Genomic DNA, 55,162 nt, shown 5'->3' with positions numbered 1-55,162 from the left:
CCTGGGAGCAGCAGGCAGCAGATCAATTGGGTTTGCCCTGGCGCACGCGGGCGTTTTCGGCGCCTGATGCCCGGATTCCTGACTCGATCCGGGTGGATTCGGGGGTGCAGGTTGATGGCCGCAGCAAGTGGCGGCTGGCCTGGGCCTGGGTGGCATTTCGCCTCAGCTATCTGCGTTGGCTGCGCGCGCAGCACGATATTGATGTATTTGTCTTGCGCCATAGCGTTCATGACCCCTTCCAGTATCTGTTTATCCGCACCTGTCCCAAGCCCGTTTATCTAGTGCATCACACGAAAGAACTTGATGAGCTGGCCGGGGGCGGGGTGTTGGGCAAATTGCGCTCTTATGCCGAGTCGGTATTGGGGCGCTGGTCAATTCGCCGCGCCGCGGGGGTGATTGGCGTGACCCCTGAGCTCAGTGCCTACGAGTCGGAACGCGCCGGACAAGCGGGAAAATATACCTACACCTACCCCAATGGGGTGATGTACACCGGCCAGGTCATGGCGGATCACCGTCAGGATCGGCCCGAGTTCTTGTTTGTGGCCAGCCATTTTTATGACTGGCACGGCTTGGATCTGGTGTTGGACGCGCTGGAGCGCAGTCAGGCAGATTTTTGTTTGCACATTGTGGGCGTTGTGTTTGAAGCGGATCTGGCTCGATGCCAGAACGATCCACGCATCGTGTTGCATGGAACCTTGAGTGCGGATGAGATTTCCGCCCTGGCGCAGCGCTGTTGGGTCGGGCTGAGCTCTTTCGCTTTGAATCGAAAAGGCATGTTGCAAGCCTGCACCTTGAAGGTGCGGGAGTATCTTATGCTCGGTTTGCCGGTGTATTCGGGGCATCAGGATGTCTTTGATCGGGATTTCCCTTTTTATTGCCAAGGGCCTGTGGACATGGCTGCGCTATTGGACTACGCACACGCTGTGCGTTTGTCAGACCGGGCGCAAGTCAGTCAGGCGGCCCAGGCTTATATTGCCAAAACTAGTTTGCTGGAGGGCTTGGCCCGGGCGCTGACCGAACAGGAAAAGGCAAGGCACTCATGAACTCGGAACCATTACGCATTGAAATTGATGCGCTTTACCGTCTGGTGGCGCAGGTCTCCTTCTTTGCTTTCTTTGCGTTTGGCCCCGTGTGGAAATTTCTGGAAACGATGTTTGGTTTTCCCAGAATCAATGTCAGCGTCCTGTATTTACTGTGCGTGGGCTTGTTGCTGACCCTTTTAGTCAGCAAGGTGGCATTCCGTGCACGAGAGGTCAGGGGAAAGCCGCTGTTTGTCGCGGTCTCAATCTTATTGATGTGGGTGTTGCTGATCCAGGCTGTGCAGTTTTCCAGCTTGCTGCAACATGTCGATGTGTGGACCCTGTCCAGGTACTTTTCCAATACCGGGGTGGCGCCTTTGCTATTGGTGCTGCTGGGAAAATGGTATGCCGAGCAGTCCCGGGGTGTCGTTGCCACGGTGAAATTCAGCTGGGTATTTTCCAGCGTGGTTTATATCTTCAGCTACATATATATCGGGCAGGATTTTCATAAAAATATTGTGGAAGCCAGCATCTATCTGACCTTGTCCGATTGCTATGCAATTGTGGCCTTGCTGATGCTGGTCTCTGTCCGGCAGCGTAGCCACTTTGTGGTTTTGTTTGTCATCAGTTTCTGGGTTCTGTTTTTCCTTAACTCCCGCTTTTCTTTTCTGGCGTTCGTGCTGGCCTGTGTGGCGGTCATGTTTGTCAGGAACAAAGTGGCCGCCATCTTTGTGTTTTTGTTGTCGGCGCTGTTACTGGTTGCCCTGGGGCCGTGGCTTGTTGATTTGCTCGGACCGGAACACCGCATGGTCAGGCTCTTTCTTTTTGAGAACGACTCGTCCTTGTCTGGCCGTCTGGAGCTGATGCGCCAGGAGCTGGATTTTTTAAGCAGTAACTGGGTCTTGGGCCGCTACATGTACGATGTCGTGGCCACGGGGGTGACGGGAAACTATGCGCATAATTATCTCTCGTTTCTAAGTGCTTACGGGGTTGGCCCTGCGCTGGGGCTGATTGGCATTATCGTGGCTGGGCTCATGAGCGGGGTGTTTGGCGCCATACGGCAGCATCATGTTCAATCCGTGCTGGCGGTCTTGTTTTTCTGCTTGTTCGGCATCGTGGCTGCCCGCAGCTATCTGTATCCCTATATCTGGTTTGCTTTGGCGGCATTGGCTTCCTTGCCTTTGCCTGCTACTCACTCTAAGGCTTCCTAATGCAGTTTTCTTTGCTTCTTTCCTTGTACAACGGTGAAAAGGCCTCCAATTTCGAGCAGGCGATGGACAGTGTCGTGAATTCCACCCGCCAACCTGATGAGGTGGTGCTGGTTCTGGATGGTCCTGTACGCCCAGAGCTGAGTGAGCTGGTGGAGCGCTATCGCACGCGCTTGCCGATGGTGCTTGTACCGCTGGAAAAGAATGTGGGCTTGGGCAAAGCGTTAAATATAGGTTTGCAGCATTGCACCCATCCCTGGGTGGCCCGTTTCGATACCGATGACATTAATGAGCCAGAGCGATTTGCACGTCAACTTGAGCAGTTGGAGCGTGATCCACAACTCGATATTATCGGCTCATCAATTGCCGAGTTTGCTGAGGACCCGCAGCAAATCCGTAGTTATCGGGCCGCTCCCGAAAGCCATGAAGAAATCATGAAGTACGGGCAGCGACGAAACCCGTTCAATCATATGACGGTGATGTACCGTAAAGAAGCGGTGCTGCGTTGCGGCAGCTATGGGAATGAGTATTTCTACGAGGATTACGCCTTGTGGGTGCGTCTTTTGCTCTCGGGGGCAAAAGGGATGAATATTCAGCAGCCCCTGGTGCGTGCCCGTACCGATTTGTCCATGTATCGGCGTCGGGGTGGATGGCGTTACGCGCGGCAGGAAATTGCCGCGCAGTATACGTTTTATTCTTTAGGTTTTATTGGTCTGGGACGCTTTTTGCTCAACTGTTTGCAACGTACCCCAGCCCGTTTGTTGCCGCCTTTCGTGCGCGAGCATATTTACCTGAAATTGCTGCGCTAAGTTGGGCTAGCGGGCGCCAAAACCGGTGAGCATGGTTTTGATGGTCAGAAAGACAATGTGCAGATCCAGATAGGTCGAGCAGTTCTTGATGTAATAGAAGTCATGCTCGATCTTGATGCGGGTGGCGTCTGCATCATCCGTATAACCTTGCCGCACTTGCGCCCAGCCCGTAATTCCTGGCTTGACCACATGGCGGTAGTTGTAAAACGGAATCTGCTCGTCGAACGCCCTGACAAAGTTGGGCTGTTCGGGGCGCGGGCCGATCAGGCTCATTTCGCCCTTGATGATATTGAGAAACTGCGGAAGTTCGTCAATACGCAGCTTGCGGATGATTTTGCCAACACGCGTGATGCGTGGGTCGTCCTCGCCCGCAAACTGCTCGGGCTGCTCGCGATCAAAGCGCATGCTGCGGAATTTATAAATGGTAAATTCCTTGTTACCCAGCCCAATGCGTTGCTGGGTATAAATAACTGGTCCAGGGCTTTCCAGTTTGATCAGCAAGGCAGTGATCAGACCAATGGGCAGCACGATCGGTAAGGACAGCAGGACGATTCCCAGGTCCATCAGCAGTTTGGTGGTCTCGTAGACTTTGGTGGGCAGCAAGGCTCCGAGGTTGTTCTCGGACATGCGGTTGATTCGCACACGCCCTGAAAGCGACTCATAAACCAGACTGGCGTCATAGACAGGAATGCGCTTGAGCGCGCATTGCGTCAGAAAACGTTCATCGTCTTTGCTCAGGTCGTTGAAGTCCGCCACCACCGCATCATATCGAACGTTCTGCAAATCCAGTGTTGTCAGCTCTCGAGCGTCAACATTGTCCAGCTCAAACAAATGATCGCTCATCCCCCCTTTGATAATCGCCAGCTTTAAGCGGCGATATTTTTGCGTGCTGAAATGCTCCAGGTAAAACCAGAGCAAGGCACAGGCACCGCTCGTGAGCAGGATAAAGCGAGACAGGTTCAGCGTTAAGAGCAGGGAGACCAGCGCAACCAGCACGTAAATGGTGATGACTTGCGGTGCAATGAACATGCTCGACTGTCCGCCCGGATAGGACGTGTTGATCTTGCGAACCACAAAGTGGCAAATGACAAAGGCGATGGAGGCCACGATCAAGGCCGTTTTCTGGCCCAGATCGGGTGTCAGCAAGCCGTTCAAGCCCCAATGCAGGGCAGTGGGCAGGGCAACGGAAACCAGCCAGCCTACAAACAGCAGGAATGGCGAAGAGAGCAGGATTTGCTCGTGTTTTTTCTGAAAGCGGCGGCTAGGTAAGGTATTCATATCCTACGGTCGTATATGGTAGTGAAAGGCTACGTGCGAGCGCGGTGGCAAACAGCAGCTTTCAATCATTTCTGATTGTGCTGACAATCAGTACAACAAACATCCCCAGGAATAGACCGAAAATAATCCCTATCAGCAAGACCAAGGGTTTGATTGGCTTGATGGGCTCATACGGTGGCTGTGCAGCCATATCGATGCGGGCTACCGAGAACTCGGGATTGCTGTTGAGGGTCTGCAGCAAGGCCTGCTGAGTCAGCAGTTTGGGCAAGCCGGCAATGTAGGCGTCCTGATCCTTGCGCTTGCTAAGCACGTCTATCTCGGCCTGTAACGATCGTGTCCCCCGCATAAAGCTGTTTTCATTGCCGGGGCTGTTGTCCAGCGTGATGACAGTTGTGCCTGGCATCGGCGCTTCCAGTTCCATGGCTTTGGCCACGGTCAAGGCGTCCTGAAGGCGCCCTATTTTCAGGTTCTGAAGGTCCTGCTCCAGCTGACGTAGCGTTGCTATCCGGTTTTCGGTGCTTTGTTTTTTTGCGCTGATCTCACTTTGCAGGTTCTTGAGCAGCTCGGCATGAGTAGCCTGTACGGCAAGTTGTGTATAGTCATTGGCCCACTGAGCCGCCAGTTTTGGATCTTTCGCTTTAATGGAAACGTTCAGGCCGCCACCCTCTGCCGTAGAGCCTGTAATACTCAAGGATTTGTCCAGACGCTTTGCAACCTGCTCGGTCTCGACTTCATCTTTGGGCGCAAAATAAGGAAGGTAGTATTGCGTCAAAAATTTATTTTTGATCGAGTCTGATTTGAGGTTGGTGTAGAAAATTCCGTAAACATGCGCGGAGTCCAGTGGACGTGGAGTGTCTTTCTCGGAAATGCCCGTGTCTATCGTATTCACGCTCTCGACGTACTCGGCCAAATCGCTTGCCTGAGGAGGCAGCACTCGCGTGGTGGCTTGGTAGGTGGGTTGTACCAACACCAAATAGCCAATGGAAAGACAGGTGCACAGCAGAGTGACTGCTAGAATTATTTTTTTTGATTTCCAAAACAGCCTAATTAGATCGCTCAGACTAATGTTTCTTGTATTGGCTTCAGGGTTCTGGCTAACAGTGTTCACGCATTCTCCGGATGATAGTCAACGTTTCGCTGAACTGAAGATCTCAACCTTCAATTCTAATCTCAATGGGTTTAAAACGTTTATTTTCGAAATTTTTTAACGAGCTTTTTTCTGAAGTAGGGGCCTTATAAAACAGTAATACCGGCTGCTTGGTCAGGCATATCAAATAAAAAACCCAATGTGTTACAAGTTGGCCGGTACAGTCAGGGCAGTGTGAGGGGGACTAACCGAGTGAATGACCCAGTGTGGGAGTGCTTGAGCAATAATGGTGTCCCATCTGCGTTAGGCGGACGTTTGGCGCTAACTTATCAGAGAAACTTAGCAAGTAAAGCCGAACTGCAATGATAGTATTTGTTGCTGGTTGTAAGTGCGTGTCTGGGTGGTTTTTGTCACTATGTCTGTTGTATTGAAGTGACAGTCTGGGTGTCCGATGTGGAACCCTGTGGACAGGATGCCGAGGCTGGTTTGCGGCAGGAAGTGTCTTGGCAGACCGCTGCCTGGGTACGCACTATAACAGTGGTCTGATGGATTTTATACAGGACTGATGCGTTCTTGGTCGTAAAAATAAGATGATGAAATATAGAAGTGACATCGATGGTCTACGCGCCCTGGCTGTGCTATCAGTCCTGATTTTTCACCTGAATTCCGATTGGCTGCCCGGTGGTTTTATTGGGGTGGACGTTTTTTTTGTGATTTCAGGGTTTCTGATTAGTCACATCATAAAAAATGAAGTCATGCAGGGGCGGTTTTCTTTCTTTGATTTTTACAAAAGAAGAATTAGAAGAATACTGCCACCGCTCTATATTGTTTTGCTGTTTTCTTTATTGGCTGGATTTTTTCTTCTTCTTCCAGAAGATTTTGATCGGCTTTTTAGTTCTGTTCTTTATTCTTCTGCTTTTTTGGCGAATCAGTTTTTTTCCAAAGACGGTGGCTATTTTGATATTGCTTCCGATGAAAAGCCGTTATTGCATATTTGGTCGCTTTCCATAGAAGAGCAGTTTTATTTTATCTGGCCTCTTGTGTTCTTGCTGGCTTTCAGGTTCTTTTCCAGACGTAGCAAGGATACCCTGGATCTGTCTCTGACGGTGTTTGTGACGTGCGGGGTGGCGCTGGGGTTTGCCTATAGCCAGTATTATTTGCTGTCTACGCATGCAGGAGATTCGGTTTATTTTTTACTGCGTTTACGTTTCAGTGAGTTGCTGGTAGGCGCTTTATTTGCTTTTCTGCCGGTGTACAGCCATCGACGCGGATGTCACTTGCTTCAGCTGACCGGGATCATGCTGATAGTGGGCGGGCTGCTGATGCTGGACAAGCAGTCTGTTTTTCCTGGGCTCAATGCCCTTATTCCCTGCCTCGGGGCTGGACTCTTCATTTACGGTGGGCGCTCGGAACAGGCGACCGGTGGCTGGGTCATGTGGATCTTTCAGAGACCCTATATGGTCGCGGTAGGTTTGATTTCCTACTCCTTGTATCTATGGCATTGGCCGATTTTGGCGTATCTGCGCTATGTTTATGGCGCTTATGTGTTGCCGCTCAGCTGGTTGCTGGTGGCAGTGCCTTGCATGTTTATTCTGGCCTATCTGTCCTACAGGCTGGTGGAGCAGCGCTGCAAACGCTGGAACGTTGGGTTCACGACGGCTTTTCTGGCTTTGTTCTTGCTCCCGGCCCTTGCTCTGGCGGGCTTGGGGCTGGGTTTGAAGGCGGTCAAGCCGTCTTTGGATCTTGATCCTGCGCTCTTGAGTTATGGCACCGATGTTTGCCATGGCACGTTTGACAAGCGCTGTTTGCGTGGCGATCCGGAGAAATCTCCGCGGATATTGGTGACAGGTGATTCTCATGCAGCGGCTTTGAATTCGTTTGTGGACGAAGTGGGACGTAAAGAGGGGTGGCGGCGTACGTGGTAACAGGCAGCTCCTGCTCTCCGGTATTTGGTTTTAATGAGCATGTCTTGCCTGAATCCTCGCGCGAGCCCTGTAAGAATCTTAAGGAATATATAGCCACAGCCTATCGGCAGTATGAGGCCGTCATTTTCACTTCCTTCTGGTCTTATCAGTTGGGCGAAGAACCGGAGGCGGCTGACCCCGATTACCTCTCAAAGCTCGAACATACCTTACGCAGTATCGCGGCCAGCACACCGGTTTATGTATTGTCGGATGTCCCCGAGCTTGCTGTCTCTCCCATTCGCCAAGAGCTTTTTAGTCGTTTGGGCATACATATTGAACGAGCGCCAGGAAAGAAGGCGCAGGCTGCCAATGCGATCATCAAACAGATTGTGGACCGAATCCCCAATGTGTATTGGGTCGACGTCGGGGCGGTGGCGCGTCCGTTTGCCGAGCAGGGCCGGTATGCCGGACGCATGGCCTATTTCGATAACAATCATTTGAATGTCTATGGCTCCACCTCGCTGGGGCAGTTGTTTGTTCAGGAGGGGCATCACTTGCTTGCTCCCGGACGCCATTGAGTGTCGGAGGGGGAGCCTGGCAGGTATCAGAGCAGAAGGTGTAAAGAAGGCTATTTTAATGCTTTTTGGTTATTAGCAAATAAAGATGCGTCTCCCCAACAGGTTTAAGCTTCAGTTTTAGCCTGTCCTACGAGATCTTTATGTTTTCCCGTTATGTAGCCTCTGGTCTTCTTGCTCTTTCTGTCTCTTTCGGCGCCCAGGCTGCTGAGCAAACGCTGGAGATCGGCTATCTGCCCATCATGCCTGCCGCTCAATTGTTCGTTGCCTTAGGATCTGGCGACTTACTGCCAGAAGGGCAGCCTGAGCCCAAATTGGTGCAGTTTCAAAGCGGACCCGCATTGACCCAGGCCCTGATTGCGGGACAGTTGGATGTCGCTTACGTAGGTATTGGTCCGGCTTTGGTCGCCAGAGCCAAAGAGGCCGACGTCAAGGTTCTGGCCTCGAATATCGTGGAGCAGGTCAGTGTGGTGGCGATTGGGGATTTGTCTGCTTATCTGGATGCCGACAAACCGGATTTTGCCGCCGCCGTTGCCCGGTTTACGCAGGAAAAGGGCCGTAAGCCCAAGGTTGCCAGCTACCCTAAAGGCGCTGTTCCCGAGGCAGCCTTGCAGTATTGGCTGCGCAATATGCTGAAAGTTGATCCGGATGTGGTCGAGGTCATCTACCAGGGCGAGGCTCAGATTCAGCAGGCTTTGAGCAATCATGCGGTGGACGCCGCTGCCATTTTGGAGCCTACGGTCAGTCAGATTTTGCAGCGTCAGCCTGATGCCAAAATTGTGGCGCACGGTGGTGAACTGTTCCCCAATGAGCCTGGTTCGGTGCTGCTGGTGCGCGAAGGTCTGATCGAATCCCGGCCTGAGCTGGTTCAGCATCTGGTCAATGCCCATTTGCGTGCCACAGCCATGCTGCGCGATGAGCCTGCCAAGGCCACCCCGTATGTGCAGAAGTATGTGGGCGGTGGACGTTTGCCTAAAGAGATCGTTCAAGCAGCCATCGAACGCTCGCGTGATCAGTTTCAGCCTGACCCCCGCAAGATTATTGACGGCACGGCTCAACTGCAGGATTTCCAGGTGTCCTTGGGCACCTTGGCGACCAAGCTTGACGATGTACAAAGCTTGTTCGATATCCGTTTCTACGAAAAGGCGGCTCCCTGATGAGCGTTGCAAAAGAAGCAAGTTTGCCGCCCGCTGCTGCGCCCGCTTCTGACGGCGTCTGGCTCGATGCCTTGTGGCGTCGAGGCCTGGAGCGGATGGTTTACGGTGTAGCCGGCCTTGTGCTTTTTATTGGTGTGTGGCGTCTGGCTTATGTTTATGGCTGGGCTCCTCGCGGTACGCTGCCTGATCCCTTCAGCCTGCCATCGGCCCTGTTTCAGGAAATCGAGGCTGGCCGGCTCTGGCCCGCTGCCCAGTCCAGTCTGGTGCATTATTTCTGGGGCTTGGGCATTGGCACCATCCTGGGGATTGGGTTTGGTCTGGCTGCGGCAACCATCCATCGCTTTGACTTGTTGCAGGCCTACCTGGTGCGTCTGCTGCGTCCCATCCCGCCACTGGCCTGGGTGGTGTTTGCGATTGCCTGGTTCAAGGTTAGCCATACCGGGGCGGCTTTCGTAATCGCTATTGGCGTGTTCTGGCTGAACTACTTTGCCACGTATAGTGCTGTGCGCTCGGTAGATCCACGCTATTACGAATTGGCGGCTGCCTTCGGGCACCATTCTTATTTCTCCCGCGCCTGGACGGTAGTTTTACCTGCCATCAGCCCCGGATTGCTCAGCGGCGTGCGCGCCGGCATCGGACAGGCATGGATGACGCTGATTGCAGCCGAGCTGCTGGGTGTTCCTGGCATGGGACAGGAAATGAATGCCGCAGCCGGGGTAGGGGCTTACGATGCGGTCGTGGTCTACATGCTGATCATCTCGGTGGTTTACACCTTGTGCGACATGCTGTTTCTGACTTTTAACAAATGGGTACTTCAGTGGCAGCCTTGATTCAGTTCCAGGGATTTGGTTTTCAATACCCCGGTGCGCCGGCGCCGGTGATCCGTGATGTGAACCTGGATGTTCAGCCCGGGCATTTTGTGGCGATTGTGGGTGGCTCCGGTGTTGGCAAAAGCACCTTGTTGCGGGCTGCTGCTGGTTTGAGCCAACCCAGCTTCGGACATTTGCGCTCCAATCTGCACGATAGCCCTGGTCGGCGCGCCAATGCGTTTGTCTTTCAGGACAGCCGCCTGTTGCCCTGGCGACGCATTGCTTCAAATGTGGCGTATGGGCTGGAAGGTCTGGGGCTGTCGCGTCAGGAGCGCGAGCAGCGAGTTGAGGCGGCCTTGAATCAGGTAGGGTTGGCCCACCTGAAAGACCGTTGGCCGCATCAATTGTCGGGTGGGCAGGTGCAGCGGGTGGGTATCGCTCGTGCTCTGGCCGTACAGCCTGATTTACTGCTCATGGACGAGCCTTTTTCGGCGGTCGATGCCTTGACCCGTCAGGCTTTGCAGGATGAGCTGGTGCAGGTGTGGCAGCGTAGTTCAGCGGCCGTGTTATTTGTGACGCATGACATTGATGAAGCTGTCTTTTTGGCCGATACCATTATCGTGCTGGGAGGCAGTCCGGCAGGGGTCAGTGCTCGGATCGAGGTGGACCTGCCTCGCCCACGAGACCGCACGACGCCCCGTTTTGGCGAGTTGGTCAAACAGGTTGGGCAGGCTTTGTAGCACCGCCTGTTGTCTTGCCTTGAAAAGGCCCCGGTGTGGGGCCTTTTTTTGTCTTTCATCTGCCGTCCATGGACGATGACGTACCGGACATAAACCTCGTGTTCACGTTCATTTTGCCCGCGTGCGTTCTACACTGCTTGTTTGATGCCCACGCAGACCACAAGGAGAGATAGGATGCATCCGGTCAATACATTCAAGCAGGCTGTGCAGCAAGGCAGGCCACAGATCGGTTTGTGGCATGGCTTGGCCAGCCCGTACGTGGCGGATTTGTGTGCTGGCCTGGGGTACGACTGGATCTTGCTCGATGGCGAGCACGTTCCCAACACGGTGCAGACCTTGCTGGCGCAGTTGCAGGCGGTCGCGGCCCACCCGATCGCGCCGATTGTCCGTCCTAGCTGGAATGATCCCGTGCAGATCAAGATGCTGCTGGACATAGGGGCTCAGAACCTGCTGATTCCCATGGTGCAGGATGCCGAGCAAGCCCGGGCGGCCGTGGCGGCGGTTCGCTATCCGCCCCATGGTATCCGGGGTGTGGGTGCTGCCTTGGCTCGCGCGGCCCGCTGGGGGGCCACGTCTGATTATCTGGAGCGGGCCAATCAGGAAATGTGCGTGCTATGCCAGGTTGAAACACGGCAAGCCCTGGAAAACCTGGATGAGATTTTGGCGGTGGAAGGCGTGGACGGGGTTTTTATTGGTCCGGCTGATCTGGCCGCCAGCATGGGCTATTTGACCGAACCAGGACATCCGGCGGTTCTGGCGGCGATTGAAGAGGCAATTGTACGTATACGTCAGGCGGGAAAGGCGCCGGGTATTTTGCAGGCGGATGTTCAGGCTGCGCATCGCTACCTGTCCTTGGGAGCCCTGTTTGTCGCCGTCGGCGTGGACGCCGTGTTGCTGCGGCAAGCCGCTACGGTGTTACTGAGTCAGTTCAAGGATGAGATTGCCGTGCCTGTTGCTCAGCCAGGGGCAGCGTACTGAGCTAAATGCCAGGGGCTTCGGACCTGCCCATGACGGGGTGGCAGTTTGACCGCCTGTCGGGCACAGATTGCTGCTGCCTCCAGAGAGCTCGTGCTCAGGTACTGCTGTCCAGCAGAAAGCTCAGCAAGGTTTCAGCGCTGGGCTGCAGATCATCGCGCCGACGTACTCCAATCAGAATTTCCCGTTGGCTCCACGTTTCGTCCAGTTCAATCATGCGTGTATTGGGGATCTGGTAAATGCTGGCGCTCTTGCGTGGCAAGATGCCAATCCCCATTCCGGCGTTGATCAACAGGCACATGGCGTCGTAGCCCGATACTTCGGTACGAATGCGCACGGAGCGGTTGGCCTCCATGGCGGTTTTGGTGATCTGGTAATGCAGCTGTGTTCCGCTTAGCAACGTGATCTGCTCATGTTCCAGAGTCTGCTCAAAACGTACTTTCTCGTGCCTGGCCAAAGGATGATGGATGGGCGCCAGTACCACCAGCTTGTCACTGCGAAACGGATAGGCCTGGATATCGGCGGCGTAAGGCAGGCGGGTAAACACTCCCAGGTCTGCTTTGCCCTCTGACAGGGCGCGAATAATGTCCAGGCTGGTTTGTTCTTCCAGTTGCAGGGCAATCGCCGGATGTTGACGCCCGAATTCGCCCAGCGGTTCAGCCAGAAATTGTGAGATGGCGGAGGTATTGGCCAGAATATGGACCAAACCTTGCAGGCCTTGTGAGAAGGCCTGCAGGCGGGTTTCGATTTCCTGCGCACTATTGAGCAGCGCCCGGGAGCGGTACAACAACTCCAGACCTGCGGCGGTTGGGCTGACCCCTTTGTTGGTGCGCAGCAGCAAGGTCGTGTTCAGAGACTGTTCCAGATCCGCGATGCGGCGGCTGACCGCGGCGGCGGCAATGTGCTCACGTTCAGCCGCCTGGCTGATCGTGCCTTCTTCCAGTATTCGGACAAATAGTTTGAGGGTCAGAAGGTCCAGTTTCATGCTGGCATCATATCGTTTTTTTCAGCATGTCTGCATAAGCTGCGGCCTTCAAGACGTTCCTTAGCGGCGGTGGTGGGCAAGCCGCGCGTTTAGGTGACCGCGTGCGCTGGAGTGTTCATCCTCATGGGGGCATGCCCCTCTGTTGAAAACTGATCAGGCATAAAAAAACCCTGCCGATGTAAGGTCGACAGGGTTGTGCGTCACCAGGCTGGCTGGATCAGGCTTGTGGCTTGACGCCTGACAGGATGTGGCCTGCGTTGGGAACGCGGGTTTCCAGACCCAGTGTCTTGAGCATCTGGTACACGGTACACACTGCGGCGGACAGAACGGGTTTGCCGATCTGGTCCTGGGCACGCTGAATGGCAGGCAGGGAAGGCATCTGCACGCAAGCGGACAGGATGACGGCGTCCACGCCGTCGTGGTTCAGACGTTTGACGTGCTCGAGCAGGTTTTCTGGATTCAGCAGACCCACTTCCAGGTTGTCCGACACTTCCAGGCTGATGGAGTCTTGAACTTCGATGCCTTCTGCTTCGATGTAGTCGGCCACGCGCTTGGTCAGCGGCTTCATGTACGGCGTGATGATGGAGACTTTCTTGTAGCCGAATTCTTTCAGGGTATCGACCAAGGCACCGGCCGAGCTCAGCACGGGAATGTCCACGCCGTTGTCTTTAACGGTGTTCTGCAGACGCTCTTGCGAGACGCGGTGGTAGCCGTCGCCTTGGGCCATGATGGCCACCAGGCAGGCGTAGGCCATCACGTTCATGCGGGCGTCGCTCAGCTCAACCGCGCAGCGGTCGCTGGCAATGTCCATGGCTTTCAGTTCTTCGGGGTTCACGTGCATCATGCGCATGCGCGACGAGTGGAACGTAAAGCGCTCTTCAGGAAACTCGGCGTAACGTGCCTGCAACATGGCAGGAATCTCGGTTTCCATCGTGGTGTTGGAGCTGGGAACGATCTGGCCGATACGATAGGTTTTCATGGGAATCTGTCTCTGAGGGTGGTTTTTAGATTGACACCTTTATTCTAGGACCCGTTTTCTTCCTTGCAAATCAACCATCTGTCAACGTGCCATCGCCAATGGCGATGGCACGCATGCACGGGTCAGGCCTGCCCCGACTGCCAGCGCCAGGCATCATCACACATTTCCTGAATGCCTTTTTTGGCTTCCCAGCCCAAGGTTTCGCGGGCTTTTTCCGTGTCTGCCCAGCAAGCCGCGATATCTCCAGGACGACGTGGGGCCAGCGTGTAGGGAATAGGGCGCCCACAACTGCGTGCAAAGGCGGCAATCATCTCCAGAACAGAATAGCCACGCCCCGTTCCCAGGTTGACAGTCAGCAGTTCACTGTCTTTGGCTTCCAGGTACTCCAAGGCGGCGACATGGCCTTTGGCCAAGTCACAGACATGGATGTAGTCGCGCACGCCCGTGCCATCCGTCGTGTCATAGTCGTGCCCAAAAACCTGGACCTGTTCGCGTTGCCCCGTCGCAACCTGAGCGATGTAGGGCATCAGATTATTGGGAATGCCTTGAGGAGCCTCGCCGATCAGTCCCGATTCGTGGGCGCCTACCGGGTTGAAATAACGCAGCAAGCCAATACGCCAGCCCGGCTCGCTGTGGTAAAGATTGCCCATTGCCTGCTCCAGCACCAGTTTGGTGTGGCCATAGGTATTGGTGGCGGACAGCGGATGTGTCTCGGGAATGGGAAGTTGCTGGGGGTCGCCATACACGGTGGCGGAGGACGAAAACACCAGAGTTCGTACCTTGGCCTGTTGCATGGCTTGCAGCAAGCTTAGCGTGCCCGTGAGGTTGTTGTCGTAATACTTGAGGGGTTGGGCAACGGATTCGCCCACCGCTTTCAAACCGGCAAAATGGATAACGGCAGATATCGCGTTTTGCTGGAAAATAGTGTCGAGCAAGGCCCGATCCCGGATATCGCCTTCGATAAAGCCGGCCTGAGTGCCGGTGATTTTCGTGATGGCATCCAGAACACTTTTTTGGCTATTGCTCAGGTTGTCCAGAATCAGAACCTGATAACCGTGGGCAATCAGCTCGACGCAGGTATGAGAGCCGATAAAGCCGGTACCGCCAGTAACAAGAATGGTTTTGGCCATAGGTCTTTCCAGTTGAAAACAAATCGAGAACAGGGATTAGTCGATGCGCTTTAAGGCCGTTTTATAGTGGCCGCCACGCTCAGCGTAAACGCGGGCGTTCTGACGCAGCTTGGCAATGTCTTCATCGCTGAGGGTGCGCACCGCTTTGGCGGGCGAGCCAATGATCAGGCTGCGTTCAGGGAAGACTTTGCCTTCAGTGACCAGCGCGCCGGCACCCACCAGACTATCGCGACCGATGACGGCCCCGTTCAAGACCACAGCCTGAATGCCGATCAAGGCGCCTTCACCGATCGTGCAGCCGTGCAGCATGGCCTGGTGGCCGATGGTGACATGGTCGCCAATGGTCAGCGGGTAGCCCGGATCGGTGTGCAGGACGGCACCTTCTTGGACGTTGGAGCCTGCTCCTACGGTGATGGTTTCGTTATCGCCACGAATGACCGCACCTGGCCAGACACTGCTGTGCTCTTTCAGTACGACCTTGCCAATCAGTGTTGCCTCGGCGGCAACAAAGCTGCTGTCGTCAATTTGCGGGGCATGTTGATCTAATTGGTAGACGGGCATGACAGATCCTTGGAATGGTGCCCGGCTGCCCATGTCCGGTGTTGGGGCGGGGACAGTTGGGCAAGAGTACGGGACGGTTAAGGGCAGCTTGATGTATAGCGCCCGTGTCATCAGAGTGACACGGGCCTGCTTGAGCCATCGGGGCTGGTCAGCGCTTAAACCTGTTCGCCAAACAAGTCATATTCACTGGAGTCGGTAATGCGCACGCGCACCATTTGACCGGGTTCCAGGGTTTGTGCGCTGGTGATGAAAACGTTGCCGTCGATCTCGGGGGCGTCGGCGCTGGAGCGGCCTACGGCGTCGCCGTCCTCGTCGATCTCATCGATCAGTACATCCATCTCGCGGCCTACCTTGGCAGCCAGGCGAGCGGTGGAGATGGCTTGCTGATGTTCCATGAAGCGTTCCCAGCGCTCTTGTTTGACCTCGTCAGGGACGATGCCATCGAGTTTGTTGGCCGGTGCGCCTTCGACGGGCGAATACTGGAAACAGCCCACGCGATCCAGTTGCGCCTCGCTCATCCAGTCCAGCAGGTACTGGAAGTCGTCCTCTGTTTCGCCGGGGAAACCAACGATGAAGGTCGAGCGTATGGTCAGATCCGGGCAGTCCTGGCGCCACTGCTTGATACGCGAGAGGGTGCGGTCCTCAAATGCAGGGCGTTTCATCGCGCGCAGCACCGAGGGGCTGGCGTGCTGGAAAGGGATGTCCAGGTAGGGCAGCACCTTGCCTTCGGCCATCAGGGGAATGATGTTGTCTACGTGTGGATAGGGATAGACGTAGTGCAGACGCACCCAGGCGCCCAGCTCGGACAGGGCAGCGCTTAGTTCCACCATGCTGCTCTTGACCGGGCGGCCATTCCAAAAGCCGGTACGCTGGCGGATATCCACCCCGTAGGCGCTGGTATCTTGGGAGATGACCAGCAGTTCTTTGACGCCGGCTTTGACCAGACGCTCGGCCTCGCCCAGTACCTCGCCTACCGGGCGGCTGACGAGCTTGCCACGCATGGAAGGGATAATACAGAAGCTGCAACTGTGGTTGCAGCCTTCGGAAATTTTCAGATAGGCGTAATGACGTGGGGTCAGCTTGATGCCCTGCGGAGGCACCAGATCAATATAAGGATTGTGATCCAGCGAAGGCGGGGCGGCCTCACGCACGGCGCGCAATACCTGCTCATACTGCTGGGGGCCGCTGACTGATAGCACGGAGGGATGGACCTCGCGAATCAGTCCTTCGTCCACACCCATGCAGCCGGTGACGATGACGCGGCCGTTCTCCGCCAGTGCCTCGCCGATCGCTTCCAGCGATTCGGCCTTGGCGCTGTCGATAAAGCCACAGGTATTGACCACCACCACGTCAGCATTGTCGTAGCTGGGGGTGATCTGATAGCCGTCGGTGCGCAGTTGAGTAAGAATACGTTCAGAATCGACCAGGGCCTTGGGACAACCCAGGCTCACGAATCCGACTTTGGGGGCGCTCATAGAGGGTCCTTCTGGAGCTTGAGGGCTCGAAATTGGGAAATAGGCTTGATTTTACCGTCCCGTGCCCCGATGCGTGCGGATCTTGTGTGTTTGAGCCCGGTTTATGCGGTAAATAGTGCTACAGTCGCAGTCATATTTTTCTTTTCTAGCGGTTGTTCTGTGTCCGACACCCATCTTTCCCCCTCCTTGCCCCTGTCCGAAGTCATGCTGCTGAGCGCGCGCAATATTGAAGGCGTGCTGGCCGGCAAATCCCTGACTGAAAGCCTGGCCGCGACGCCCGCCGCGGCGCGTGCGGCCGTGCAGTCTGTCAGCTTTCATGTCCTGCGCCGTTTGGGCCACGCTCGTCAGATTCGTATCACGCTGGTGCCGCGCCAGCCCAGCAATAGCTGGCTGGATGCCCTGCTGATGGTGTCGCTGGCCTTGCTGGATACGGCCATGCGGGTGCAGGAGGATGCCCAGGCGTTTGAGGATCGCCCGGATGTGCCAGTGTATGCCGTCCATACCGTGGTGGATCAGGCGGTGCGAGCGGCAGACAGTCAGGCTGCGCTGCGTCTGTCCAAGGGTTTGGTCAATGGCGTGCTGCGCCGCTTCACGCGCGAGCGCAAGATGATCTTGTCTCAGGTCGAGAGCCGTCCCGAGGCACGCTGGAATCACCCCGGCTGGTGGGTCAAGGAATTGCGTCGCGCGTATCCGCGTGATTGGGAAGCCTTGCTGCAAGCGGCCAACCGCCCCGGTCCATTGACGCTGCGTGTTAATCAGCGCCGTTGTTCGGTAGAGCGTTTGCAGGCGGTGCTAACTGAAGCCGGGATTGCGTCGAGCAGTCCTGGAGTTGGCGCGGTGACTTTGGATAAGGCCATGCCGGTTCAGGCGATTCCCGGTTTTGATCTGGGCTGGTGGTCGGTGCAGGACTGGTCCGCCCAGCAGGCCGGTTTGCTCTTGCCGGTCAAGGATGGCATGCGGGTGCTGGATGCCTGCGCGGCTCCGGGTGGCAAGACGGCGCATTTGCTGGAGCAGGCCGATGTTTCCTTGTTGGCCCTGGACTCGGACGGCGAGCGGCTGGAGCGAGTGGGGCATAACCTGCGTCGTCTGGGTTTGGCCAGCGACAAGGTTCAATTGAAACGGGGTGATGCGGCGCGTCCGGCCCAATGGTGGGATGGTCAGCCCTTTGATGCGATTTTGGCCGATGTACCTTGTACGGCATCGGGCATTGTGCGTCGTCACCCGGATATTCGCTGGTTGCGCCGCGAGTCGGACATTGCCGATACCGCCCGTCTGCAAAGCTCTATACTGGATGCCTTGTGGTCCACGTTGCGAGCAGGTGGACATTTGTTGTATTCGACCTGCTCGATTTTTCCGGCCGAAGGTCAGCAACAGGTCGAGGCGTTTTTGGCCCGTCATCCCGAGGCGCAGCTTTTGGACTCTCCTGGCCAGATTTTGCCCGGCGTTGCAGGACGATCTCTGGCAGATGGCGACGGTTTTTTCTATGCCTTATTTACGCGCCCGGTTTGACTTGTCACAATTAGGGCTCTGACTTTGTCCTTTTTGCGGTTAATCACGATGTGGCGCGTTTTCCTGTCTTTTCTGCTGATTTTCAACTGCGCGCTCAGCTCGGCCAATACGATTGTGCCGGTTGCCACGTCGGGAGAGCGGGTCGTCAAGGTCGAGCCCCATATTCGGGACGAAAAGCTGTATATCGACGCGGATATCGAGTTCGAACTCAGTCCGGAGTTGCGGACGGCTGCCGAGAAAGGGGTGCCGCTGTATTTCACGGTTGAAGTGGAGTTGGCTCAGCCCCGTTGGTATTGGTTTGATAAAAATGTTGTTAAAGAACAACAAACCTGGCGGGTTGTGTATAACGCGTTAACCCGACAGTGGCGTGTGGGAGCCGGGGACCTGTCTTTGCCCGAATCCTCCATGAATGATGCACTGGCCATGCTGCGCCATATCCGTGGCTGGGCAGTTGCCTATGTGGCGGATCTGGACCGCGACCAGGAATACCAGGGTCGTGTGCGTCTGCGCCTGGATACCTCCTTGCTGGCTCGCCCCTTTCAAGTGGATGCCATCAATAGTTCTGCCTGGACATTGGCCACCCCATGGAAAACCTTTTCCTTTTCCGTCTCCGTCGACGAGCCCCAACCTTGATCCGCTGGATCTTGCGTACCGCTCTGTTTGGAGCGGGAGTCAGCGCGTTGGCGCTGTTTACGCTGCTGGTCTGGTCAACAGGCAACGCCTCGCGCTACGCACAGCAATATGATCTGTTGCTGGTGCTCAACGGCGTGCTGGCGGCCACCCTGATTTCCTGGGTGCTGATGCTGACGATTCGCCTGTTCAGGCAAATACGCAGGCGCCAGTTTGGGGCCCGCATGACGGCGCGCTTTGCTTTTTATTTCACACTGATCGGGATTATTCCGGGTGCGCTGATCTATCTGCTCTCGGTGCAGTTCATGTCGCGCTCGATCGAGTCCTGGTTCAACGTACGAGTGGATTCGGCCTTGGAGTCAGGGCTGAGTCTGGGGCGGGCGGCTCTGGATTCGCAGCTCAGCGAGCTGGAAGGCCGCGCCCAGGAAATGGTGGCGGCGCTGAATAAAGCCGATAGCGCCCAGTACAGCAGTCTGCTGATCTCATTGCGGGAAAACAGCGGTGTGACCGAAGCCATGGTGTTTTCTGGCAATGGCCGCTTGATTGCCTTTTCGTCCTCACGGTATGACACCTTGCTACCGGACATGCCCCCTTCCAGCGTGATGAATCAGTTGCGTATTTCGGGTCGTTACGCGGCGGCTGAAGTGGATGATGATGCCCCGGTACATGACAATGGCCTGGACGAGGGGGGTGTGCCGGCAGAGTCGACCGGCTTGCGTTTGCGGGCGGTGCTGCCGCTGGCCGATCCCAACCGTTTTACAGCAAGCCTGAGCGGTACGGCGGACTCGCGTTGGCTGCAGGTGATCCAGCCTGTGCCCGACAAGATCGCCCGTAATGCCAACCAGGTCCAGCAGGGGTTTCGGGATTATCAGGAGCTTGCTTTGTCCCGTCAGGGCTTGCGCAAGCTCTACGGCATCACCTTGACACTGGCCTTGATTCTGGCGGTGTTTACCGCTGTGGCTGCAGCCCTGGCCCTGTCTCGCCGTCTGACGCGCCCATTGCTGACGCTGGCTGCCGGGACGCAGGCGGTAGGGGTGGGGGATTACCGGGCCTTGCCTGAACCGCCCGCCAAGGACGAGGTCGGCCAGTTGACCCGCTCGTTCAATGCCATGACCCGGCAACTGGATGAGGCGCGCCGCATGGTCGAGAAAAATCGCTTGCAGCTGGAGCGCTCCAATATGTATCTGGAGTCAGTGCTCAGCAATCTGTCCAGCGGGGTGTTGGCCTTTGACGAAATGTTTCGCGTGACCATGTTCAACCAAGGGGCGCAACGAATCCTGCAAGTGGATTTGCGCTCCATAAAAGGTCGCCCGCTGGAGACCTTGGACGGAGCGCTGACGTTTGCATCCGTCATACGCGAAGCGTTTTCCACGCATCAGGCCATGGGGTCCGATCATCCTTATTGGCAGCAGCAGTTTGAGCTGGACATGAAAGAAGGCAATGAGGCGCGTGATACTATCGTCACCGTTTTGGCTCGGGGCACCTTGCTGCGGGTCGACGGCCAGCCCACGGGTTATCTGGTGGTGTTTGATGACATTACTGACGTGATTTCTGCCAGCCGTCTGGTGGCCTGGAGCGAAGTGGCCCGACGCCTGGCGCACGAGATCAAAAACCCCTTAACGCCTATTCAGCTGTCTGCCGAACGTCTGGCCATGAAGCTGGAATCGCAATTGGACGAGGTGCATGCGGCCATGCTGCTGCGCTACACCAATACCATCGTCAACCAGGTTGCCTCCCTGAAAAAGATGGTGGAGGATTTTCGTGAGTATGCCCGCAAGCCCGCCACTCAGATGCAGGCTTTGAATCTGAACGAGCTGATTACCGAAGTGCTGACTTTATATGGTTGGGACCCGGAAGAAGGCATGGTTCGGGACGACGGTTACAGTGTGGCGATTGACGTGGAACTGGACCCGGATTTGCCGATGGTCCTGGGGGACCCCACACAGTTGCGTCAGGTTATTCATAATCTGCTGGCCAATGCTCGGGAAGCCGCTGCCCAGGATCAATCACTTGACCAGGCGCATGTATTTGTTAAAACCATGATTGCAGGCGTAGAAGGTTCCGACTCGGCTACGACGGTCAGTTTTGTGGTCTCAGATAACGGGCCGGGTTTTGATCCGCAGATGCTGGTGCGTGTTTTTGAACCATACGTAACCACCAAGCCCACCGGCACGGGTCTGGGACTTGCTATAGTTAAGAAAATCATCGAGGAGCACGGCGGCAGAATCGATGTTTCCAATCGCCGTGAGGGGGGGGCTCGCATTTCCATCCTCTTTACCCGGCTTGCTGGCCAGCATATTCGTCTGGACTCTGGGCGGCGAGCAAACGATAATGCGTAAAAATCACGTAGGTGACGTTTTATGGCCAGAATTCTGGTAGTTGATGACGAAATCGGCATTCGGGAACTTTTGTCGGAAATTCTTTACGACGAAGGACATACCGTGCAATTGGCAGAGAATGCCGCCCAGGCTCGCGAGGCACGCTTGCGGGGCCGCCCCGATCTGGTCTTGCTGGATATCTGGATGCCAGACACAGACGGTGTCAGTCTGCTCAAAGAGTGGGCTTCCCAAGGCTTGCTGGATATGCCGGTGGTCATGATGAGCGGCCACGCCACGGTGGATACGGCGGTGGAAGCCACCCGTATCGGTGCAGTGGATTTCCTGGAAAAGCCAATCACCATGCAGCGTTTGCTCAAGACCGTTGCTTCCGGTCTGGAGCGTACCGTTGCGCCCAAGACATTGGCAGCGGCAGCTCGTCCGGTGGTGCAGGGTGGGGAGCGTCGTCCTGAGGCAGCGCCGATGGCGCCTGGCATGGCCCCTGCCATGACCGTACCCGAGGTCGAGCAGGATGAGTCCCAGTTGGGCAGCATTTCCCTGGATTTACCCTTGCGTGAAGCGCGTGACGAGTTCGAGCGCATTTATTTTGAATATCATCTGCGCCGTGAAAATCACAGCATGACTCGCGTGTCCGAGCGTACCGGTCTGGAGCGAACCCACTTGTACCGCAAACTCAAACAGCTGGGTATCGACTCGTCGCGCAAGCGTAACCAGTCTTGAGACGGGCCGTGCCCCAATAGGGGTCGACAGGGTTTGAGTCTGTCCCGACGCTGCCAGGAGCAGCGGGCCGGGGGGGGATGGTGGGGCGGCCTGACAGGCCGCCTTGTCGTTTAGAGCGCGGCGACCTGTGCCACAGGCAGGGACTGCAACTTGGCGACGGTATCCAGACACGTGCGGGCCGCTTCCTGGCCCTTGATCACAAAGTGACGATGGAAGTAATCGTGGTGCTCCTTGCCATCATGGAAGTGGTGCGGAGTCAGCACGACTGAAAACACAGGCACATTAGTGCTGAGCTGCACTTGCATCAAGCCCTGAATGACTGCGGTGGCCACAAAGTCGTGGCGATAGATGCCACCATCTACGACCAGGCCCGCCGCTACAATCGCCGCGTATTGTCCCGATTGGGCCAGACGCTGTGCATGTAGCGGGATTTCAAAAGCACCGCCTACTTCAAAGAAGTCGATCAGGCTGCTGTCATGGCCCAAGGAGGTGACTTCGTCGATAAAGCCCTGGCGGGCCTGATCCACAATGTCCTTGTGCCAGCAAGCTTGAATAAAAGCGATGCGAGGGGCCAGACGATTGGCTGGGGTAATGCTGTTCATGTTGGTTTCCTGTTTTATGACAACAAAAACAGGGCATGCAGGAAGCAGGACAGCTCAAGCCCCCAACAGGATGGCTCCTGTACAGGGGTGAAGATATCCCGTTCTCTCTTTATCCGGACTATACCGTCGGCCCCGGAATCACACCGGGTCTGCTGTCCCTGACACAAGGCCAGGCGCTCGCGGGCTAGGCTGTGCCATTACCGCCGGTGGGGACTTGCACCCCGCCCTGAGAACATTGTTAGCCAGCTTGGCTAACCGCAAAAGTGTACCCCTAAACCATTTTTTTGTCAGAGAGGGCCCATCTGCTTGCCCATCCTTGGAACGGGCTTGGAGGTGCCGCCTATTCCTGAGGCTTGGGACGGCGGCTGATGGTGGAGATGGGTACGCTCACCTCTCCATGAGTGCTGCGGCGACTGCGGGCACGCCAGGCATGTCCGTACGCTATTTCCAGGCTCAGGTGCAGGGTTCCGTCCATGTGGCGCTGCTTTTCCAGCGCATTGAGCAGACGCTGACGCCAGGGCAAGGTGCTCAGGCTAGCCTTGCGCTGAGGGTGCGGGTTGCCGCCCAGCAGGCGCAGATCATCCAGCAGTTTCTCGGCGCTGCGGTACGTAAGGGTGACGAGTTCCTGATCCATGACAGGATCGGCAAAGCCGCTTTCCAGCAGCAGATCACCAAAGTCGTGCATGTCCACGAATTCCAGCGTTCTGGTGCCCAGGTCTGCTTGCTCCATGGCGCTGCGCAGTTCGGCAAAAGAACCGGGCCCCAGGCAGGAGAACATCACCAGCGTTTCAGGTTTGAGCAGACGATTCCATTCGGCCAGTACCCGATGGGGCTCGGGGTGCCAGTGCAGGGCCATATTCGACCAGATCAGTTCCTGGCTTTCAGCCGGTAGGCCGGTATCGGCCATATCAGCCTGAATCCAGCTGGCAGCCGGGGTAGGCTGATTGCGCAGTTTCTGCCAAAGGCTGGGTTTGGACTGGTAACGCTCGCGAGCCACGTCCAGCAACTTCGCGCTGCGATCCAGACCGGTGTATTTCATGTCCGGATAGCGCGAGCGTAACGGTTCGAGCGCGTGGCTGGCGCCACAGCCTGCATCCAGAATATGCGTGGGCTGTAGCCGTACCAAGGCCAGCCGGGACAACATCCGCTGGGCGACTTCACCGTAGAGAAACTGAGCGTGATCCAGGGGAGCGCGGCGATTGAATTGCTGCTCGACGTGGGCGGAGTTGATAGGCAAAGAAGGTAACTGGGACATAATTGCGCGGACGTTGCTGGCGTGGATCAGGAGCTTGTGCTGTGATCGGATCAGCCTGGCTCTGAAAGGTAATGATCTATTATGGCGCATCCCCAGTTCGGGCGCGAGTCGCTCCATCGTCTTGTAGGGCTTCCCCTGCTGGCCCGCCCCTGCATGCTGTGTGGCTTGCGTTCACCAAGCGGGGCGCTGTGTCCCTGGTGTCGTCACGCCCTGCTCAGGCCGGTTCATGACTTGCGATGCCCACGGTGTGCGCTGGCCTTGCCGCCCCTGGCCTTGCTGGCCTGCCCGGATTGCGGAGCGGGGCAATTTTCCTTGCAAGCCACCGTGGCCGGGTTTGACTATGAACATCCTGGCGATATGTTGATTCATGCGTTTAAAATTTCCCGTCGGCTGGAGGTGGCAGCGGTGCTGGCGGAATTGATGTTGCAGCAATGGCGCCGTTACGGGCCAGCACTGGATGATGGGTGTCGGGTCATAGCGGTTCCCTCACAACGCGACGCCTTGCGCCGTCGGGGTTTTAACCCGGCAGCCGTGCTGGCTCAGCGCGTAGCGCGTCGTTTGGGTTTAGCGGCATGTCTGCACGTCGTCGCATTGTCGCCACGTCAGGACGTGGCCCAGAAGTTTCTGGGGCGTCAGGCTCGCAGGCAAGCCATGCGGGGTGCTTTTCAGGTGCTGGAGCCGCTTGACGGGCGTGCCGTGCTGCTCATCGATGATGTGTTGACGACGGGGGCCACGCTGGATGCACTGGCGCGTGCCTGTCGTGTGGCCGGCGCCGGCCCGGTGTATGCCTTGGTCGCGGCCCGGGCGCCCTGGAAGTCAACGAGGTTCTAGTCTTTTCTGTTGCGTCGCCAGCTGGCGGCTTTTCTGTGTTTTTTTGGGTTCTTCATGTTTCATATCGTCCTGGTTTCGCCCGAGATTCCTCCCAATACGGGCAATGTCATTCGTCTGGCGGCCAATACAGGCTGTGTCCTGCATCTGGTACGGCCTTTGGGCTTTGAGCTTGAGGACAGCAAGTTGCGCCGTGCCGGCTTGGACTATCACGAATGGGCCCAGGTTAAGGTGCATGACAGCCTTGAAGAGGCGTTGCGCGCCACCGGCACCGCGGCCGATCGGGCTTTTGCTCTGACGACGCGCGGCAGCCATTTGTTGGCGGAGCAAAGCTTCAAGCCGGGTGATGTGTTTGTGTTTGGTCGTGAAACTGCAGGTTTGTCGGCCGAACAGCTTGCATTGTTTCCTCAGGAGCAGCGGATTCGTTTGCCCATGCTGGCTGGGCAGCGTAGTTTGAACCTGTCCAATGCGGTGGCGGTCTGTGTGTTTGAGGCCTGGCGGCAGGCAGGCTATGAGGGCGGGGTGTAAAGGGGGGCTGGTCTGCTTCGCCATGACATGGGGCTGGCAGTGAGGCGGCACAGTCCGTTGAGCTTGGACGGACTGTGCGTGATGGTGGTCGAATCCACAGAAAGATGGCCCTGCAACCAAGAGGTTCGCAGGGCCATTTGCAGAGGAATGAGTCGAGGCTTTTATTCCAGCGACAGATTCAGGCGTTCGATCACCTCATCCCAACGAGCTTTGTCGGCCACGATCTTGTCCGTCAGCGCTTGGGGGGTGGAGGGTTCGGACGAAAAGTAAAAGGCCTTGAGCTTGGCCTTGATATCGTCGCGTTGCAAGATGGTGGTGATTTCCTGGTTCAGACGTTTGACGACATCCTCCGAGGTGTTGTGGGGGACAAAGAAAGCATCCCAGGAGATTGCCTCGAAGTTTTCCAGACCGGCTTGTGCCATGGTGGTTAAGTCCGGCAGCAATTCGCTGGGCTGCAGGGACGTCACGGCCAATGCCTTGACTTTACCAGCCTCAACCTGCGGCATGGCAATGCCTGGAACCATGAAGGCGGCGTCAATGTCTCCGCCAATAATGGCCGTCAGAATTTGTGGAAAACCGGAGTAGGGGATTTGCTCCAGCTTGATGTCGACGGCATGCTCGAGCATGGCCATCGCCAGGTGGGCCGAGCTGCCGGGGCCGACAGAGCCGTAGTTCAATTCACCGGGGCGGGATTTGGCCAGGGCAATGAACTCCTCTACTGTATTGGCGGGTGAGTCAGCCGGTACGACCAGAACGTTGGGGCTGGTGCCAATCATGGAGACAGGCTGCAGATCGTTCAGCGGGTCGTAGCCCAGCGAGGTCTTGTAAAGGGTGGGAGCCGTCACCATGGGGCCGTTAATGGTCAGCAGCAGGGTGTAGCCGTCGGGCTTGGCATGAGCAACAAAGCGGGTGCCGATATTGCCGCCTGCACCCGGGCGATTGTCCACAATGATGGTCTGCCCCAGGGCCTGGGAAAGGGGTTCGGAAATGGCACGAGCCAGCGCGTCAGGCGAGGAGCCTGCCGGGAAGGGCACCACCATCTGAATGGGACGTTCAGGCCAGCTGGACTGGGCCTGAGCAGCCTGCGCCAGCAAACCGGTGCAGGCCAGCCCCAGCACGGAGCGGAGCAGAAGATCACGAGAACGAGCAAGCAATGACATTGTTTTGATGTTGAATAAAAAGACGGTTGACCGCCGGCCTGACAAGGAGAGGCCAGACCAGATGGCAAGCGGGGTTAATGGCCTTCCTGCTTGGCCTCGCGAGTGAGCAAGGCGTGGACGGCTTCACGCGGGGAGAGCTGTTCAAATAGAATCTGGCAGACCGCGGCGGTAATGGGGAGTTCAATGTGGTGCGCCTTGCCCATCTCCAGAACCGCGCGGGCGCAGCGTACCCCCTCGGCCGTAATGCCGGTGGCCAGGATGCTGTCCAGGCTTTCTCCGGCGCCCAGCGCCAGGCCAACTTGCCGGTTGCGGGAGAGCTCGCCGGTCGCGGTCAGGACCAGATCTCCCATACCGGCCAGTCCGAAGAAGGTTTCTGCGTGACCGCCCAGAGCGACACCCAGACGCTGCATTTCAGCCAGGCCTCGGGTAATCAGGGCGGCACGGGCGTTGTGGCCCAGGCCCAGTGCGTCGGCAATGCCGCAGGCAATTGCCATGATGTTTTTGACAGCGCCACCGACTTCCACACCGATCATGTCGGTGCTGGTGTAGAGGCGGGCTTGCTTGCCATGCAGAGCGGCCAGGGCGATGTCCGCCATGGAGGCGGGTTGGCAGGCCAGGGTCAGGGCGACAGGCAGGCCTTTGGCCACTTCCAGCGCGAAAGAGGGACCAGACAATACGGCCCGGCCTAACCAGGGGCGCTCAGGCAGGCTTTCGCGCACAATCTGATGGGGTAGTAAACCGCTTTCCTGATGAAAGCCTTTGCAGGTCCAGACCAACAGGACAGGATGACGGCGTGTGGCGGGCAAGTGCTGCGCCAGGTCCACACAGGTCTGTGCCAGACCACGAACAGGCACACCCAGAATGATGAGGGCGGGCCCGGTATCGTCGGCCAGTGCGAAATCCATGACGTGCTTCAGATTGTCGCTGGCTTGTAGCGATTCGGGGAGCAGGACATCGGGCAGGTAGGCGGGATTGCGATGATCCTGCCCGATGGCATGAGCTGTGGATGATTTGCGCGCCCACACCATCGTGGGAGCCTGGAGGCTGGCCAGGGCGGCCAGCGCCGTGCCCCAACTGCCTGCGCCCAGGACTGCGACACGAACAGGAGTGTGCGCGTTTGACATCATCAGGCCTGCAAAGGCTGGCCGTCAGTTTGGGCTGCGCCCTGTTGCTGAGCCAGGCGCTGCTCGTACAGGGACTGGAAGTTCACTTCCGTCAGATGCAGGGCAGGCAGGGACGTACGGTTGATGGCGTCGGCCACGGCAGCGCGCAAGTATGGGTACAGCATGGTGGGGCACACAATGCCCAGCAAGGGCTCGAGCTGCTCTTCAGGAATGTTGGCAGCTTCAAAAATACCGGCCTGGGTGGCTTCCACCAAGTACATGACCTTGTCGCCAATGCGTGTGGTCACTGTGGCGGTCACGGTGCTTTCGTAAACCGTGTCAGCCAGGCGCTGGCCGCCCACATTGATGGACACTTCCACGGAAGGGGCCTCTTGCTCCAGAAAGATCTGGGGGGCATTGGGCATTTCGATGGACAGGTCTTTGATGTAGGTGCGCTGCAGGCTGAAGCTGGGTTGTTGAGCTTCTTGTTCAGCGGCTGTGTTGTTCTGGTCGGCCATGGGTGATCCTATGGGATAAAAAAATGGTTAGAAAAAAAATCAGGCAGCCAGCAAAGGCAGCAGACCACCTTCACGGTCCAAAGCGGCCAGATCATCGTAGCCACCTACATGGGTGTCGCCAATGTAGATTTGGGGAACCGTACGTCGACCGGTACGCTCCATCATCAGGGCGCGCTGTTCCGGTTCGCGATCAATCAGGATTTTATTGATTTCGGTGACGCCGCGTTGTTTGAGCAGCATTTCAGCGCGCACACAATAAGGGCACACCATTGTGGAGTACATCGTGACTTTTGCCATGAGAGCCTCGTAGAAGGAGAGCTTACGATTTTTTGACGGGCAGACTGGCCTGCATCCAGCCCTGGATACCGCCTTCCAGTGTGTAGGCCTGCTCAATGCCATGTTTGCGCAGAACCGCAACGCTGCGTTGGGCGCTACGGCCAGTTTCACACACCAGGATGACAGGTTTGTCTTTGGGCAGGCTGTTGGCCTTGGCGTCAAGGTCGGCAGCCGGGATGTTGCGCGATTGCGCAATTGCCGCGGTCTTGAACTGATCGGCGCTACGTAGATCAATCAAAATAGCGTCTTTCTGGTTTACCATCTGTACCGCTTCAGAGCTTGAAACTGCGCGCCCGGCACGGCCTTTGAAAAAGCTGGGTATTAACAGCATAATGCCGGCAAGCACCGCAATTGCTAAAATTAGAAGATTGTTCTGACTTAAGATGAAGTCCACGTTAAATCCTGTTGATTACCAAGAAAAGCAAGAAAAAAAGGTCGGATCACACGATTATAGAGTGGCGCCAATTTTTCAACCTCGAGGCTGTTTTTACCATGTATAAACTTGTATTGATGCGGCACGGCGAAAGCCAGTGGAACCTGGAGAACCGGTTTACTGGCTGGACCGATGTCGATCTTACCGAAACCGGGCGCCAACAGGCAAAGCAGGCCGGTGATCTGCTCAAAGAAAACGGCTTTGAGTTCGACCTGGCTTTTGCCTCGGTCCTCAAGCGCGCTATCCGTACCCTTTGGATCGCCCTGGATTCGATGGACGCCATGCACACTCCTATCGGTTTGAGCTGGCGTTTGAACGAACGCCATTATGGTGCTTTACAAGGCTTAAATAAAGCCGAAACCGCACAAAAGTACGGAGAGGATCAAGTTCTGATCTGGCGTCGTGCCTATGCAATCGCTCCTGATCCCGTTGCCGAGGATGATCCACGCAACCCACGCTTTGATGCTCGTTACGCCCGTGTGCCGGCCGATGAATTGCCGCGCACCGAATGTTTGCAAGACACCGTGGCCCGTGTCGTGCCGTTCTGGGACGAGTCCATTGCGCCGGCCATCCGTTCCGGACGTCGTGTTCTGGTAACCGCTCATGGCAACAGCCTGCGCGCTTTGATCAAGCATCTGGACGGCATCTCCGATGAGGATATTGTTCACCTGAACATTCCGACCGGTCAGCCACTGGTATACGAGCTGGATGAGAACCTGCGTCCTATCCGCCATTACTACCTGGGCGACCAGGAAGCGATTGCGGCCCAGATGCAAGCGGTCGCCAATCAGGGCAAGGCGCAGTAAACAATGTGGCGCTACAGCGTTTGCCTGTTGCTGGCAGCCTGGACCTTTCCGGTACTGGCTGTGGACCCGGATCTGGCCGCGCGCCAGGCCCAGGCTCAAAAGCAGCAGGCAGAGCTGCGCCAGAAAATCGAATCCTTACGCAAGAGCATTGACAGCAGTGAAAGCTCTCGTCGTGATGCGGCCAATGCCTTGCGTGAATCCGAGCAGGCGATCTCCGATATCGATCGCACGCTGGCCCAGATCGAACAGCGGCAAGAGCAGTTGCACGAGCAACTGGGCACCCTAGGCAAGCAGATCCGCGAACAACAGGCGCTTAAAGCGCAGCGTCAGCAGGAACTGGCCGAGCAGTTGCGCGCGCAGTACGCCAATGGCGTCTCTCCCTGGGCCGCCCTCTTGTCCGGCGATGACCCCAACGCCATCAACCGCGAGTTGTATTACTTGGGCTATGTGTCGCGTCAACAGACCGAGCAGGTGCATCAGGTGCGTCGTACTGTTGAGCGACTGGATCGCCTGCAGGCTCAGCTTGCCGCGCGTGAAAAAGAACAGGAGCAACTGGCTGCTGAGGCGGCTGCCCAGAAAGTGGCCTTGCAGGAACAGAAAGAAAAGCGGGCCAAGGTGGTGGCGGACATCAGCGCGGAGCTCGAGCGCCAGCGTGGCCAGGCAGCCAATTTGCAAAGCAATGACAAGCGCCTGGGAGACTTGATCTCTGGGCTGGAAACCGAGATTGCCCGCCAGGCCGAGCTAGCCCGCCGTGCTGAAGAGCAACGTCGCCGGGAGGCCGCTCGTCGTGCCGAGGAGGCGCGCAAGGCCGAGCAGCTTCGCCAGCAGGAATTGCGTCGCAAGGCCGAGCAGGAGCAGGCCGCCCGTGAGCAGGCGCGTCTGGAACGCGAGCGGGAGCTGTTGGAGCGCGCCCGCGCTACCCAGCCACCATTGCCGCCAGCCCTGCCGCCCAGCAAACCGGCGCCAGCAGAGCCGGCGCAAGCCATTCCGCGTCCGCCCTTGACCTACACGCCACCGACGACAAACGAGCGGTTGCTGTCTGATAGTCTGGAGGCCTCATCCGAGCCTAGCGAGCCGATTGGCAAGCCTGTTGCTCCCAAGGTGCGGGAGGTGCAGGTGGAGGAAGAGCCTGTGGAGCAGTCTGCCGCGCCTGCCTTGGAGCCCGAAGGTGGATTTCAGGGCTTGAAGCGGGGCTTGCCCTATCCCGTGCGGGGACAAGTGCAAGGCAAGTTCGGTGCCGAGCGGCCTGACGGCGGTATTTGGCGCGGTATTGTGTTGCGGGCGTCAGCCGGCACTACGGTCCGTGCGGTGGCCCCCGGTCGGGTGGTCTTTGCCAGTTGGATGACCGGGTTTGGTAATTTGCTGATTATTGATCATGGGCGCGACTACCTGAGCGTTTACGCTTATAACCAGAGCACGCTCAAGCAGGTCGGTGATGTCGTGGGGCGCGGAGACGCTGTTGCGCGGGTGGGGGCGACTGGCGGGCAGGTTGAGCCGGGCCTGTATTTTGAGTTGCGCCATCAGGGCAAGCCCATTAATCCGCAGGTTTGGCTGGGGCCCTGAGTTTTTTTGGGCCGCCGTTTACTTTTGCTCGCATTTGTAGCGCAGGGTAGCGACTCAAGCCCAGTTCACGCTGGTCGGCGCTTTACGCTACTCTTATAATGCATGGTCGGGTCAGCTCCGGGAGGTGGCCCCGTCTTGAATCTGAAAATAATGGGAATGTGCATGAGCACTCGAAGGATTGGCAGCATTGGACTAGTGGCAGCAGGTGCTGTGGGCGGTATTTTGATCAGCCTTGGCATTACTGCGGTCGCTCAACGCGGCGAGCCATTGCCTTTGCGCGAACTGCAACAGTTCGCCAATGTGTTCGCTGCCATCAAGAACACGTACGTGGAACCTTTGACGGATCAGACCCTGGTCAATAATGCGATCAAGGGGCTGTTTACCGATCTGGACCCGCACTCGGCCTATCTGGATGCGGATGCGTTCAAGGAAATGGAAGCCATGACCCAGGGCGGGTTTGGCGGTCTGGGCATAGAAATCGGTAGCGAGGACGGGATGCCCAAAGTCATCTCGCCGATTGAAGACACACCGGCTGCCCGTGCCGGCATTCTGGCTGGCGACATCATCACGCACATCAATGGCAAACCGACCAAGGATTTGAGCCTGAATGATGCAGTCAAGCAAATGCGTGGCGAGCCCAATACATCGATCAAACTGACGATTCGTCGTGCTGGCCGGGACAAGCCGCTGGAATTCAATCTGGTGCGCGATGTCATCAAGGTGCGCAGCGTGCGCTCCAAGATGCTGGCTGACGATGTGGCCTACGTGCGCATTGCCCAGTTCCAGGAACGCACGGCGGCTGATCTGATCAAGCAATTGTCCGAAGTCTACAAAGGCCCTGGCGCACCGAAAGGTTTGGTCATTGACCTGCGCAACGATCCTGGTGGCTTGCTGGAAAGCGCTATTGGCGTCTCGTCCGCCTTTCTGGATTCGGGCGACCTGGTGGTATCGACCAAAGGCCGTATCCCCTCGTCCAATCGCGAGTATTACGTCAAGTCCATGCAGTCCGTGCTGGGCGAGCTCGACACGGATGCGGACGTCCTGAAAAAGCTGGACTGGCTCAAGACCGTGCCTATCGTTGTGCTGGTGAATGTGGGCTCGGCCTCGGCCTCGGAAATTGTGGCTGGTGCTTTGCAGGATCACAAGCGGGCCACCATTATTGGTAATCGCACCTTCGGCAAGGGCTCGGTGCAAAGCGTGGTGCCGCTGTCCGAGGACTCAGGGCTGAAGCTGACCACCGCTTTGTATTACACGCCTAACGGCACGTCGATTCAGGTGACGGGCGTTCAGCCAGATGTGGTGGTGGACGATACCGCACAAGGTAATTTGTTCCGTCTGCCTCGTGAGGTGGATCTCAAACGCCATTTGCTCAACAGTAAAGTGGATGAAAGCACCGAAGAAGAACAGCCTGATCTGGGTATGAGCCCCGAATTCAAGATGTTCGAGTTTGGTGGTGACGACGATTATCAGTTGCAGCAGGCGCTGAATCATTTGGCGGGACGTCCGGTCATGAAAAATGATCCGGCCAAAGTTGCTGCCGCCAAGCAGGCTGCTGCCCAGCGCGAGAAGGACGTGGCGTCCGAATCGACTGAAAAAAAAAGTCCCCTGAATCAGCAACCCAGCGTTGAGCGGTTCCGAATCACCCCGAAAGGGCTCGAGCCGGTAACTCCGTAAACACAGGCTCTTGACGTGGAAGATCAGCAATTACTGCGCTATGCGCGGCATATTCTGCTCGACGAGTTCGGGGTGGAAGCGCAGGAGCGGGTGCTGGCCTCCCGCATCCTGGTAGTTGGAGCGGGAGGCCTGGGCTCCCCGGTGGTGGCGTATCTGGCGGCTTCGGGGGTGGGCTCCATCATTCTGGTCGACGATGATCAAGTGGAATTGAGCAATCTGCAACGCCAGATTGCTCACACCACTGATCGTCTGGGCTGGGACAAGGTCGAGTCTGCCAAGCTGCACATTGAGCAGCTCAATCCTGAAGTCAAGGTCACTCCTGTCGTTCAGCGTCTGGACGAAGCGGGCTTGATGCATTGGGTTCGGCAAGTCGATTTGGTGCTGGATTGCTGCGACAACTTTGCGACCCGCCACGCCATTAACCGCGCCTGCGTGGCCCTGCGTAAACCATTGGTGTCCGGTGCGGCGATTCGTTTTTCGGGGCAGGTCAGCACCTATGACCTGCGTCAGCCCGACGCCCCTTGCTACCACTGCCTGTTCCCCGAAGCCGATGATGTTGAGGAATTGCGCTGCGCTACCACAGGCGTTCTGTCGCCTTTGCTGGGTATGGTGGGTAGTGCGCAAGCAGTCGAGGCCTTGAAGCTGTTAGGCGGCTTCGGAGAGCCTTTGGTCGGCCGCTTGTTAAGCGTGGATGCCTTCAACATGAATTGGCATACGGTGCGTTTTCGCAAAGATCCGGCCTGCCCGGTATGCGGTGCCGAAGCGGTGGAACAGCGCCATCAGGTCTGATTTTTTTCTGACCGCTGTGTATGTCGGTGAGTCAAGAGCAGCAAAATGGCCGCTCTTGACGACACATCACTGAAAAAGGGAATTGGCTCGCTATCGTGACAGGGATGGTAAGGCCCTTAGAGGCGTGGCCAGTTCTTGACCAGTTGGGCAATGCGGTTGATGCGGTGATCGACATAAGGGCTGCGGCCATGATACATGGCGCTAAAGGGAGTGCCCGCGTTATAGATGTGGATGGTTTGCATCCCCAGTTGTCGGGCGCTTTTCAGATTGCGCAAGGTATCTTCCACCAGCACAATGTCGCGAGCCTGCGCCTTGAGCATGGCCAAGGCCTGCTTCATCAGCGCCTGCGAGGGCTTGGGGCGATAGCGACCTTGCAGTTGCATGTGCTCAATAGCCCACAGGCCATCAAAAACCGGTAGCAAATTCAGTGCCTTCAGAACACGATGTGCGTAGTCCTGGGGCGCGTTGGTCAACAACAGCTTATAGCCCGGTAGGCGGCGCAGCTGGTAGGCAAGGCCCGGCTCGGCACTGATCAGGGAAGGCACATCAAAATCGTGCGCGTGCTTGAGGAAGGCCGCCGGGTCGGCGCCGTGATGGCGATGCAGGCCAATCATGGTTGCGCCATAGCGTTGCCAGTATTCCAGACGCAGCCGGTCGGCCTCGTCCATGTCTACACCCAGGGTTTGCGCCACGCCGATGCGCATGCGCCCGTCAATAGCCTGAAAAATGCCTTGAGAGGCATTGTGCAGGGTGTTATCCAGGTCAAACAGCCAGATGGTCTCATCGGGCTGGCAGGCAGACAAAGGCCGTGCCCAGGCATGGGCACGGATTGGAGCGCGCACGGATTAATGCGAGCTGATCATGGTGCCAACACCACGGTCAGTCAGGATTTCCAGCAGCAGGCAATGGGGAACACGTCCGTCGATGACATGGACGGAATTGACCCCGTTGCGGGCGGCATCCAGAGCCGAGGAAATCTTGGGCAGCATGCCACCGGAGATTGTGCCGTCGGCAAAGAGCTCGTCAATCGTTTGAGCCGACAGGCGGCGCAACAACTGGCCTTCCTTGTTCAGCACGCCGGGGGTGTTGGTCAGCATGACCAGTTTCTCCGCACTGAGCACCTCGGCCATCTTGCCGGCCACCACGTCGGCATTGATGTTGTAAGCCTGACCGTCCTCGCCGTATCCAATCGAGGAGATCACGGGGATGAACTGGTCATCTTGCAAGGCTTTGACCACCTCGGGCTGAATGCTTTCGATATCGCCCACAAAACCGATATCGAGCAGTTGGCCGGGGTGCTCGGCGTCAGGCAGCATTTTTTTGGTGACACGAATCATGCCACCGTCCTTACCTGTCAGACCGACGGCCTTGCCGCCGGCTTCATTGATCATCATGACGATGTCTTGCTGTACCTGACCACCCAGAACCCACTCCACCACTTCCATGGTTTCAGCGTCGGTCACGCGCATGCCCTGGATAAAAGTGCCTTCCTTACCCACGCGCTTGAGGGCGTCGTTGATCTGGGGGCCGCCACCGTGCACCACAACGGGCTTGAGGCCAACCAGCTTGAGCAAGACCACATCATGGGCAAAGCTGCGCTGCAAAGCTTCTTCGGTCATGGCATTGCCACCGTACTTGATGACAACGGTTTTGCCGTGGAAGCGACGAATATAGGGCAGGGCCTCGGACAAAACTTCTGCTTTGACGGTCGAGGAATAATTCTGCGGATCTGTGGTGCTCATTGATGCGCTCACTTGAAGAAAACCCGGGTCCACTGCTGGTACCCGGGGTTATGTGGCTGGGGCAAAAACAGGAGCTTAGCTGCTGGCCAGGGCTTTTTCGACAGTAGCAATGAACTCCTGCTTGTCGTAGTTGCCCAGGTAGCGCTTGATGATGTGACCCTGTTTGTCGAGTAAAAAGGCAGTGGGCGTCAGACGGACGTCCCCAAAGGCCTTGGCGAGATCGCCCTTGTCGTCATGGACAACCGTGAACGGCAGTTGGCGGGACTGGGTGAAATTGCGCACGTAATTGATGGGGTCGTGCTTCATGGCGACGGCCACGATATCAAATCCCTTGCTGGACAAGGCATTGAAGTTCTCAATGTTGTCGGGCATTTGCGCAACGCAGGTGGTGCAGTCCGTGGCCCAGAACTTCACCAGGACTACTTTGCCTTGCAGATCTTTGGTCTCAAAGTGTTTGCCATTGAGGTCGGTGAAGGCGACGTCCGGGGCGCTGGCCTTGGCGCTGCCGGACATGGTCCATACGCCCAGACCTACAGCGATGGCAACGACAAAGGCAATGATGACTACTTTTTTCATTGGACAGGCATCACTTCTACAGAAGAGGCGGGAGCAGGCTGTGCTGCCGGAGCCGCTGTTCCAGCGGGGGCAGTGCTTGGCTGATTGTTGGTGCTAAAAGGTTGTGCCAGGCTTTCGGCGCTGACGTATTCAAAGAGCTTGACCACTTTGTTCACGCCGGGCACGCTGGAGGCGGCAATCGCGGCGCGTTCGCCCTCTTCGTGAGTGACACGGCCCAGCAGGTAGACTACGCCACGCTCGGTTGTGGTGGAGATCGTGCGGCTAGGCACGTCCTTGGCGTTCAGCAAGGCGGTGCTGACCCGGGTGGTAATCCAGGAGTCGTTCGAACGCACACTCAACGGGGTGGGCTCGCCCACGCGCAATTCATTGACCACGCGAGTGACTTTGTCGACTTTGGAGACCAGACGTCCCGCCTCTTCTTTGTCAGCCTGGGTGGGCACATCCCCCGTCAGCAGGGCAAGCCCGGCGTAGGAGGTGGTGTTGATGCGACCTTCCTTGTTCTCCAGCAGGCGACGTGTTTCCGCGCCGGCTTTCATGACGATGGTTTTGTCCTCGACCTGTTCGCCTGTGGTGCGACGGTCGGTAGCTACGACAGCGGTCGTGGCGGCAGCGCCGCCGACCACCAGTAGTCCGCAGCCGGTCAGTGTGGTGCTGGCCAGCAGGGCGGCCAGAATCAAACGGTGTTTCATAGGGGATCTCCCAGCAGCAGGGCATCAATGCCATCGCACATGGCATGCAACAGAACAATGTGTACTTCCTGAATACGCATGGTTCGATCGTGCGGTACGCAAAGATGAATGTCTGTGTCCGAGAGCAGCTCGGCGATTTTTCCGCCGCCTTTGCCTGTCAGGGCAATGATGACCATATCGCGCTCGCGGGCGGCCTCGATGGCGCGGATGACATTAGGCGAGTTGCCGCTGGTGGAGATGGCCACCAGAATGTCGCCAGTCTGGCCCAAGGCGCTGACCTGGCGTTCAAAAATACTGTCAAAGCCGTAATCGTTGCCCACCGCCGTCATGATCGAGGTATCGGTGTTCAACGCAATGCCGGCCAAAGGCAGGCGGTCGCGCTCAAAACGGCCCACCAGCTCTGCAATAAAGTGCTGGGCGTCGGCTGCTGATCCGCCGTTTCCGCAAGCCAGAATCTTGCCGTCGTTAGCCAGGGTGGCAAACAATAGCTCGACAGCGGCGGCCAAAGGTTCGGCCAGTTCGCGGGTGCTGGCTTTGAGGGTATCGACGGAATCGTCGAAATGCGAAGTCATTAAGGCGATAAGGTCCATAGCGCGCATTATCGCACGGAGAATTTCCCTGTGGGGCAGGCAGAACGTGTCATGTTGAAAAAAACGCCACGGTATTGAAACCAGATGCTGTACCCGGATTGAAATAAGGGCAGGTGCCCGATTTTTTCTATAGGACAGTGTCCTTGCCGAAAAATTCCCAGCTAGTCAGGCCTGGTTGGAACGGGCTCAAGTTTGTTCGAAGGCCTGCTGGACCCAGGTCAGGGTATCGCCTTCAATCGCGATCACGTCAAAACGGCAGGCTGGCAGCCGGCCATGAAAATAGCGTTGGCTCAGGATTGGCAGCCAGTGTTGGGCGGCCAGGATCAAGCGCCGTTGCTTATCCCGGTTTACACTGGCAAGCGCCCCTCCGTAGGTCTTGTGATTGCGCTGGCGCACTTCCAGAAACACAAGTTGCTCTTGATGGCACAGGACCAGGTCAATTTCCCCAAAGCGAGTACTTAATTGGCGGGCCAGAATGCGGGCTCCATGAGCGAGGACATGTTCGCAGGCGCGCTGTTCGGCCTGATCGCCGCTTGTCTGACTGGGAGAGCGCCTGGGCTCAGCCTTTCTGCTTGCTGGGCGACGCTGCGGTTTGCGTCGCAGTTGCCGATTTTGAGCCTGGCGGGCGTAGTCAAAGAGGTTCATAGGGATACACGATGATGAATAAGCAGGATCGAGCATGAGCGATACCGAAAACCGGACAGTGAACGCGGCAGTCTGGCAAAGCATGATGGACAAGGTACAGGGCCAGGTCTGGCCATCCTCTTGTCTGTATGTGGTGGCCACGCCCATTGGCAATATGGGAGACCTTAGCCTGCGCGGCTGGCAGGCGCTGGAGCTGTGTGACATTATTGCGGCCGAGGACACACGGGCAACGCGCCCTTTTTTACAGGCCTGGGGCATACAAACGCCGCTGATGGCGGCTCATCGTCACAACGAGGCGCAGGCGGCTCAGGCCATTATTCAGCGTCTGGAGCAAGGGCAGCGAGTGGCCTTGGTGTCGGATGCGGGGGCACCTGCTGTCAGTGACCCGGGTGCGCGTGTGGTGCGCTCAGTGCGGCAAGCCGGGTTTCAGGTCGTGCCTTTGCCCGGAGCCTCGGCCGTTATTGCCGCCTTGATGGGTAGTGGCGCCACGAGCGACGAGAACCCTGCATTTGCGTTTGCCGGCTTTATGCCGCCCAAGACGGTGGCGCGTCGCAAGTGGCTGCAGCATTGGTCCAGCCTGGGCATGCCGGTGTTGATGTTCGAGTCGCCCCACCGCCTGCGTGCCGCCGTGCGCGATATGCAAGAGGTATGCGGCCCAATGCGGGAGCTGACTTTTGCGCGTGAACTGAGTAAACGTTTCGAGCAGATTCACACCGTGCCCCTGGGGCAGGCTCTGGCCTGGCTGGATGAGGACAGTCACCGGGAGCAAGGGGAGTTTGTGCTGATTTTGCATGAGGCCCCGCGAGAGCCTGATGAGGATGCGCCCGTTCTGGATGCAACTACGCAGCGGTGGATGAAGGCCCTGCTGGAGCAGGTTTCATTGCGGGACGCCGCCCGCATTGCCAGTCAGGCAACCGGGATTTCCCGCGATGTACTCTATGCCTGGGGCTTGGCAAACGCGCCCCAAGGCTAGTGAGCTGGAGCCGGTCGGATTGCTTCTCCCAATACCTTAGCGCACAGCGACAGAGGGGCTCAGACCGGTTTTTTGCTTGATGCGGTAGGCCGCGTTAATCGCTTCGGTGCGATTGGGGTAGGGCCCGATCTGTACGCGGTACAGATCGTTGTGGGTCTGAACCTGGGCATCGCGGTATTCCACCTGCGCTATCTGGCGATTGAGCTGTTGCGCCAGGGCGGCGGCATTCTCTCTTGCAGAGAATGCGCCGAACTGGAGGTAAACCCGGCTTTGACCCGAAGGAGCCTGCGGCTTGCTGGTGTTTGTTGTCGTCGCCTGCACAATCAACTGCTGATCGTTGGCATCGCTGCTCCAGCTGGGGGAATCATCCAGCTCTATCGTCAGCTCTTCTTGCGGCAGGGCAGACAAGGCATCGGGCGTAGGCTCCAGCGTTTCCGTGATGGTCAGGCTGGATTGGGGTTCGGCGATGGCCAGTGTGTCGAGGGGTGTTTCAGCCTCGGCCTGGGCCAGCTCAATGTCGCCCTGCTCAAAGCTGCCATTACGTATTTCTTCCTCGGTAATCGCTTCCACCAGGACAGTGCCGCTGCCGGGCGCAATCAAGTCCAGCTTGGCTGCCGCGACGTAGGATAAATCGATGATGCGTGAGCTGTGAAAGGGGCCGCGATCGTTGATGCGCACAATGACAGATTTGCCTGTCTTGGGCCGGGTCACACGCGCATAGCTCGGAATAGGCAAGGTGGGATGGGCCGCCGTCATGGCATACATATCGTAGGTTTCGCCATTAGCGGTTTTCTTGCCGTGAAACTTGCGTCCATACCAGGAAGCGGTGCCGGTCTGGGTAAAGGCTTTGTGGGAAGTATGAGGAACAAAGCTTTTGCCGAGCACGGTATAGGGACGGGTATTGCTGCGGGCGATCGGTTCTATGCGAGGGGTGGCGTTGGGAGTGGCGTGCAGATTGGCCGGTATGCGAGAGTGGGGGCCATCGTCTTTGTAATAACCTCCGCCTCGCGGCGCTGAAACGGTGGCCCCCGGTTTGGCTTTGGGTTTGGCGCGCTTGGGGCTGGATGAGCACCCGGCCAGCAAGGCCAGTATGCTCAGCACGGCGCCTAATTTGTAAAAAAGGGAATGACTCATGGGACGGGATTGATAGGCGGTTGGTTGCGATGGCGTACCAGCAAGGGCGCATAATCGGCAAAACGCAGTGCCAGTTGTTCCGCTACATAGACAGAGCGATGCTGACCGCCCGTGCAACCAATGGCTACAGTCAGATAATTGCGAGTGTCCTGCATATATAAAGGTAGCCAGCGCCGCACGAAACCCGCGATGTCATCGATCATGGTTTCCACGGAGCCGAACTGGGCCAGCCATTTGGCCACTGGCTCGTCCCGGCCTGTCATGGGACGCAGTTCGGGGTCGTAGTGCGGGTTGGGTAGACAGCGCACGTCAAATACCAGATCGGCATCGCCGGGCACGCCACGTTTGTAGGCAAAGGACTCAAAGGTCAGCACCACGCTGGCCCGATCGGCCTGCACCAGATCGCGAATCCAGGCGCGCAGCTGGCCGGGTGTCAGGTCCGTGGTGTCGATAATGTGGCCCAGTTCGCGCAAAGGAGCGGTCATTTCCCGCTCTGCTTCGATGCATTCCTGCAGCGAGGGGGAGCGGCCGTCCTGACGGAGGCGGTCTGTCAGCGGGTGACGGCGACGCGATTCCGAGTAACGCTGCATCAGAGTGTGATCGCTGGCATTGAGAAACAGTACGCGCAGGGCATAGCCTTCTTCGTTCAGCTTGCTGATGACTCCGGGCAGGATGTCCAGATCACCGGCGCCGCGCACGTCAATGGCGACGGCCAGTCGCTCCAGCCCCTGTTCAGCAGAACGCTGAACAAATTCGGCCAGAAATCGGGGAGGCAGGTTGTCTATGCAGAGATAGCCGGTATCTTCCAGCAGACGCAAGGCAACTGATTTTCCCGAACCGGATATGCCGGTAATCAATACAACTTTCAGCATTGTGGCAAAAGGCTCCGAGTCGCTGCCCGGCAGGCGGGCGGCGGTTAGGTGAAACAGGACAAAGCCCTCAGGGCACGCTGAGTGCGAATGGCCCTGGGGTGCCTAGTCTTCGCGGCTATTCATGATAGCCAGTGCCTGGCGTTCGATGAAATCGCCCATGGTGTCAATGCCGCGGAAAGCGAGGATGGTATTGCGCACCGCCGCTTCCACCAGCACCGCAAGGTTTCGGCCTGCGGCCACCTGGAGCATGACACGTTTGATGTCGACCCCCAGCACTTCCTGCGTCTGGTCCTGGGTGGGCAGACGCTCGAAACTGTCGGGGTTGGAACGGACCAGGTGCACGATTAGTTTAAGCTTCATTCTACGACGAACGGAGGTTTCGCCGAAAATGGTGCGTATGTCCAGCAGACCCAGGCCCCGTACCTCAAGCAGATTTTGCAGTAGGGGTGGGCACTGACCGTCAATCATGTTGGGGGCGGTGCGGGACAGTTCGACCGCATCGTCTGCCACCAGACCGTGACCACGCGAGATCAATTCCAGCGCCAGTTCGCTTTTTCCCAGTCCCGACTCGCCGGTAATCAGTACCCCCAAACCCAGCACATCCATAAAGACACCGTGCATGGTGGTTTTCGGGGCCAGACGTCTGCCCAGATAAATGCGCAGCAGATCAATGAGCTGGGCGGCATCAATAGGCGTGTAGAGCAGGGGTACGCCTTGTTCTTCGCAAAACTGGATCAGGTCGTCGGGAGCGACGGCGTCATTGGCGATGAACAGGGCGGGAACTCCGCCTTGCCTGAGATCATCCAGGTGATGCAGGCGACGCTTGACGTCAAAGCGACTGTAGAAAGAGAGCTCTTCGGGGCCGAAAACCTGAATGCGGCCTGGATGGATCAGGTTCAGATGGCCGACCAGATCCGCGGCAGAAGCACCAAGGTCGGGGATGGGGCGCAGGGCAGCATGTTTTCCGGCTGCCCAGCTTACCTCGAGCTTGTCGTGATTATCATTGACCAGTTCTTGAACTGTCAGCATCGGAATGTTCCGCGTTGAGATCGGGGGTCTGGGTCAGGAGCTGGTGTATTTGAACCGGGTCCGTTTCCTGTGCCAGTGCCTGACGGATATCCTGATCGGCCATCAGGCGGGCGATCTCGGCCAGCAAGTCCAGGTGGATTTGAGTGGCCGTCTCGGGAACCAGCAGAAAGAACAGCAGGCTGGCGGTACGGCCATCGCTGGGATCGAAACGCACCGGCTCGGCCAGACGCATGAAAACGGCACAAGGCTCCTTGAGGTCCTTGATCCGACCGTGCGGCACAGCAACGTCGTGACCAAGAGCGGTGGAGCCCAGGCGCTCGCGAGCGATCAGGCTATGGAAAACGGCTGTCCGGGCAATGCCGTGATGGTTCTCGAATATTAGTCCGGCTTGTTCAAAAGCGCGCTTCTTGCTGGTGACAGCAAGATCTAGAACCACGTTGGACAAAGGCAATATACGCGACAAGAGATTCATGACGGCCATTATAGGGGGGAATGTTTTTTAGCTAAACATTTTTTGGATGGCTAACAACAGGCGGACAGATACGCCCTGAAACACAAAACCCCGAACTTATGAAAAGTACGGGGTTTGTTGGCAGGGCTATGCCTGCTGTACCAGTTCGGCGTGATCAGGCAGCCGGAACTTCGAGCCGCTTGGCGGGCTCATGCGCATGGCTGTTTGCCTTTTCCTTGTATTTCAGGATCTGTCGGTCAATTTTATCGGCCAGCAGATCAATCGCGGCATACAAGTTCTCGTCTGAAGATGCGCAATGAATATCTTTGCCGGGGACACGGACGGTCACTTCGGCAGTGTGCTTCAGACGTTCAATGGAAAGCATAACCTGCGAGTCAACCACGTTGTCGAAGTGCTTTTCAATTCGACCAATTTTGCTTTTGACGTAGTCGCGAATGGCAGGAGTTATGTCAAGATTACGGCCAGTGATGTTAAGGCTCATATAGGCTCTCCGTAGTAGTCAAACAACTTGTTCTAGAGGGGGGATATCGTCGTCTTTAGCCTCCTTACTACTGATCTTGGATATCCCAGTATACCTATATGTGGATCAGATAACATGACCTGAATCAATCTGTGATGTGCAGGAAAACCCTTGGCCCCGCCCGGTCCGGTTACCAGGCTTGAAATTGGCTTACATCCGGAAGTTCGATCCCAGATAAACCTTGCGCACAGCTTCATTGTCGATGATTTCGGACGGATGCCCGCTGGTCAGAACGGTGCCCTCACTGATGATGTAGGCCCGGTCGCAAATGCCCAGTGTCTCGCGCACGTTATGGTCGGTAATCAGCACGCCGATGTTGCGCCCCTTGAGAAATTGCACAATGCGTTGAATCTCGATCACGGCAATCGGGTCCACCCCGGCAAAGGGCTCGTCCAGCAGAATAAATCGCGGGTTGCTGGCCAGCGCACGGGCAATTTCCACGCGTCGCCGCTCGCCGCCTGACAGGGAAAGGGCGGTGTTTTGCCGGATATGCCCGATCTGCAGCTCGTTAATCAGGGTTTCCAGGCGCTCGTTGATGTCTTGCTTGCTGATGTGGCGGCCGTTCTCGTCCAGTTGCAGTTCGAGTACGGCGCGGATGTTTTCCTCTACGGTCAGACGTCGAAAGACAGACGCATCCTGCGGCAGATACGACAGGCCCAGCCGTGCGCGCTTGTGCATGGGCATGGCGGTAATGGGCGTGCCGTCAATTTCGATGCGGCCAGCATCGGCAGGCACAATGCCTACGATCATATAGAAGCTGGTGGTTTTGCCAGCTCCGTTCGGGCCGAGCAGGCCTACCACCTCACCGCTTTCCACATTCAGGGAAACGTCCTGCACAACGGTGCGTTTGCCGTAGGTTTTGCGCAGGCCTTGTGCAATCAGGCTGCCTTTGGTCGAGTGGCTGGCGCGGGTGGGGGTAGACGGGTTGTTAGGAGCAACCATGGTTCAGGGGTGTCCGGTCTATTTGCGGGAGGAAGACTTGCGTTGGCATTCGGCCAGGGCTGCATCGGCATTGGCGCGGGGGCGCGCCACAGAGCGTACGCGACCGTCTCGTGTGGCGGAGTCGGCTCCCCCGAACGCTTGGTACGTGCCGTCTTTTTGCCGGTAGATCACGCGTTGCCCCTGAATGGAGTCTTGTAGTTTGCCGCAAATATAACGATTGACCACCGCCTTGCCAATGAGCTCGACCTCTTCGGTCTTGCCGTTGTAGATGGCCCGAACGCCTTCGGCCGTGATCAGCTCAAATTTGGCCGGGTCTTCTTGTCGAATCGTGACACGGGGGCGTTCACTGACGGTGGCCGTTCCATGCTGGAAGCCTTCCGCATCCTGTTCGATTGCGAGCTGGTCGGCCATCAAGGTCATGGCGCCGCGCGTCAGGATGATGTTGCCTTTGTAAACCGTTTGCTTGGCAATATCGTCGTAGGTCAAGGTATCGGACAATACAGAGGTGTCCGGTTCGGCAGCCGCCGAGGCCGCTGCCTGGGCCAGGGCGGGGGCCGCAGGCAGCATGGCCAGAGCGCTTGTGCTCAGGCACAGGGCCAGGGCACCGCGCACGAGGCCAAAGGAGAGCATGGGCTTGTGGCCCAGGCGGGCGCTGTCAGGCGTAGTCATGGAGGGGAATCCTTAGAGCTATTGGAGGAACGCGCTTTTTGTGTTTGCTGGCCCGAGATTTTAACGTCGGATTCCGACATGACGTTCAATTGGCGAACGCGATTGTCGTAACGCATTCCGGTGCCGCGCATGGTGGACTGGCCGTTCACGACCAATGCCGGTTCGTTGGTGTACACCACGTCTTCCTCGGGCAGGATGATCAGCACTTCGCTGCGCACGTCCATTGCCTCTTCCTCGGGCGTGGCCTGTCGGTGGATATGGGCATTGCCCTTCATGGTGATGACGTCACCGCCTGCATTCATATGGGCGGTGTCCGAGGTGGCAATCGTCAGGGGCGAGTCGGGCCGGTTGCTGACGGCCCGCGGGGAGGTGATGTCGTGTGAGTCGTCATCGGGGTAGTGATAGGCAATTTCTCCGTCCAGGCGGCTGATTGCCATGCCCGTTTCATCGGAGCTGATCATGGTGAAATTGCGCGCCCAGGAGTCGGGCTCGTGGGTAACACGGCGAGGGGGATCAATCGCGACCGAGCGTTGCGTGTAATCGACCGCCCACAGCGTTGCCAGTACCAGCAAAGCCAGCAGTAACAGGGAAATGAAGGTAGGTAGACGGTCGCGCATGATTACTGAATGACTCCCGTGGTCTTCAAGGGGCCCCCGGTGATAAAAGCGGCAAGGCGTCCCTGGGAGGCCAGGATGGCATCACAGCACTCACGTACCGCGCCGTGGCCGGCAGGCTGTGTGGCCACCCAGCTGGCGATCTGGCTGATATAGAAGGGCGCTTCAGGAACGCTGGCGGAGAACCCCACGCGCTGCATGGCAGGCAAATCGATCAGATCGTCGCCCATATATCCCAGCTCGCTCAGGGACAGACCATTTTCCTGTGCCAGCTGCGTCAGCACGGCAATTTTGTCGCGTACGCCCTGGTGGACGAAGGGAATGCCCAGTTCGGCAGCACGACGTGACACGATACCGCTTTCACGCCCCGTAATCAGAGCCACGCCGATGCCACTCTCGCCGAGCATGCGCAAACCATGGCCATCGAGCGCGTGAAAGCTTTTGAATTCCTCGCCGTTCGCGCTGTACCACAGGCGTCCGTCGGTCAATACGCCATCCACGTCAAAGACCATCATGCGCAACTGGCGCAACTGGTTTCGAACGAGTTCGGGCAGCTTGGCCAGAATTTGGGCTTCAGCGGGGTGAAGCGGGGCAGTGGGCGTGTTCATCATGATCAGATTACCTTTGCAGCCAACAGGTCGTGCATGTGCAGAGCTCCCAATAGTAGCCCGTTTGCGTCCAATACCAGCATTTGGCTGATGCGCAGGGCATCCATTTGCTCGGCCGCTTCAATGGCCAACGCCTCGGCGGCAATGCTGCGCGGTTCACGCGACATGCCTTCGGACACGGGCAGATTTCGTATGTCGCCTGCGCGCGCAATCAGGCGGCGCAGGTCCCCGTCGGTGAACAGGCCCACCGGCCGGCCCTGGGGATCGGTGACGATCGTCATGCCCATTCCCTTGCTGGACATTTCGATCAGGGCATCAGGGACCAGGGTGTCGGGGGAAACGACGGGTAACTGCTCGCCGCTGCGCATGATGTCGCGCACAAACGTCAGGAGTTGTCGGCCCAGCGCTCCACCTGGGTGGGAGCGGGCAAAATCCTCACGGCTAAAGCCTCGGGCCTCCAGACAGGCGACGGCCAGCGCATCACCCAGGACCAGGGCGGCGGTGGTGCTGGCCGTAGGGGCCAGGTTGAGGGGGCAAGCCTCATGCTCGACATGGGCATCCAGGTGCAAATCGGCGTTCTGAGCCAGTTCGGACTGGGCGTGCCCTGTGATGGCAATCAGCTTGGCACCCATGCGCCGCAGGACGGTCAGCACCGTGACCAGCTCCTGGGCCTGACCCGAATAGGAAATGGCAATGACCACATCCTGCTTGGTAATCATGCCCAGATCGCCATGCAGGGCCTCGGCAGCGTGCATGAAAAAAGCCGGCGTGCCAGTCGACGCCAGTGTCGCGGCGATTTTGCGCGCAACGTGGCCAGACTTGCCGATGCCGGTCACCACTACCCGGCCCTGACAGTGCACGAGCAACTGGGTGGCTTGGACAAAGTTCTGGTCCAGGCGCTGACCCAGCGCCTGCAACGCCTCTACTTCAATGGCGAAGGTGCGTCGTGCCGAGGACAGAATGTGTTCGGGATCGAAATGTGCCGGTGTATTCATGGCGGAATTGTAAACGTGAAGTGTGCGCTTGGCATGCTGATTCGCAGGAGGCACATTGTACGATCAGAAGCGTTTGGACCAGTGGCGGGCGTAATAGTTTAGGGTTAAGATACGTCTTGTTTTGTAATTTCAGTAATTACTGAAAATTCAGGAAGCCATGAATCTAGGACCACAGGCAGAACGTTTTATTCTGCACTTTGGGGAAATGGGCGGGCGCTGGGGGGTCAACCGAACGGTAGGCCAGATTTATGCGCTTTTGTTCATTACACCCGAACCCCTCCACGCCGACGAGATTGCCGAAACGCTGGGCATCTCCCGTTCCAATGTCAGCATGAGCTTGCGCGAGCTGCAGTCTTGGCGTCTGGTCAATATGACGCACAAGATCGGCGAGCGACGCGAATATTTCGAATCCCCCAAGGATGTCTGGGATATTTTTCGTACCTTGGTGGAGGAAAAGCGCAAGCGCGAGATTGACCCCACATTAACCTTGTTGCGCAGTATCCTTATGGAAGCGCCCGTCAATGATGAAGAAGCATACGGGCAGCAGCGCATTAACGAAATGCTGGAGTTGATTGAGTTGGCTTGTGGGTGGTTTGACGAAGTTCATCACTTGCCGCCCGAAACCCTGCAAAATCTGATGCGCTTAGGTAGCAAAGTTCAGAAGGTGCTGGGTTTCGCCGGAAAGATTCGCAAAGCTGATCAAACTGGGGGTCGTCATGATTGATCTGGATGTCGTTACCTTGTCGCGGTTGCAATTTGCTTCCACCGCGATGTTTCACTTTTTATTTGTGCCCTTGACGCTAGGCCTGTCTTTTTTGCTGGCCATCATGGAAAGCGTGTATGTCATGACGGGCAAGGCCATCTGGCGCCGCATGACCAAGTTCTGGGGAGTGCTCTTTGGCATTAACTTTGCCTTGGGTGTGGCCACCGGGATTGTGATGGAGTTTCAGTTCGGCATGAACTGGGCTTATTACAGCCATTATGTGGGCGATATTTTTGGCGCCCCGCTTGCCATTGAAGGTTTGATGGCTTTTTTCCTGGAAGCCACTTTTGTCGGCCTGTTCTTTTTTGGTTGGGATCGTCTCTCCAAGCTGGGGCATTTGATCGTCACCTGGTTGGTCGCCATTGGCACCAACCTGTCGGCCCTATGGATTCTGGTCGCCAACGGCTGGATGCAGAATCCGGTAGGCGCCATCTTCAATCCCCACACCATGCGTATGGAAATGACCGACTTTGCCCAGGTCATTCTCAACCCTGTCGCGCAGGCCAAAGTCGTGCATACCGTCAGTGCCGGTTATGTGCTGGGGGCCATGTTCGTGATGGGCATCAGTGCCTGGTACTTGCTGCGCGGGCGTCATATCGACCTGGCCAAGCGTTCGATGACCGTAGCCGCCAGTTTTGGTTTGGCCGCTTCCTTGTCTGTCGTGGTCCTGGGTGACGAAAGCGGTTATCTGACGACCGAACATCAGCAAATGAAAATTGCAGCCATGGAATCCATGTGGGAGACCGAGGAAGCGCCTGCCAGTTTCAATCTGATTGCCTGGCCCGATCAGGAGGCCCGTGAAAACCGCTTCGCCGTGGAAATTCCCTGGGTGATGGGCCTGATCGGGACACGCTCGGTCAGTACGCCCATGCTGGGCATCAATGAGCTGGTAGAGCATGCCAAGATCCGTATTGCCAATGGCTTGCGCGCTTACGAGGCCCTTCAGCTGGTTCGCGCCGATGCCAGCAATATTGAAGCCCGCCGGGTCTTTGATAATAACTGGAAGGATCTGGGCTATGCGTTGCTGCTCAAGCGCTACACGGATGACATCACCAAGGCCGACACCGACACGATTGCTCAGGCTGCCTGGGATACGGTGCCACAGGTCGCTCCCTTGTTCTGGAGCTTCCGTGTGATGGTGGGTCTGGGGCTGTACTTCATCCTGTTCTTCATTGTGGCCTTTGTGCTGGCATCGCGTGACCGCCTGCAACGCCACCCACGCCTGCTCAAGGCGGCTGTCTGGAGTATCCCTCTGCCTTGGATTGCCATCGAGTGTGGATGGTTTGTGGCCGAGTTTGGACGACAGCCCTGGGCGATTGAAGGCGTTCTGCCTACCTACTATGCAGCTTCGGGCCTGTCCTTTGTAGACCTGATGATCAGTATGAGCATCTTCTTGCTGCTCTACTCCACCCTGGCGGTGATTGGCATCAAGGTCATGCTGCACTCAATACGCAAAGGCCCGGACGAGGGGGGCGAGACCGCTGCACCGTCCGCCTTGTCTTATGGTTCGCGCAACGCGCCGTTGCTGCGCGGTTAAGGAGGGGAAACCATTATGGATAGCCTGATTCTTCTCGATTACGACACCTTGCGCATCATCTGGTGGTTGCTGCTGGGCGTTTTGTTGGCTGCTTTCGCCATCATGGACGGGGCTGATCTGGGGGTGGCCATGGTGCTGCCGCTGGTGGCGCGCAGTGATGACGAGCGGCGTACGCTCTACAACGTGATTGGCCCGGTCTGGGAAGGTAACCAGGTCTGGCTGATTGTGGCCGGCGGGGTGGCTTTTGCCGCCTGGCCTTTGCTGTATGCGATGGCATTCTCGGGTTTTTATCTGGCCATGATGTTGCTGCTGGTGGCCCTGATAGTGCGCCCGGTTGCCATCAAGTACCGCAGCAAGCTCAGTTCTACGCGCTGGCGTCGTAACTGGGATGCGATCTGGACCGCCTCCGGTGTGGTTTGTGCCCTGGTGTTCGGAGTCGCGATTGGCAATGTCATGCTGGGTGTGCCGTTTGGCTTTGACGAAACCACGCTGCGTCCCCTGTATCAAGGTAACTTTTTTGGTCTGTTCCAGCCCTTTGCCATCCTGTGTGGGTTGCTCAGCATCCTGATGCTGGCCTTTCAGGGGGCGGTCGTGGTGGCCTGGAAAGGCAGCGATCAGGTCGCTCGACGTGCTCGTGCCTGGGCCATGCCGTTGGGATTGCTGGCCATCGTGGCGTTTGCTGCCGGTGGCTGGTGGATCACTGCCATGAATGGCTACAGCATGCCTTGGCCGGAAGTGGCCCATGCCATGTCCAACCCGATTGGCAAGACAGTCGAGATGGTCGAAGGCGGATGGTTAGCCAACTACCGAACCTGGCCCGCTTTGTGGGCGGCACCGATTATCGGTTTTGCAGGCCTGTTGCTCGGGGCTTTGCTGGCGGGACGTGGTCGTGGCTTGCTGGCCCTGCTGTTCTCGTCCCTGGCACTGGCCGGCATCATTCTGACCTTTGGTTTTGCCGTGTTCCCTTTCCTGCTGCCATCGTCCTTGAATCCCGGCTCCAGTTTGACCTTGTTTGATGCCTCGGCCAGTCACCTGACCCTGTGGATCATGCTGCTGGTCACGCTGGTGTTTCTGCCCATCATCGTGCTCTATACCTCGTGGGTGTACAGCGTCATGCGTGGCAAGGTATCGGTTGCCAGCATGAAAGATTCTTCTCATTCTTACTAAGGAGGCCAACACCTATGTGGTACTTCTCTTGGGTTCTAGGTTTGGGTCTGGCCTGCGCATTCTCCATCTTGAATGCGATGTGGTTCGAACTGCGTGAGAACACTGCGTTGCAAAATGCAGCCGCCTCCCAGGCCAATGCAGATATCGAGGCCTGATTGACCCCGCAAAGTCCAAACGCGCAGCAGTGGCTGGGGCAGTTTTCCAGCCGCGCCCGCACGGCTTTGCGGGTTTCCATGTTGGCGCCGGTGCTGGCCGGCGCCTTGCTGATCCCCCAGGCCTGGTTGCTGGCACAGATTGTGCAGGCCATTGTGGTCGACGGGCTGCCCTGGACAGAGCAGTTGTTCTCTATCCTTATGGTGGCCGCACTTTTGCTGCTGCGCGCCGCCATTGCCGCTTTGGGGGAACGCCGCGCTCAAAAAGTTTCAGAACATCTGAAACAAGATCTGCGCTCGGAGCTTTTTGCCCGACTGTTCCGCAGTACGATGCCGCGTTTGCGGGCTAGCAATAGCGGTGAACTTTCTACTAGCTTGATTACGCAAATCGAAGCACTGGATGGCTTTGTGACGCGCTACATCCCTTGCATGGCTGCGGCGGCCCTGGTGCCCTTGGCGCTGGTGCTGGCGGTCTTGCCGGTGGATGGCATTGTCTCCTTGATTCTTTTGTTGAGCACGCCTCTGATTCCTCTGTTCATGGCCTTGGTGGGCTGGGGGGCGGAAGCGGCCAGCCGTGAACAACAACAAACAACGCTGCGTCTGTCGGGGTTTTTTGCCGATCGTCTGCGTGGCATTTTTACCCTGAGTCTGATGGGCCGGGGGCAGGACGAGTTGCAGCGTGTGGAATTGGCCAGTCAGGAGTTGCGCACACGCACCATGAAAGTGCTGCGCATCGCGTTTTTATCGTCGGCTGTGCTGGAGTTTTTTGCGGCCCTGGGCGTAGCAGGTATTGCTGTCTATATTGGCCTGGGGTATCTGGGTTACTTGGGGGAATCCTTCTCGGGCATCAGCTTGCAACAAGGCTTGTTCTGTTTGCTGCTGGCTCCCGAGGCTTACCAGCCCTTGCGCCAACTGGCCGCCAATTATCATGATCGGGCAGCGGCGCGTGCGGCTGCGGTAGAAGTCGATAGGCTGTGGGCAAACTTGGGCCAGGATTTGATTCCTGCGGCTCCCACCAACGCCGATAATGAAGCGGTGTTTGCCAACTTGCCGGTACTGGTCTTGCGTCACCTACATTTGCCGCAACTGGGCGGGCAGGGGACCTTACTGGAGGTGCCTGGCTTGCAACTCTATATAGATCAGTCCTATGCGGTGCTGGGAGCCAGTGGTTCGGGCAAGACCAGCCTGCTGGAGAGCCTGATTGGTTTGCGCCCTTTGTCGCAGGGTGAAATTCTGCTGCGCAACAGCGATACTGCCGGGCGCTTGCTGACTCGTCATGACGGGGTGGTACTGATTTCACAGCAGGCTTTTTTAGCGATGGGCACGATTGCCGACGGCTTGCGTCTGGCAGCACCGCAGGCCAATGAGGAGCAACTGTGGCAAGCCCTGGAACAAGCCTGTGCAGCCGATTTCGTGCGAGCCCTGCCAGCCGGCCTGCAGACTGAGCTGGGTGAAGGGGGGTTTGGGCTTTCCGGCGGTCAGATACAGCGTCTGGCCTTGGCGCGTCTGTTCTTGACGGACCCGCATGTTGTATTGCTGGATGAGCCCAGTTCCCACCTGGATGCAGCCACACGAGATCGCGTTATGCGCAATGTTCTGCGCTTTTGTCAGGGCCGCTGTCTGGTTGTGGCCACGCATGATCAGGAATTGGCGGCTATGTGTTCCAACCGCTTGCAGATTGCCCAAGGAGTGTTGACGGCATGAAAGCGTGGTTTCGCCTTTTAGGTGCCAGTTTGCGCGCACGCCGTGGAGCGGTTCTGTTCACGGTACTTCTGGCGATCAGTACGGTGGCAGCCGGCGTCAGCCTGCTCGGGGTCGCAGGCTGGTTCCTGAGCAGCGCCTTTCTGGCGACCTTGGGGATCGTCTTTAATCTGTTCGGCCCCTCCGCCATGATCCGTGGTTTGTCATTTTGGCGTATCGCTTCCCGTTATCTGGAGCGTGTGGTCGGCCATGCTTTGACCTTGGATTTGCAGGTTCGCATCCGGACTCTGGTTTTTGGGCGTTTGAGTCGCTTTAGTCAGTCCCGTCTGGCGCAGTTTCGTGATGGCGAGTTGGCGTCCAGTCTGACCTCGGATGTCGCCGTTCTTGATCTAGTGCTCTTGTTGATTCTGGTGCCTTTGACCACTGCCGTGTTTGCCGGGCTGGTGTTCAGTGCCGTTTTGCAAACCTGGTTGTCCTGGTGGGCCTGGCTGATTCTGGCCTGCCTGCTGGTGGCAGCCTGCCTGATTCCCTACCTTTGCGCCCGGGGTGCCAGCCGTGCTGCCGAGCAGGTCCATCAGCTGGAAAATCGCCAGCGTGTTCTGGTGCATCAAGCGATACGAGCTTACGCCGACATTCAGGTGTTTGCGGCTGCTGATGCTGTTCAGAAACAAGTGGACAAGCTGGCCCAAGCGCTCAGTCAAGCCCGGTTGCGCAGCAACGGCTGGGGCATTGCCGGTCAGTTTTTCCAACAGCTTCTTATGGGCGTAGCCCTGTTGATCTGCTTGCTGGTGGGTGCGCAGCAGGTGAATGTACAAGCCATGAGCGGGCCCTTATGGGTCGGTTTGGTTCTTGCTTTGTTGGGTTTGTTCGAGATTATGGCTCCCATGATGCGAGGAGCGTCACGCTTGGGTGAAGTTCAGGCGGCCAGTACACGCTTGTTGGGAATTTTAGATGAACCGCTTGAAGCACAGCAGGAGCAAGGTCAGGCCATTGTTCTGGATGGGCCCACTTCCTTGGACGTTTCCGATCTGAGTTTCGCTTATGGTTCGCAGCCGGTACTGGAGCACTTGTCGCTGCACGTTCCGCCCGGCGAGCATATTGCGATTTTTGGCCCTAGCGGTTCGGGCAAATCAACCTTGCTAAGCGTATTGATGCGCTTGTTGCCGGTGCCTGGTCCGCAATACCTTATTCAGGCCGAGCCGGCTCCACACTGGAGCCGTGCCAGTTGGTTTGATCATTGCGCCTTGCTGGCGCAGGACTCGCCGCTGTTTCTGGGTTCTGTACGCGATAATCTGCTGCTGGCCGATCCGGGGGCCTGCGAGCAGCGCCTGTGGCAGGTACTGCACGATGCCCAGCTGGATTCAGTCGTGCGTGACTTGCCACAAGGCTTGGACACTTGGCTGGGTGAGGGGGGGCAGCAACTGTCGTTGGGGCAGCAGCGCCGTTTATGTCTGGCCCGTGTTTTGTTGTCGCCGGCCCATATCTGGTTCCTGGATGAGCCCACGGCGAGTCTGGACGGCCCGACCAGTCAGGCCCTGATGCAAGATATCCTGACGGCCGCTCGGGGCAAAACCGTGATTATGGCGACTCACGACACGCGTTTGCTGCCGTTGGTTGATTGTGTTTATCAGTTCGAGGCAGGGCGTTTGCAGCGTGTCGCTGTCTCGCGTGCAACGACTGTAGCGTCGAACTAAAAGACTTTCTCGGTCAAGTCTGCGGGAGTTTCCACTCAATCGCGTCGTATTAGTACAACGTGCGGGCACAAGCGGGATGAGCCCTTGTTGCTGCTGCCCAATTGTGTACACTTGCAACGTATCCAAGTGCGCCCTTTGCGCCCGGATTTTCTGTTGTAGAAGCTTTGACATGCAAATAGATCCCACCCAGTACATCCGTCAAATCATTCGCAATGTGCCGGATTGGCCCAAGCCAGGGGTGACGTTCCGCGATATCACCCCGGTGTTGCAAGACCCGCGCTCTTTTCGGGTACTGATTGACCTGTTTGTCTACCGTTACATGGGACAAAAACTGGATCTGGTGGCGGGAGTGGATGCTCGCGGTTTTATCGTCGGCTCGGTGCTGGCGTATGAGCTGAATCTGGGTTTTGTACCGGTACGCAAGAAAGGCAAACTGCCTTTCAATACGGTGGCGGAAGAATATTCCCTGGAGTATGGCAATGCCAGTGTGGAGATGCACACTGACTCCGTGCGTCCTGGTCAGCGCGTACTGCTGATTGATGATTTGATTGCGACCGGCGGGACCTTGCTGGCGGCTGCACGTTTGTTGCAGCGTTTGGGGGCCAATGTGGTGGAAGCCGCGGCTATTATTGATCTGCCCGAGCTGGGCGGCTCCAAAGCGGTAACAGACTCCGGCCTGTCGGTGTATACCGTCTGCAGCTTTAAGGAATCGGATCGCTGATCCTTATAGGCCGATCGATCACCGCTTATGTGGTCCAGAAAAATCCCTGCCATGCATGCGCATCGCAGGGATTTTTGTTGGCCGCCTGTAAGCTCGCAGCGGGTTTGGCTAAACGCCAAGTCCGCCCTGGGGTTGTAAATCAGAAGCGCAGCTTCATGAACAGCGAACCGGCGTGATCCTGGTTGCGGCCAAACTGCCCCTGATAGTTCAAGCCAAAAGAGGTGTTTTTGCCGGCTTTCAGTTCGGCACCCAATTCGGCAACGGCGGCGTTCTTGGCGATGGGTGCACCGCTTACGCGAAAGTTGCTGCCGGGCAGGGCCGCAAAGGCCAGTTCACGTTCAGGGGTGGTATCACCCAGGGCGTGACGCCAGCCCAAACCGGCGCTCAGGGCCACCGTGGTTTTGGACAGGTCCAGCTCCGTGGTGCCCCGCAGCCCCAGTGTGACCGTGCTCAGGTTCTGACGTTGGGAGTCACCTCGCAATGCGGCCTGACCGCCTGATTCGCTAAAGGAGCCGTGACGCAATTGGTGCCAATTGACGCTGGCATAAGGCTCCACGCTGGAGCGGGGGCTCACCGGCATGCGGTAGGCCAATTGGGCAAAGGCCTGGACACTATGTGCCTTGTAGTCGGCTTTCAGCGTCTCGTTCTGATGAACGGAGATCGAGCGTTCGCTGTCCAGGCGGTGACGGGTGTAGGCGGCCCCGGCCAGCAAGTTCAAGCTGCCTGAGTCCATTTCCCAGGCCTGCGTCCCGTACAGGGCGGCGCTGTAGCTGTTGCTGCGCGAGCTCTGACGGCGATCATCCAGTTTGATGCGGTTTTCCAGATAGCCCAAAGACGCACCCATGCGCCAGCCTTGTTCGCCGATGGAGGTATCGC

58 protein-coding genes and 1 riboswitch (1 of these 59 cut by a window edge) are annotated in these 55,162 nt (G+C 57.4%); of the genes, 27 read left to right on the top strand and 31 right to left on the bottom strand.

Annotation, left to right across the window (positions count from 1 at the left end):
* The 3 genes in view from V6936_RS12385 to V6936_RS12375 are tightly spaced (each overlapping or abutting the next) and all read left to right on the top strand, a layout consistent with a single transcriptional unit that may run on beyond the window.
* Positions 1–1,043: the 3' portion of a hypothetical protein gene (locus V6936_RS12385; protein ID WP_301606031.1), read on the top strand. The gene continues 61 nt to the left of window position 1, outside the view; only the last 1,043 of its 1,104 coding nucleotides appear in the window; the start codon falls outside the window, past its left edge; the stop codon is at positions 1,041–1,043.
* Positions 1,040–2,230, top strand: coding sequence for an O-antigen ligase family protein (locus V6936_RS12380; RefSeq protein ID WP_301606030.1), 1,191 nt, complete (start codon positions 1,040–1,042; stop codon positions 2,228–2,230). The genes V6936_RS12385 and V6936_RS12380 overlap by 4 nt, the downstream gene beginning before the upstream one ends.
* Positions 2,230–3,036: a glycosyltransferase gene (locus tag V6936_RS12375; protein WP_301606029.1), complete on the top strand. Its 807-nt coding sequence runs from the start codon at positions 2,230–2,232 to the stop codon at positions 3,034–3,036. The genes V6936_RS12380 and V6936_RS12375 overlap by 1 nt, the downstream gene beginning before the upstream one ends.
* Before the next feature lie 6 nt (positions 3,037–3,042).
* Here the strand turns inward: V6936_RS12375 and V6936_RS12370 are convergent, their stop codons facing one another.
* Positions 3,043–4,314: a sugar transferase gene (locus tag V6936_RS12370; RefSeq protein ID WP_219235195.1), complete on the bottom strand. Its 1,272-nt coding sequence runs from the start codon at positions 4,312–4,314 to the stop codon at positions 3,043–3,045.
* A gap of 61 nt (positions 4,315–4,375) precedes the next feature.
* On the bottom strand, positions 4,376–5,422 hold the full coding sequence (locus V6936_RS12365) for an LPS O-antigen chain length determinant protein WzzB (RefSeq protein WP_219235193.1): 1,047 nt from the start codon (positions 5,420–5,422) through the stop codon (positions 4,376–4,378).
* Between the two features lie 569 nt (positions 5,423–5,991).
* On the opposite strand from V6936_RS12365, the gene V6936_RS12360 reads away from it, so the two are divergent.
* The 6 genes from V6936_RS12360 (at position 5,992) to hpaI (ending at position 11,564) form a co-directional block, all read left to right on the top strand.
* Positions 5,992–7,326 (top strand): acyltransferase family protein, encoded by a 1,335-nt coding sequence (locus tag V6936_RS12360; protein ID WP_336579952.1) that lies wholly within the window; start codon positions 5,992–5,994, stop codon positions 7,324–7,326.
* On the top strand, positions 7,308–7,883 hold the full coding sequence (locus V6936_RS12355; protein ID WP_336579951.1) for an SGNH hydrolase domain-containing protein: 576 nt from the start codon (positions 7,308–7,310) through the stop codon (positions 7,881–7,883). The genes V6936_RS12360 and V6936_RS12355 overlap by 19 nt, the downstream gene beginning before the upstream one ends.
* A gap of 140 nt (positions 7,884–8,023) precedes the next feature.
* Complete coding sequence (locus V6936_RS12350; RefSeq protein ID WP_003802180.1) at positions 8,024–9,037, top strand: ABC transporter substrate-binding protein; 1,014 nt, start codon at positions 8,024–8,026, stop codon at positions 9,035–9,037.
* Complete coding sequence (locus tag V6936_RS12345; protein ID WP_003802179.1) at positions 9,037–9,867, top strand: ABC transporter permease; 831 nt, start codon at positions 9,037–9,039, stop codon at positions 9,865–9,867. Before V6936_RS12350 ends, V6936_RS12345 begins: the two co-directional genes overlap by 1 nt.
* Positions 9,843–10,586, top strand: coding sequence for an ABC transporter ATP-binding protein (locus V6936_RS12340; protein WP_336579950.1), 744 nt, complete (start codon positions 9,843–9,845; stop codon positions 10,584–10,586). Before V6936_RS12345 ends, V6936_RS12340 begins: the two co-directional genes overlap by 25 nt.
* Positions 10,587–10,760: 174 nt before the next feature.
* The gene (gene hpaI / locus V6936_RS12335; protein ID WP_003802177.1) at positions 10,761–11,564 is read left to right on the top strand and encodes a 4-hydroxy-2-oxoheptanedioate aldolase; all 804 of its coding nucleotides are present in this window, start codon (positions 10,761–10,763) and stop codon (positions 11,562–11,564) included.
* A gap of 94 nt (positions 11,565–11,658) precedes the next feature.
* On the opposite strand, the gene V6936_RS12330 is transcribed toward hpaI, so the two are convergent.
* The 5 genes from V6936_RS12330 to rimO all read right to left on the bottom strand — a co-directional run bounded on the left by V6936_RS12330 (position 11,659) and on the right by rimO (position 16,691).
* On the bottom strand, positions 11,659–12,546 hold the full coding sequence (locus tag V6936_RS12330; RefSeq protein WP_003802176.1) for a LysR family transcriptional regulator: 888 nt from the start codon (positions 12,544–12,546) through the stop codon (positions 11,659–11,661).
* Positions 12,547–12,763: 217 nt separating this feature from the next.
* Positions 12,764–13,525 (bottom strand): maleate cis-trans isomerase family protein, encoded by a 762-nt coding sequence (locus V6936_RS12325; protein WP_003802175.1) that lies wholly within the window; start codon positions 13,523–13,525, stop codon positions 12,764–12,766.
* 122 nt (positions 13,526–13,647) lie between these two features.
* The gene (galE, locus tag V6936_RS12320; RefSeq protein ID WP_003802174.1) at positions 13,648–14,655 is read right to left on the bottom strand and encodes a UDP-glucose 4-epimerase GalE; all 1,008 of its coding nucleotides are present in this window, start codon (positions 14,653–14,655) and stop codon (positions 13,648–13,650) included.
* A 36-nt stretch (positions 14,656–14,691) separates the two neighbouring features.
* On the bottom strand, positions 14,692–15,216 hold the full coding sequence (locus V6936_RS12315) for a gamma carbonic anhydrase family protein (protein ID WP_003802172.1): 525 nt from the start codon (positions 15,214–15,216) through the stop codon (positions 14,692–14,694).
* Between the two features lie 155 nt (positions 15,217–15,371).
* Complete coding sequence (gene rimO, locus V6936_RS12310) at positions 15,372–16,691, bottom strand: 30S ribosomal protein S12 methylthiotransferase RimO (protein WP_059318213.1); 1,320 nt, start codon at positions 16,689–16,691, stop codon at positions 15,372–15,374.
* A gap of 204 nt (positions 16,692–16,895) precedes the next feature.
* Between rimO and rsmB the strand changes: the two genes are divergently transcribed.
* The 4 genes from rsmB to V6936_RS12290 are packed head-to-tail and all read left to right on the top strand — an operon-like array spanning position 16,896 to position 21,886.
* Positions 16,896–18,200: a 16S rRNA (cytosine(967)-C(5))-methyltransferase RsmB gene (rsmB, locus tag V6936_RS12305; protein ID WP_051010435.1), complete on the top strand. Its 1,305-nt coding sequence runs from the start codon at positions 16,896–16,898 to the stop codon at positions 18,198–18,200.
* Between the two features lie 48 nt (positions 18,201–18,248).
* Complete coding sequence (locus V6936_RS12300; RefSeq protein ID WP_336579949.1) at positions 18,249–18,833, top strand: DUF4390 domain-containing protein; 585 nt, start codon at positions 18,249–18,251, stop codon at positions 18,831–18,833.
* Complete coding sequence (locus V6936_RS12295; RefSeq protein ID WP_165477574.1) at positions 18,833–21,169, top strand: sensor histidine kinase; 2,337 nt, start codon at positions 18,833–18,835, stop codon at positions 21,167–21,169. Before V6936_RS12300 ends, V6936_RS12295 begins: the two co-directional genes overlap by 1 nt.
* Positions 21,170–21,190: 21 nt before the next feature.
* A complete protein-coding gene (locus tag V6936_RS12290; protein ID WP_003802167.1) occupies positions 21,191–21,886 on the top strand; it encodes a response regulator in 696 nt (231 codons plus the stop codon).
* A gap of 110 nt (positions 21,887–21,996) precedes the next feature.
* On the opposite strand, the gene V6936_RS12285 is transcribed toward V6936_RS12290, so the two are convergent.
* Together V6936_RS12285 and V6936_RS12280 are read right to left on the bottom strand one after the other, a co-directional pair.
* Positions 21,997–22,488, bottom strand: a complete 492-nt coding sequence (locus tag V6936_RS12285) for a 6,7-dimethyl-8-ribityllumazine synthase (protein WP_003802166.1) — start codon at positions 22,486–22,488, stop codon at positions 21,997–21,999.
* A 96-nt stretch (positions 22,489–22,584) separates the two neighbouring features.
* Positions 22,585–22,726, bottom strand: a riboswitch (FMN riboswitch).
* Between the two features lie 102 nt (positions 22,727–22,828).
* The gene (locus V6936_RS12280) at positions 22,829–23,743 is read right to left on the bottom strand and encodes a methyltransferase domain-containing protein (RefSeq protein WP_059318214.1); all 915 of its coding nucleotides are present in this window, start codon (positions 23,741–23,743) and stop codon (positions 22,829–22,831) included.
* An 81-nt stretch (positions 23,744–23,824) separates the two neighbouring features.
* Here V6936_RS12280 and V6936_RS12275 point away from each other — a divergent pair, with 81 nt between their 5' ends.
* Together V6936_RS12275 and V6936_RS12270 are read left to right on the top strand one after the other, a co-directional pair.
* Positions 23,825–24,574, top strand: coding sequence for a ComF family protein (locus V6936_RS12275; protein ID WP_080584980.1), 750 nt, complete (start codon positions 23,825–23,827; stop codon positions 24,572–24,574).
* Positions 24,575–24,628: 54 nt separating this feature from the next.
* Entirely contained in the window at positions 24,629–25,099 is a 471-nt protein-coding gene (locus V6936_RS12270) for a tRNA (cytidine(34)-2'-O)-methyltransferase (RefSeq protein ID WP_336579948.1), read from the top strand.
* A gap of 161 nt (positions 25,100–25,260) precedes the next feature.
* Here the strand turns inward: V6936_RS12270 and V6936_RS12265 are convergent, their stop codons facing one another.
* The 5 genes from V6936_RS12265 to V6936_RS12245 form a co-directional block, all read right to left on the bottom strand.
* Positions 25,261–26,259 carry a Bug family tripartite tricarboxylate transporter substrate binding protein gene (locus tag V6936_RS12265; protein ID WP_003802156.1) on the bottom strand — a complete coding sequence of 333 codons (999 nt, stop codon included), beginning with the start codon at positions 26,257–26,259 and terminating at the stop codon, positions 25,261–25,263.
* A gap of 74 nt (positions 26,260–26,333) precedes the next feature.
* Positions 26,334–27,386: an NAD(P)H-dependent glycerol-3-phosphate dehydrogenase gene (locus V6936_RS12260; protein WP_442892608.1), complete on the bottom strand. Its 1,053-nt coding sequence runs from the start codon at positions 27,384–27,386 to the stop codon at positions 26,334–26,336.
* On the bottom strand, positions 27,386–27,880 hold the full coding sequence (gene secB, locus V6936_RS12255; protein WP_003802152.1) for a protein-export chaperone SecB: 495 nt from the start codon (positions 27,878–27,880) through the stop codon (positions 27,386–27,388). Before secB ends, V6936_RS12260 begins: the two co-directional genes overlap by 1 nt.
* A gap of 39 nt (positions 27,881–27,919) precedes the next feature.
* Positions 27,920–28,177 carry a glutaredoxin 3 gene (grxC, locus tag V6936_RS12250; protein WP_003802150.1) on the bottom strand — a complete coding sequence of 86 codons (258 nt, stop codon included), beginning with the start codon at positions 28,175–28,177 and terminating at the stop codon, positions 27,920–27,922.
* A 22-nt stretch (positions 28,178–28,199) separates the two neighbouring features.
* The gene (locus V6936_RS12245) at positions 28,200–28,547 is read right to left on the bottom strand and encodes a rhodanese-like domain-containing protein (RefSeq protein WP_237714429.1); all 348 of its coding nucleotides are present in this window, start codon (positions 28,545–28,547) and stop codon (positions 28,200–28,202) included.
* A gap of 161 nt (positions 28,548–28,708) precedes the next feature.
* Between V6936_RS12245 and gpmA the strand changes: the two genes are divergently transcribed.
* From gpmA to V6936_RS12225, 4 genes are all read left to right on the top strand, one after another.
* The gene (gene gpmA / locus V6936_RS12240; protein ID WP_219235183.1) at positions 28,709–29,455 is read left to right on the top strand and encodes a 2,3-diphosphoglycerate-dependent phosphoglycerate mutase; all 747 of its coding nucleotides are present in this window, start codon (positions 28,709–28,711) and stop codon (positions 29,453–29,455) included.
* 3 nt (positions 29,456–29,458) lie between these two features.
* Positions 29,459–31,018, top strand: coding sequence for a murein hydrolase activator EnvC family protein (locus V6936_RS12235; RefSeq protein ID WP_003802147.1), 1,560 nt, complete (start codon positions 29,459–29,461; stop codon positions 31,016–31,018).
* Positions 31,019–31,180: 162 nt separating this feature from the next.
* Positions 31,181–32,692 carry a S41 family peptidase gene (locus V6936_RS12230; RefSeq protein WP_039943413.1) on the top strand — a complete coding sequence of 504 codons (1,512 nt, stop codon included), beginning with the start codon at positions 31,181–31,183 and terminating at the stop codon, positions 32,690–32,692.
* Positions 32,693–32,707: 15 nt separating this feature from the next.
* On the top strand, positions 32,708–33,481 hold the full coding sequence (locus V6936_RS12225) for a HesA/MoeB/ThiF family protein (RefSeq protein ID WP_003802145.1): 774 nt from the start codon (positions 32,708–32,710) through the stop codon (positions 33,479–33,481).
* Between the two features lie 116 nt (positions 33,482–33,597).
* Here V6936_RS12225 and V6936_RS12220 read toward each other — a convergent pair whose 3' ends face one another.
* The 6 genes from V6936_RS12220 to V6936_RS12195 form a co-directional block, all read right to left on the bottom strand.
* A complete protein-coding gene (locus V6936_RS12220) occupies positions 33,598–34,323 on the bottom strand; it encodes a pyrimidine 5'-nucleotidase (protein ID WP_003802144.1) in 726 nt (241 codons plus the stop codon).
* Between the two features lie 3 nt (positions 34,324–34,326).
* The gene (gene argB / locus V6936_RS12215) at positions 34,327–35,223 is read right to left on the bottom strand and encodes an acetylglutamate kinase (protein ID WP_003802143.1); all 897 of its coding nucleotides are present in this window, start codon (positions 35,221–35,223) and stop codon (positions 34,327–34,329) included.
* Positions 35,224–35,298: 75 nt separating this feature from the next.
* Complete coding sequence (locus tag V6936_RS12210) at positions 35,299–35,799, bottom strand: peroxiredoxin family protein (protein WP_240209455.1); 501 nt, start codon at positions 35,797–35,799, stop codon at positions 35,299–35,301.
* Positions 35,796–36,488, bottom strand: a complete 693-nt coding sequence (locus tag V6936_RS12205) for a BON domain-containing protein (RefSeq protein WP_003802139.1) — start codon at positions 36,486–36,488, stop codon at positions 35,796–35,798. Before V6936_RS12205 ends, V6936_RS12210 begins: the two co-directional genes overlap by 4 nt.
* A complete protein-coding gene (locus tag V6936_RS12200; RefSeq protein ID WP_003802136.1) occupies positions 36,485–37,078 on the bottom strand; it encodes a phosphoheptose isomerase in 594 nt (197 codons plus the stop codon). Before V6936_RS12200 ends, V6936_RS12205 begins: the two co-directional genes overlap by 4 nt.
* A gap of 186 nt (positions 37,079–37,264) precedes the next feature.
* Positions 37,265–37,723, bottom strand: a complete 459-nt coding sequence (locus V6936_RS12195; RefSeq protein ID WP_336579947.1) for a YraN family protein — start codon at positions 37,721–37,723, stop codon at positions 37,265–37,267.
* Positions 37,724–37,757: 34 nt separating this feature from the next.
* Here V6936_RS12195 and rsmI point away from each other — a divergent pair, with 34 nt between their 5' ends.
* Positions 37,758–38,696 (top strand): 16S rRNA (cytidine(1402)-2'-O)-methyltransferase, encoded by a 939-nt coding sequence (gene rsmI, locus V6936_RS12190; protein WP_003802132.1) that lies wholly within the window; start codon positions 37,758–37,760, stop codon positions 38,694–38,696.
* Positions 38,697–38,732: 36 nt separating this feature from the next.
* On the opposite strand, the gene V6936_RS12185 is transcribed toward rsmI, so the two are convergent.
* From V6936_RS12185 to V6936_RS12140, 10 genes are all read right to left on the bottom strand, one after another.
* Entirely contained in the window at positions 38,733–39,830 is a 1,098-nt protein-coding gene (locus V6936_RS12185; RefSeq protein ID WP_003802130.1) for a septal ring lytic transglycosylase RlpA family protein, read from the bottom strand.
* On the bottom strand, positions 39,827–40,702 hold the full coding sequence (gene rapZ / locus V6936_RS12180) for an RNase adapter RapZ (RefSeq protein WP_003802127.1): 876 nt from the start codon (positions 40,700–40,702) through the stop codon (positions 39,827–39,829). The genes V6936_RS12185 and rapZ overlap by 4 nt, the downstream gene beginning before the upstream one ends.
* A 102-nt stretch (positions 40,703–40,804) precedes the next feature.
* Positions 40,805–41,731 (bottom strand): HPr(Ser) kinase/phosphatase, encoded by a 927-nt coding sequence (gene hprK / locus V6936_RS12175; protein ID WP_003802126.1) that lies wholly within the window; start codon positions 41,729–41,731, stop codon positions 40,805–40,807.
* Complete coding sequence (locus tag V6936_RS12170) at positions 41,703–42,203, bottom strand: PTS sugar transporter subunit IIA (protein ID WP_059318337.1); 501 nt, start codon at positions 42,201–42,203, stop codon at positions 41,703–41,705. Before V6936_RS12170 ends, hprK begins: the two co-directional genes overlap by 29 nt.
* A 154-nt stretch (positions 42,204–42,357) precedes the next feature.
* Positions 42,358–42,684 carry a ribosome hibernation-promoting factor, HPF/YfiA family gene (gene hpf / locus V6936_RS12165; RefSeq protein WP_003802121.1) on the bottom strand — a complete coding sequence of 109 codons (327 nt, stop codon included), beginning with the start codon at positions 42,682–42,684 and terminating at the stop codon, positions 42,358–42,360.
* 189 nt (positions 42,685–42,873) lie between these two features.
* Positions 42,874–43,665, bottom strand: coding sequence for an LPS export ABC transporter ATP-binding protein (gene lptB, locus V6936_RS12160; protein ID WP_003802120.1), 792 nt, complete (start codon positions 43,663–43,665; stop codon positions 42,874–42,876).
* A gap of 18 nt (positions 43,666–43,683) precedes the next feature.
* Positions 43,684–44,334: a lipopolysaccharide transport periplasmic protein LptA gene (gene lptA, locus V6936_RS12155; RefSeq protein WP_003802119.1), complete on the bottom strand. Its 651-nt coding sequence runs from the start codon at positions 44,332–44,334 to the stop codon at positions 43,684–43,686.
* Positions 44,331–44,951 (bottom strand): LPS export ABC transporter periplasmic protein LptC, encoded by a 621-nt coding sequence (gene lptC / locus V6936_RS12150; RefSeq protein WP_003802118.1) that lies wholly within the window; start codon positions 44,949–44,951, stop codon positions 44,331–44,333. Before lptC ends, lptA begins: the two co-directional genes overlap by 4 nt.
* A gap of 2 nt (positions 44,952–44,953) precedes the next feature.
* The gene (locus V6936_RS12145) at positions 44,954–45,559 is read right to left on the bottom strand and encodes a KdsC family phosphatase (protein WP_003802117.1); all 606 of its coding nucleotides are present in this window, start codon (positions 45,557–45,559) and stop codon (positions 44,954–44,956) included.
* Between the two features lie 2 nt (positions 45,560–45,561).
* Entirely contained in the window at positions 45,562–46,551 is a 990-nt protein-coding gene (locus tag V6936_RS12140; protein ID WP_003802116.1) for a KpsF/GutQ family sugar-phosphate isomerase, read from the bottom strand.
* A gap of 157 nt (positions 46,552–46,708) precedes the next feature.
* Between V6936_RS12140 and V6936_RS12135 the strand changes: the two genes are divergently transcribed.
* The 7 genes from V6936_RS12135 to V6936_RS12105 all read left to right on the top strand — a co-directional run bounded on the left by V6936_RS12135 (position 46,709) and on the right by V6936_RS12105 (position 54,286).
* The gene (locus V6936_RS12135) at positions 46,709–47,275 is read left to right on the top strand and encodes a GbsR/MarR family transcriptional regulator (protein WP_003802115.1); all 567 of its coding nucleotides are present in this window, start codon (positions 46,709–46,711) and stop codon (positions 47,273–47,275) included.
* Positions 47,268–48,851 (top strand): cytochrome ubiquinol oxidase subunit I, encoded by a 1,584-nt coding sequence (locus tag V6936_RS12130; RefSeq protein ID WP_003802114.1) that lies wholly within the window; start codon positions 47,268–47,270, stop codon positions 48,849–48,851. Before V6936_RS12135 ends, V6936_RS12130 begins: the two co-directional genes overlap by 8 nt.
* A 15-nt stretch (positions 48,852–48,866) precedes the next feature.
* Positions 48,867–50,018: a cytochrome d ubiquinol oxidase subunit II gene (gene cydB, locus V6936_RS12125; RefSeq protein ID WP_003802113.1), complete on the top strand. Its 1,152-nt coding sequence runs from the start codon at positions 48,867–48,869 to the stop codon at positions 50,016–50,018.
* 14 nt (positions 50,019–50,032) lie between these two features.
* A complete protein-coding gene (gene cydX / locus V6936_RS12120; RefSeq protein ID WP_003802112.1) occupies positions 50,033–50,173 on the top strand; it encodes a cytochrome bd-I oxidase subunit CydX in 141 nt (46 codons plus the stop codon).
* On the top strand, positions 50,174–51,874 hold the full coding sequence (cydD, locus tag V6936_RS12115) for a thiol reductant ABC exporter subunit CydD (protein ID WP_336579946.1): 1,701 nt from the start codon (positions 50,174–50,176) through the stop codon (positions 51,872–51,874). It begins immediately after the preceding gene.
* Complete coding sequence (gene cydC, locus V6936_RS12110; RefSeq protein ID WP_336579945.1) at positions 51,871–53,565, top strand: thiol reductant ABC exporter subunit CydC; 1,695 nt, start codon at positions 51,871–51,873, stop codon at positions 53,563–53,565. Before cydD ends, cydC begins: the two co-directional genes overlap by 4 nt.
* Positions 53,566–53,734: 169 nt before the next feature.
* On the top strand, positions 53,735–54,286 hold the full coding sequence (locus V6936_RS12105; protein WP_003802109.1) for an adenine phosphoribosyltransferase: 552 nt from the start codon (positions 53,735–53,737) through the stop codon (positions 54,284–54,286).
* A 139-nt stretch (positions 54,287–54,425) separates the two neighbouring features.
* Here V6936_RS12105 and V6936_RS12100 read toward each other — a convergent pair.
* Positions 54,426–55,162: autotransporter outer membrane beta-barrel domain-containing protein (locus tag V6936_RS12100; protein ID WP_336579944.1), on the bottom strand; the 737-nt coding region annotated here is incomplete at its 5' end.

The sequence above is a fragment of the Alcaligenes sp. CHO6 genome, assembly GCF_037120595.1.
Taxonomy (GTDB): domain Bacteria; phylum Pseudomonadota; class Gammaproteobacteria; order Burkholderiales; family Burkholderiaceae_B; genus Alcaligenes; species Alcaligenes ammonioxydans.
This window is presented reverse-complemented; position numbering and strand designations above follow the sequence as displayed.

Coding starts and splice junctions, on each gene's coding strand:
- V6936_RS12380 (WP_301606030.1), top strand. CDS start 1,040: ATGAACTCGGAACCATTACGCATTGAAATTGATGCGCTTTACCGTCTG.
- V6936_RS12375 (WP_301606029.1), top strand. CDS start 2,230: ATGCAGTTTTCTTTGCTTCTTTCCTTGTACAACGGTGAAAAGGCCTCC.
- V6936_RS12370 (WP_219235195.1), bottom strand. CDS start 4,314: ATGAATACCTTACCTAGCCGCCGCTTTCAGAAAAAACACGAGCAAATC.
- V6936_RS12360 (WP_336579952.1), top strand. CDS start 5,992: ATGATGAAATATAGAAGTGACATCGATGGTCTACGCGCCCTGGCTGTG.
- V6936_RS12350 (WP_003802180.1), top strand. CDS start 8,024: ATGTTTTCCCGTTATGTAGCCTCTGGTCTTCTTGCTCTTTCTGTCTCT.
- V6936_RS12345 (WP_003802179.1), top strand. CDS start 9,037: ATGAGCGTTGCAAAAGAAGCAAGTTTGCCGCCCGCTGCTGCGCCCGCT.
- V6936_RS12340 (WP_336579950.1), top strand. CDS start 9,843: ATGGGTACTTCAGTGGCAGCCTTGATTCAGTTCCAGGGATTTGGTTTT.
- hpaI (WP_003802177.1), top strand. CDS start 10,761: ATGCATCCGGTCAATACATTCAAGCAGGCTGTGCAGCAAGGCAGGCCA.
- V6936_RS12330 (WP_003802176.1), bottom strand. CDS start 12,546: ATGAAACTGGACCTTCTGACCCTCAAACTATTTGTCCGAATACTGGAA.
- V6936_RS12325 (WP_003802175.1), bottom strand. CDS start 13,525: ATGAAAACCTATCGTATCGGCCAGATCGTTCCCAGCTCCAACACCACG.
- galE (WP_003802174.1), bottom strand. CDS start 14,655: ATGGCCAAAACCATTCTTGTTACTGGCGGTACCGGCTTTATCGGCTCT.
- V6936_RS12315 (WP_003802172.1), bottom strand. CDS start 15,216: ATGCCCGTCTACCAATTAGATCAACATGCCCCGCAAATTGACGACAGC.
- rimO (WP_059318213.1), bottom strand. CDS start 16,691: ATGAGCGCCCCCAAAGTCGGATTCGTGAGCCTGGGTTGTCCCAAGGCC.
- rsmB (WP_051010435.1), top strand. CDS start 16,896: ATGCTGCTGAGCGCGCGCAATATTGAAGGCGTGCTGGCCGGCAAATCC.
- V6936_RS12300 (WP_336579949.1), top strand. CDS start 18,249: ATGTGGCGCGTTTTCCTGTCTTTTCTGCTGATTTTCAACTGCGCGCTC.
- V6936_RS12290 (WP_003802167.1), top strand. CDS start 21,191: ATGGCCAGAATTCTGGTAGTTGATGACGAAATCGGCATTCGGGAACTT.
- V6936_RS12285 (WP_003802166.1), bottom strand. CDS start 22,488: ATGAACAGCATTACCCCAGCCAATCGTCTGGCCCCTCGCATCGCTTTT.
- V6936_RS12280 (WP_059318214.1), bottom strand. CDS start 23,743: ATGTCCCAGTTACCTTCTTTGCCTATCAACTCCGCCCACGTCGAGCAG.
- V6936_RS12275 (WP_080584980.1), top strand. CDS start 23,825: ATGGCGCATCCCCAGTTCGGGCGCGAGTCGCTCCATCGTCTTGTAGGG.
- V6936_RS12270 (WP_336579948.1), top strand. CDS start 24,629: ATGTTTCATATCGTCCTGGTTTCGCCCGAGATTCCTCCCAATACGGGC.
- V6936_RS12265 (WP_003802156.1), bottom strand. CDS start 26,259: ATGTCATTGCTTGCTCGTTCTCGTGATCTTCTGCTCCGCTCCGTGCTG.
- V6936_RS12260 (WP_442892608.1), bottom strand. CDS start 27,386: ATGATGTCAAACGCGCACACTCCTGTTCGTGTCGCAGTCCTGGGCGCA.
- secB (WP_003802152.1), bottom strand. CDS start 27,880: ATGGCCGACCAGAACAACACAGCCGCTGAACAAGAAGCTCAACAACCC.
- grxC (WP_003802150.1), bottom strand. CDS start 28,177: ATGGCAAAAGTCACGATGTACTCCACAATGGTGTGCCCTTATTGTGTG.
- V6936_RS12245 (WP_237714429.1), bottom strand. CDS start 28,547: ATGCTGTTAATACCCAGCTTTTTCAAAGGCCGTGCCGGGCGCGCAGTT.
- gpmA (WP_219235183.1), top strand. CDS start 28,709: ATGTATAAACTTGTATTGATGCGGCACGGCGAAAGCCAGTGGAACCTG.
- V6936_RS12235 (WP_003802147.1), top strand. CDS start 29,459: ATGTGGCGCTACAGCGTTTGCCTGTTGCTGGCAGCCTGGACCTTTCCG.
- V6936_RS12230 (WP_039943413.1), top strand. CDS start 31,181: ATGAGCACTCGAAGGATTGGCAGCATTGGACTAGTGGCAGCAGGTGCT.
- argB (WP_003802143.1), bottom strand. CDS start 35,223: ATGAGCACCACAGATCCGCAGAATTATTCCTCGACCGTCAAAGCAGAA.
- V6936_RS12210 (WP_240209455.1), bottom strand. CDS start 35,799: ATGAAAAAAGTAGTCATCATTGCCTTTGTCGTTGCCATCGCTGTAGGT.
- V6936_RS12205 (WP_003802139.1), bottom strand. CDS start 36,488: ATGAAACACCGTTTGATTCTGGCCGCCCTGCTGGCCAGCACCACACTG.
- V6936_RS12200 (WP_003802136.1), bottom strand. CDS start 37,078: ATGGACCTTATCGCCTTAATGACTTCGCATTTCGACGATTCCGTCGAT.
- V6936_RS12195 (WP_336579947.1), bottom strand. CDS start 37,723: ATGAACCTCTTTGACTACGCCCGCCAGGCTCAAAATCGGCAACTGCGA.
- rsmI (WP_003802132.1), top strand. CDS start 37,758: ATGAGCGATACCGAAAACCGGACAGTGAACGCGGCAGTCTGGCAAAGC.
- V6936_RS12185 (WP_003802130.1), bottom strand. CDS start 39,830: ATGAGTCATTCCCTTTTTTACAAATTAGGCGCCGTGCTGAGCATACTG.
- rapZ (WP_003802127.1), bottom strand. CDS start 40,702: ATGCTGAAAGTTGTATTGATTACCGGCATATCCGGTTCGGGAAAATCA.
- hprK (WP_003802126.1), bottom strand. CDS start 41,731: ATGCTGACAGTTCAAGAACTGGTCAATGATAATCACGACAAGCTCGAG.
- V6936_RS12170 (WP_059318337.1), bottom strand. CDS start 42,203: ATGAATCTCTTGTCGCGTATATTGCCTTTGTCCAACGTGGTTCTAGAT.
- hpf (WP_003802121.1), bottom strand. CDS start 42,684: ATGAGCCTTAACATCACTGGCCGTAATCTTGACATAACTCCTGCCATT.
- lptB (WP_003802120.1), bottom strand. CDS start 43,665: ATGGTTGCTCCTAACAACCCGTCTACCCCCACCCGCGCCAGCCACTCG.
- lptA (WP_003802119.1), bottom strand. CDS start 44,334: ATGACTACGCCTGACAGCGCCCGCCTGGGCCACAAGCCCATGCTCTCC.
- lptC (WP_003802118.1), bottom strand. CDS start 44,951: ATGCGCGACCGTCTACCTACCTTCATTTCCCTGTTACTGCTGGCTTTG.
- V6936_RS12145 (WP_003802117.1), bottom strand. CDS start 45,559: ATGATGAACACGCCCACTGCCCCGCTTCACCCCGCTGAAGCCCAAATT.
- V6936_RS12140 (WP_003802116.1), bottom strand. CDS start 46,551: ATGAATACACCGGCACATTTCGATCCCGAACACATTCTGTCCTCGGCA.
- V6936_RS12135 (WP_003802115.1), top strand. CDS start 46,709: ATGAATCTAGGACCACAGGCAGAACGTTTTATTCTGCACTTTGGGGAA.
- V6936_RS12130 (WP_003802114.1), top strand. CDS start 47,268: ATGATTGATCTGGATGTCGTTACCTTGTCGCGGTTGCAATTTGCTTCC.
- cydB (WP_003802113.1), top strand. CDS start 48,867: ATGGATAGCCTGATTCTTCTCGATTACGACACCTTGCGCATCATCTGG.
- cydX (WP_003802112.1), top strand. CDS start 50,033: ATGTGGTACTTCTCTTGGGTTCTAGGTTTGGGTCTGGCCTGCGCATTC.
- cydC (WP_336579945.1), top strand. CDS start 51,871: ATGAAAGCGTGGTTTCGCCTTTTAGGTGCCAGTTTGCGCGCACGCCGT.
- V6936_RS12105 (WP_003802109.1), top strand. CDS start 53,735: ATGCAAATAGATCCCACCCAGTACATCCGTCAAATCATTCGCAATGTG.